53 protein-coding genes, 1 pseudogene and 4 riboswitches (2 of these 58 cut by a window edge) are annotated in these 57,671 nt (G+C 41.0%); of the genes and pseudogenes, 8 read left to right on the top strand and 46 right to left on the bottom strand.

The window, feature by feature from the left end:
• The 17 genes from B9Y67_RS13420 to B9Y67_RS13340 form a co-directional block, all read right to left on the bottom strand.
• Positions 1-252, bottom strand: partial view of a D-2-hydroxyacid dehydrogenase gene (locus B9Y67_RS13420; protein ID WP_085507228.1) — the start only. It extends 681 nt beyond the left edge of the window; only the first 252 of its 933 coding nucleotides appear in the window; it begins with the start codon at positions 250-252; the stop codon falls past the left edge of the window.
• 326 nt (positions 253-578) lie between these two features.
• Complete coding sequence (purT, locus tag B9Y67_RS13415) at positions 579-1,772, bottom strand: formate-dependent phosphoribosylglycinamide formyltransferase (RefSeq protein WP_085507226.1); 1,194 nt, start codon at positions 1,770-1,772, stop codon at positions 579-581.
• A gap of 131 nt (positions 1,773-1,903) precedes the next feature.
• The gene (locus tag B9Y67_RS13410; RefSeq protein WP_085507224.1) at positions 1,904-2,707 is read right to left on the bottom strand and encodes an energy-coupling factor transporter transmembrane component T family protein; all 804 of its coding nucleotides are present in this window, start codon (positions 2,705-2,707) and stop codon (positions 1,904-1,906) included.
• Between the two features lie 12 nt (positions 2,708-2,719).
• Positions 2,720-4,189, bottom strand: a complete 1,470-nt coding sequence (locus B9Y67_RS13405; RefSeq protein ID WP_085507221.1) for an ABC transporter ATP-binding protein — start codon at positions 4,187-4,189, stop codon at positions 2,720-2,722.
• 13 nt (positions 4,190-4,202) lie between these two features.
• Positions 4,203-4,781, bottom strand: a complete 579-nt coding sequence (locus B9Y67_RS13400; protein ID WP_085507219.1) for an ECF transporter S component — start codon at positions 4,779-4,781, stop codon at positions 4,203-4,205.
• A gap of 59 nt (positions 4,782-4,840) precedes the next feature.
• The gene (gene tenA / locus B9Y67_RS13395) at positions 4,841-5,527 is read right to left on the bottom strand and encodes a thiaminase II (protein WP_176224003.1); all 687 of its coding nucleotides are present in this window, start codon (positions 5,525-5,527) and stop codon (positions 4,841-4,843) included.
• Entirely contained in the window at positions 5,527-6,816 is a 1,290-nt protein-coding gene (locus B9Y67_RS13390) for an acetylornithine deacetylase (RefSeq protein WP_085507214.1), read from the bottom strand. Before B9Y67_RS13390 ends, tenA begins: the two co-directional genes overlap by 1 nt.
• Before the next feature lie 139 nt (positions 6,817-6,955).
• Positions 6,956-7,060, bottom strand: a riboswitch (TPP riboswitch).
• Positions 7,061-7,195: 135 nt separating this feature from the next.
• A riboswitch (TPP riboswitch) is annotated at positions 7,196-7,307 on the bottom strand.
• 396 nt (positions 7,308-7,703) lie between these two features.
• On the bottom strand, positions 7,704-10,004 hold the full coding sequence (gene metE, locus B9Y67_RS13385) for a 5-methyltetrahydropteroyltriglutamate--homocysteine S-methyltransferase (protein ID WP_085507212.1): 2,301 nt from the start codon (positions 10,002-10,004) through the stop codon (positions 7,704-7,706).
• Positions 10,005-10,149: 145 nt separating this feature from the next.
• Positions 10,150-10,350, bottom strand: a riboswitch (cobalamin riboswitch).
• Positions 10,351-10,410: 60 nt separating this feature from the next.
• A riboswitch (SAM riboswitch) is annotated at positions 10,411-10,522 on the bottom strand.
• Between the two features lie 159 nt (positions 10,523-10,681).
• Positions 10,682-11,134 (bottom strand): GNAT family N-acetyltransferase, encoded by a 453-nt coding sequence (locus B9Y67_RS13380; RefSeq protein WP_085507210.1) that lies wholly within the window; start codon positions 11,132-11,134, stop codon positions 10,682-10,684.
• 62 nt (positions 11,135-11,196) lie between these two features.
• The gene (locus tag B9Y67_RS13375; protein ID WP_085507207.1) at positions 11,197-11,820 is read right to left on the bottom strand and encodes a histidine phosphatase family protein; all 624 of its coding nucleotides are present in this window, start codon (positions 11,818-11,820) and stop codon (positions 11,197-11,199) included.
• A 64-nt stretch (positions 11,821-11,884) separates the two neighbouring features.
• Positions 11,885-12,280 carry a VOC family protein gene (locus B9Y67_RS13370; protein WP_085507205.1) on the bottom strand — a complete coding sequence of 132 codons (396 nt, stop codon included), beginning with the start codon at positions 12,278-12,280 and terminating at the stop codon, positions 11,885-11,887.
• Positions 12,281-12,954: 674 nt separating this feature from the next.
• The gene (locus B9Y67_RS13365) at positions 12,955-13,503 is read right to left on the bottom strand and encodes a DUF1572 domain-containing protein (RefSeq protein WP_085507203.1); all 549 of its coding nucleotides are present in this window, start codon (positions 13,501-13,503) and stop codon (positions 12,955-12,957) included.
• Between the two features lie 52 nt (positions 13,504-13,555).
• Positions 13,556-14,026 (bottom strand): peptide-methionine (S)-S-oxide reductase, encoded by a 471-nt coding sequence (locus B9Y67_RS13360; RefSeq protein ID WP_085507201.1) that lies wholly within the window; start codon positions 14,024-14,026, stop codon positions 13,556-13,558.
• Between the two features lie 247 nt (positions 14,027-14,273).
• A complete protein-coding gene (locus B9Y67_RS13355; protein WP_085507199.1) occupies positions 14,274-15,131 on the bottom strand; it encodes a DUF1214 domain-containing protein in 858 nt (285 codons plus the stop codon).
• A gap of 170 nt (positions 15,132-15,301) precedes the next feature.
• A complete protein-coding gene (locus B9Y67_RS13350) occupies positions 15,302-15,946 on the bottom strand; it encodes an HAD family hydrolase (protein ID WP_085507197.1) in 645 nt (214 codons plus the stop codon).
• 377 nt (positions 15,947-16,323) lie between these two features.
• Positions 16,324-17,577, bottom strand: a complete 1,254-nt coding sequence (locus tag B9Y67_RS13345; RefSeq protein WP_085507195.1) for an aminopeptidase — start codon at positions 17,575-17,577, stop codon at positions 16,324-16,326.
• 187 nt (positions 17,578-17,764) lie between these two features.
• Positions 17,765-18,217, bottom strand: a complete 453-nt coding sequence (locus tag B9Y67_RS13340) for an NUDIX hydrolase (RefSeq protein WP_085507192.1) — start codon at positions 18,215-18,217, stop codon at positions 17,765-17,767.
• A 334-nt stretch (positions 18,218-18,551) separates the two neighbouring features.
• Here B9Y67_RS13340 and B9Y67_RS21155 point away from each other — a divergent pair, with 334 nt between their 5' ends.
• Positions 18,552-18,644, top strand: coding sequence for a putative holin-like toxin (locus tag B9Y67_RS21155; protein ID WP_369668763.1), 93 nt, complete (start codon positions 18,552-18,554; stop codon positions 18,642-18,644).
• Between the two features lie 227 nt (positions 18,645-18,871).
• Here B9Y67_RS21155 and B9Y67_RS13335 read toward each other — a convergent pair.
• Positions 18,872-19,913, bottom strand: a pseudogene (locus B9Y67_RS13335) (zinc-binding dehydrogenase).
• Between the two features lie 255 nt (positions 19,914-20,168).
• On the opposite strand from B9Y67_RS13335, the gene B9Y67_RS13330 reads away from it, so the two are divergent.
• Complete coding sequence (locus B9Y67_RS13330) at positions 20,169-20,828, top strand: HAD family hydrolase (RefSeq protein ID WP_085507190.1); 660 nt, start codon at positions 20,169-20,171, stop codon at positions 20,826-20,828.
• A 108-nt stretch (positions 20,829-20,936) separates the two neighbouring features.
• On the opposite strand, the gene B9Y67_RS13325 is transcribed toward B9Y67_RS13330, so the two are convergent.
• The 12 genes from B9Y67_RS13325 to B9Y67_RS13270 all read right to left on the bottom strand — a co-directional run bounded on the left by B9Y67_RS13325 (position 20,937) and on the right by B9Y67_RS13270 (position 32,327).
• Entirely contained in the window at positions 20,937-21,224 is a 288-nt protein-coding gene (locus tag B9Y67_RS13325) for a hypothetical protein (RefSeq protein WP_139823805.1), read from the bottom strand.
• Between the two features lie 346 nt (positions 21,225-21,570).
• On the bottom strand, positions 21,571-22,107 hold the full coding sequence (locus B9Y67_RS13320; protein ID WP_176224002.1) for a hypothetical protein: 537 nt from the start codon (positions 22,105-22,107) through the stop codon (positions 21,571-21,573).
• 140 nt (positions 22,108-22,247) lie between these two features.
• Positions 22,248-23,675, bottom strand: coding sequence for an amidase (locus tag B9Y67_RS13315; protein ID WP_085507186.1), 1,428 nt, complete (start codon positions 23,673-23,675; stop codon positions 22,248-22,250).
• Entirely contained in the window at positions 23,668-23,853 is a 186-nt protein-coding gene (locus B9Y67_RS13310) for a hypothetical protein (RefSeq protein WP_085507184.1), read from the bottom strand. The genes B9Y67_RS13315 and B9Y67_RS13310 overlap by 8 nt, the downstream gene beginning before the upstream one ends.
• A gap of 253 nt (positions 23,854-24,106) precedes the next feature.
• Positions 24,107-24,865 (bottom strand): creatininase family protein, encoded by a 759-nt coding sequence (locus B9Y67_RS13305; RefSeq protein ID WP_176224001.1) that lies wholly within the window; start codon positions 24,863-24,865, stop codon positions 24,107-24,109.
• On the bottom strand, positions 24,849-26,066 hold the full coding sequence (locus B9Y67_RS13300) for a M20 peptidase aminoacylase family protein (protein ID WP_085507180.1): 1,218 nt from the start codon (positions 26,064-26,066) through the stop codon (positions 24,849-24,851). The genes B9Y67_RS13305 and B9Y67_RS13300 overlap by 17 nt, the downstream gene beginning before the upstream one ends.
• Positions 26,038-26,865 carry a GNAT family N-acetyltransferase gene (locus tag B9Y67_RS13295; protein WP_085507178.1) on the bottom strand — a complete coding sequence of 276 codons (828 nt, stop codon included), beginning with the start codon at positions 26,863-26,865 and terminating at the stop codon, positions 26,038-26,040. The genes B9Y67_RS13300 and B9Y67_RS13295 overlap by 29 nt, the downstream gene beginning before the upstream one ends.
• Positions 26,843-28,453, bottom strand: a complete 1,611-nt coding sequence (locus tag B9Y67_RS13290) for an N-acyl-D-amino-acid deacylase family protein (RefSeq protein ID WP_085507176.1) — start codon at positions 28,451-28,453, stop codon at positions 26,843-26,845. The genes B9Y67_RS13295 and B9Y67_RS13290 overlap by 23 nt, the downstream gene beginning before the upstream one ends.
• 13 nt (positions 28,454-28,466) lie before the next feature.
• Positions 28,467-29,597 carry an o-succinylbenzoate synthase gene (gene menC, locus B9Y67_RS13285; RefSeq protein WP_085507174.1) on the bottom strand — a complete coding sequence of 377 codons (1,131 nt, stop codon included), beginning with the start codon at positions 29,595-29,597 and terminating at the stop codon, positions 28,467-28,469.
• On the bottom strand, positions 29,584-30,513 hold the full coding sequence (locus B9Y67_RS13280; protein ID WP_254901802.1) for a MurR/RpiR family transcriptional regulator: 930 nt from the start codon (positions 30,511-30,513) through the stop codon (positions 29,584-29,586). The genes menC and B9Y67_RS13280 overlap by 14 nt, the downstream gene beginning before the upstream one ends.
• A gap of 15 nt (positions 30,514-30,528) precedes the next feature.
• On the bottom strand, positions 30,529-32,028 hold the full coding sequence (gene panF / locus B9Y67_RS13275) for a sodium/pantothenate symporter (protein ID WP_085507171.1): 1,500 nt from the start codon (positions 32,026-32,028) through the stop codon (positions 30,529-30,531).
• On the bottom strand, positions 32,028-32,327 hold the full coding sequence (locus B9Y67_RS13270) for a YhdT family protein (RefSeq protein ID WP_085507170.1): 300 nt from the start codon (positions 32,325-32,327) through the stop codon (positions 32,028-32,030). Before B9Y67_RS13270 ends, panF begins: the two co-directional genes overlap by 1 nt.
• A 500-nt stretch (positions 32,328-32,827) precedes the next feature.
• Here B9Y67_RS13270 and B9Y67_RS13265 point away from each other — a divergent pair, with 500 nt between their 5' ends.
• Complete coding sequence (locus B9Y67_RS13265) at positions 32,828-34,759, top strand: alkyl/aryl-sulfatase (RefSeq protein ID WP_085507169.1); 1,932 nt, start codon at positions 32,828-32,830, stop codon at positions 34,757-34,759.
• Positions 34,760-34,844: 85 nt separating this feature from the next.
• Here B9Y67_RS13265 and B9Y67_RS13260 read toward each other — a convergent pair whose 3' ends face one another.
• The 6 genes from B9Y67_RS13260 to B9Y67_RS13235 form a co-directional block, all read right to left on the bottom strand.
• Positions 34,845-35,261, bottom strand: coding sequence for a hypothetical protein (locus B9Y67_RS13260; RefSeq protein ID WP_085507168.1), 417 nt, complete (start codon positions 35,259-35,261; stop codon positions 34,845-34,847).
• Between the two features lie 170 nt (positions 35,262-35,431).
• Positions 35,432-36,085 (bottom strand): lysozyme family protein, encoded by a 654-nt coding sequence (locus B9Y67_RS13255; RefSeq protein ID WP_085507167.1) that lies wholly within the window; start codon positions 36,083-36,085, stop codon positions 35,432-35,434.
• 296 nt (positions 36,086-36,381) lie between these two features.
• Positions 36,382-37,392, bottom strand: a complete 1,011-nt coding sequence (locus B9Y67_RS13250) for a FecCD family ABC transporter permease (RefSeq protein ID WP_085507166.1) — start codon at positions 37,390-37,392, stop codon at positions 36,382-36,384.
• Complete coding sequence (locus tag B9Y67_RS13245; protein ID WP_085507165.1) at positions 37,389-38,399, bottom strand: FecCD family ABC transporter permease; 1,011 nt, start codon at positions 38,397-38,399, stop codon at positions 37,389-37,391. The genes B9Y67_RS13250 and B9Y67_RS13245 overlap by 4 nt, the downstream gene beginning before the upstream one ends.
• Before the next feature lie 199 nt (positions 38,400-38,598).
• Positions 38,599-39,528, bottom strand: coding sequence for an iron-hydroxamate ABC transporter substrate-binding protein (locus tag B9Y67_RS13240; RefSeq protein WP_085507164.1), 930 nt, complete (start codon positions 39,526-39,528; stop codon positions 38,599-38,601).
• Positions 39,479-40,324 (bottom strand): ABC transporter ATP-binding protein, encoded by an 846-nt coding sequence (locus B9Y67_RS13235; RefSeq protein WP_085507163.1) that lies wholly within the window; start codon positions 40,322-40,324, stop codon positions 39,479-39,481. Before B9Y67_RS13235 ends, B9Y67_RS13240 begins: the two co-directional genes overlap by 50 nt.
• Positions 40,325-40,478: 154 nt before the next feature.
• Here B9Y67_RS13235 and B9Y67_RS13230 point away from each other — a divergent pair, with 154 nt between their 5' ends.
• Together B9Y67_RS13230 and B9Y67_RS13225 are read left to right on the top strand one after the other, a co-directional pair.
• Positions 40,479-41,528, top strand: a complete 1,050-nt coding sequence (locus B9Y67_RS13230) for an NAD(P)/FAD-dependent oxidoreductase (protein ID WP_085507162.1) — start codon at positions 40,479-40,481, stop codon at positions 41,526-41,528.
• A gap of 350 nt (positions 41,529-41,878) precedes the next feature.
• Positions 41,879-42,382 carry a sigma-70 family RNA polymerase sigma factor gene (locus B9Y67_RS13225; RefSeq protein ID WP_085507161.1) on the top strand — a complete coding sequence of 168 codons (504 nt, stop codon included), beginning with the start codon at positions 41,879-41,881 and terminating at the stop codon, positions 42,380-42,382.
• A gap of 61 nt (positions 42,383-42,443) precedes the next feature.
• Here the strand turns inward: B9Y67_RS13225 and B9Y67_RS20730 are convergent, their stop codons facing one another.
• From B9Y67_RS20730 to B9Y67_RS13210, 3 genes are all read right to left on the bottom strand, one after another.
• On the bottom strand, positions 42,444-43,241 hold the full coding sequence (locus tag B9Y67_RS20730; protein ID WP_369668762.1) for a restriction endonuclease: 798 nt from the start codon (positions 43,239-43,241) through the stop codon (positions 42,444-42,446).
• 213 nt (positions 43,242-43,454) lie between these two features.
• On the bottom strand, positions 43,455-44,618 hold the full coding sequence (locus tag B9Y67_RS13215) for a PDDEXK family nuclease (RefSeq protein WP_085507160.1): 1,164 nt from the start codon (positions 44,616-44,618) through the stop codon (positions 43,455-43,457).
• A gap of 148 nt (positions 44,619-44,766) precedes the next feature.
• Positions 44,767-45,219, bottom strand: coding sequence for a very short patch repair endonuclease (locus B9Y67_RS13210; protein WP_085507159.1), 453 nt, complete (start codon positions 45,217-45,219; stop codon positions 44,767-44,769).
• Positions 45,220-45,501: 282 nt separating this feature from the next.
• Here B9Y67_RS13210 and dcm point away from each other — a divergent pair, with 282 nt between their 5' ends.
• Both dcm and B9Y67_RS13200 read left to right on the top strand, forming a co-directional pair.
• The gene (gene dcm / locus B9Y67_RS13205; protein WP_085507158.1) at positions 45,502-46,764 is read left to right on the top strand and encodes a DNA (cytosine-5-)-methyltransferase; all 1,263 of its coding nucleotides are present in this window, start codon (positions 45,502-45,504) and stop codon (positions 46,762-46,764) included.
• A gap of 75 nt (positions 46,765-46,839) precedes the next feature.
• Positions 46,840-48,240, top strand: coding sequence for a Sau3AI family type II restriction endonuclease (locus B9Y67_RS13200; protein ID WP_085507157.1), 1,401 nt, complete (start codon positions 46,840-46,842; stop codon positions 48,238-48,240).
• Positions 48,241-48,425: 185 nt separating this feature from the next.
• Here the strand turns inward: B9Y67_RS13200 and B9Y67_RS13195 are convergent, their stop codons facing one another.
• The 7 genes from B9Y67_RS13195 to B9Y67_RS13165 form a co-directional block, all read right to left on the bottom strand.
• The gene (locus B9Y67_RS13195; protein WP_085507156.1) at positions 48,426-51,704 is read right to left on the bottom strand and encodes a DEAD/DEAH box helicase; all 3,279 of its coding nucleotides are present in this window, start codon (positions 51,702-51,704) and stop codon (positions 48,426-48,428) included.
• Entirely contained in the window at positions 51,701-53,479 is a 1,779-nt protein-coding gene (locus tag B9Y67_RS13190) for a phospholipase D family protein (protein ID WP_254901801.1), read from the bottom strand. Before B9Y67_RS13190 ends, B9Y67_RS13195 begins: the two co-directional genes overlap by 4 nt.
• Complete coding sequence (locus B9Y67_RS13185) at positions 53,469-54,671, bottom strand: DUF6361 family protein (protein ID WP_085507155.1); 1,203 nt, start codon at positions 54,669-54,671, stop codon at positions 53,469-53,471. Before B9Y67_RS13185 ends, B9Y67_RS13190 begins: the two co-directional genes overlap by 11 nt.
• Before the next feature lie 719 nt (positions 54,672-55,390).
• On the bottom strand, positions 55,391-55,798 hold the full coding sequence (locus B9Y67_RS13180; RefSeq protein ID WP_085507154.1) for a hypothetical protein: 408 nt from the start codon (positions 55,796-55,798) through the stop codon (positions 55,391-55,393).
• 2 nt (positions 55,799-55,800) lie between these two features.
• On the bottom strand, positions 55,801-56,394 hold the full coding sequence (locus B9Y67_RS13175; RefSeq protein ID WP_085507153.1) for a TIR domain-containing protein: 594 nt from the start codon (positions 56,392-56,394) through the stop codon (positions 55,801-55,803).
• 104 nt (positions 56,395-56,498) lie between these two features.
• The gene (locus B9Y67_RS13170; protein ID WP_085507152.1) at positions 56,499-56,678 is read right to left on the bottom strand and encodes a hypothetical protein; all 180 of its coding nucleotides are present in this window, start codon (positions 56,676-56,678) and stop codon (positions 56,499-56,501) included.
• A gap of 29 nt (positions 56,679-56,707) precedes the next feature.
• Positions 56,708-57,106, bottom strand: a complete 399-nt coding sequence (locus tag B9Y67_RS13165) for a hypothetical protein (protein WP_085507151.1) — start codon at positions 57,104-57,106, stop codon at positions 56,708-56,710.
• Positions 57,107-57,322: 216 nt separating this feature from the next.
• Between B9Y67_RS13165 and istA the strand changes: the two genes are divergently transcribed.
• On the top strand, positions 57,323-57,671 hold the 5' portion of the coding sequence (gene istA, locus B9Y67_RS13160; RefSeq protein WP_085505788.1) for an IS21 family transposase. Its footprint extends 1,220 nt past the window's final position; 349 of the gene's 1,569 nt are visible here — the first part of the coding sequence; it begins with the start codon at positions 57,323-57,325; the stop codon falls past the right edge of the window.

The following is a 57,671-nucleotide window of genomic DNA, read 5'->3' as shown; positions in this document are numbered from 1 at the left end:
ATCACGTTCCTTCCATCCATCAATTTCCAAATAGTTATTTACACCCGCATTAAAAGAATGAACCCATTTAATTCCGGCAAAATGGAAGCCAGGGCATGGCTTGAAACCGACATAGGCATCTGCCCATGACAAATCCTCTTCGGTAATTTCATCCATCTGTTTAAAACGAAAGCTCTGAGGTGTTTCAGCAGGTAACAGTTCTTGAAATTCCTTTTCATAGTTTCCTGCAACCAGTATAGTCTGTATGTTCATTAGAGTTCCCCCATACTTTTATTAGAAAATGCCTCAAGTCCATATTCAATACTAAAACATTACTAAATATTTTCAAATACTGCATTATCTCGAATTCAATTCTTCTATTAATCTGCCCTAATATGGATTAAAACTACTCGAAAAATAAATTAAAAACGGAGCCCGATCCCCAGCATGCTAATGCATTACCTCATAGGGGTTCAGGCTCCGTTATTCGCATTTACAGGTGCAGGAATCATCAGATTCTAATTAAAAAGCGTTTATAAACTTACCGTAAAACTATTCATGTAACCACATCAAAATTTGGCCCTACTTATTATACTTTCTCAATACGTTTTCGAATGAACGTTCACTACATCAAGCTTGGAAGCTGCCTCCTCCGCTTGTTTGCACGCAGCCGTTACACTTTCTCCTTTATTCAGTATCACAGCCATGCGACGGCCGACTTTTGTAGAAGGCTTTCCAAATAAACGCACTTGCGTGTCAGGTACAGCTAACGCTTCTTCAATTCCGGAGATTTGGTAGTCGTTGCTTTCCTCTGTTGCTTTGATTGCATGACTGGCTCCCGGGGAAACAAGGGCAATCTCCTCTATTGGAAACCCTAATATCGCCCGGACATGAAGCGCAAATTCCGATAGCTCCTGGCTAATTAAGGTAACCATCCCGGTATCATGCGGTCGTGGGGAGACTTCACTGAAATACACGCCATTTTCTGTAATAAACAGCTCTACACCAAAGACGCCGAAGCCGCCTATTTCATCGGTGACTTGCTTTGCCAGGTTTTCGGCTTCCTTAATATGTTCCTCACTCATGGCATGGGGCTGCCAGGATTGGATATAATCCCCATCCTGCTGCAGGTGGCCGATTGGCGGACAGAAAAACGTTCCATTAGCAGAGCGAACCGTTAACAGCGTGATTTCCGAATCAAAATGAATGAATTCCTCTACAATCACACGGGTACTTTTCCCCCGCCCGCTATTCATGGCTTCCTGCCAGGACTTCTCGATATCTGATTCTGTCCGGCACAGGCTTTGTCCCTTTCCGGAAGAACTCATAATCGGTTTGATTACACACGGGGTACCAATAGTATCAACCGCTTCTTTTAATTCTTCTAAAGAGTTGGCAAATTCGTATTTCGCTGTCGGAAGTCCCAGTTTTTCACTTGCCAGCCTCCGAATACCTTCGCGGTCCATCGTCAATTGAGTGGCGTAGGCAGTTGGGATGACATTGTAGCCCTCCTGTTCCAACTCTAGCAGTGTTGCAGTAGCAATCGCTTCTATCTCCGGAACAATATAATCCGGCTGTTCCTGCTCGATCACACTACGCAGCGCATCACCGTCAAGCATATCCACTAAATGAAAACGATGAGCTACCTGCATGGCAGGCGCACCTTTATATCGATCGACTGCAATGGTCTCTATTCCTAATCGCTGGGCCTCGATCACTACTTCTTTCCCCAACTCTCCTGACCCTAATAGCATCATTTTTTTCGCATGATTTTGGTTCGGTGCTCCATACATGTTGCAATCCCCCTGAACATTTTAATTTACAGCTATTCTATCGTGCCTCACGGAGAAACATCAAGCTTTTTCAGGTTAAAAAACGAACATTTAAACTAAAAAAGTAAAAATCGTTCATATATTCATCCCGTCTAACTGCCAAATCGAACATCAGTGATGGAAAAATAGGGAAAGTGGGTAGCGGTCACATAGGATAATGGAATGATTACAAGTAGGTAGCACAGAAAGATGACATCAAATTTAGAAAAACTTAATCGATAGAAATACGTTCGATTTCCATGATTAGTAAAACGCTTGGCTTCCATCGCCACCGCAATCCGATAGGCTCTTCGGATACTTTGAGATAGCAGGGGAATCGAATAGGCTTTAATTTTTTTATAAAACTCCTTTATCCCTCTTTCTCCTTGGACACCACGTACTTGCAATGCATAATGCAACGTTTGCATCTCTTCGATCATCAGCGGAATCAACCGTATGGCAGCCATAAAGCTATAGGCATATTTCGGTTTCAGTTTGAATTGCTGCATTAAGGAATAAAACAGATAAACAGGACGAGTTGTCAGTGCAAACACAATTCCTAAGATGGCAAAGCTAATCCCCCGGAAGCCTAAATGTAATCCCCGGAAGAAACTCTCTTCGGTAATATGGACCAACCCCCACTTGGCCCACGTGATCTCCCCTTTCCCGAAGAATATCATCGAAGTGGAAGATGTAAGAAAAATTAATAGAAAAGGAATGGAAATTACCAATAACCGCTTCCACGGATGTCCGGTAAAAAACAAGTAAAGAACGAGCATTCCTACCATATAGTTGATGAGTATATTAGTATTATGAATCATCAACAGATGAATGAATAAGAAAACCATAATGAGTAATTTCAAGCTCGGATTAATTTTGTGGAGCCATGTTTCCTTATAAGAAAAGTCCATTGCCATCGCTTCCCCCCCCTATGAAATGACTGCTGGCTGTAACATTTCTAAATAGTTCGGAGCAGGAGATTCCATGACGAGTTCCCCGTCTTCCATCCTCCACACTTTCGTTGCAAAGTTTTTCACTATATTCAGGTCATGTGTCACCATAATAATGGTCGTCCCTTGAGCCCTTAACTGGTCCAGTTGCTCTAAAATGGCAAATGTATTTTTTGCATCCTGGCCGAAGGTAGGTTCATCCAACAGGATAATCGGCTGTTCTTTTACAATTGAAGCAGCGACACTCAACCTCCGCTTTTGACCCATGGATAACTGGTAAGGGTGTGTGTGTCGATGATCTTCCAAATGATACAACTCCAGCATCTCGTTGACGCGCCGGGCAATTTTCTCCTGGTCCCATTTCGCTAAATGAAGGCTGAATGCAATTTCCTCATAGACAGAATTCGTGACGAATTGAAATTCCGGGTTTTGGAAGACAAAGCTGACATACTCAGCCAAATGTTTGATCCGCTTGTAATCTTGTTCAAGAATGGTGTAAGTGCCCGTGGTCTTTAAAAGGTTCATCATGGCGAGCAGCAGGGTACTTTTTCCTGCCCCGTTTTCGCCAAGTATCGTCACCCATTCCCCGGGATGAGCATATGCCTCCTCGACTTGGAGGGCTTTGACTTTACCTCTAAAAGCAGAAAAATCGGATAGATGAACCGCTGGTTTTGTATCCTCTGTATTGCCTGGTGTTGTAATATGCCTGCTTTTGTCCTGCATGTAGTCCTCCCAAACGCCTGGGTACCAAATCCCCTGTTCGATGAGTACATGTTTATGGTGATCAAACACCTGCTGTTTAGGTCCGTCGGTAATGATCGTCCCATTTTCATCGAGAAGAATGACACGATCGACAAAATCGACCACCTGGTCAATTTTATGTTCGACTATCACTACGGTCTTATCTTCTCCCACATTTTTGATTGTGTCCCAAACAAGCTTAGTACCCTCCGGATCCAGCATGGCTGTCGGCTCATCTAAACATAATACCTCAGGTTCCAGGGCAAGCACCGAGGCAATGGCCAGCCGCTGTTTCATCCCCCCGGATAACGTCTGGATTTTCGTATGGGTATCATCGAAATTCAGTCCAACCTGCTGGAGATAATGATTAATATAGTAATCCATTCTTTCCCGGGGAATCTGAAGGTTTTCTAATACAAACGCAATTTCCTCATCTACATAGGGCATACAAAATTGAGCGTCCGGATCCTGGAATAAAAATCCCCAGGACTCTGGAATGGTTAGCGCATCTGCTTTCATTGGCACTTCCACCGCATGAGGTATCAGTCCTGTTAATACTTGTAAAAGGGTTGATTTACCAGACCCGGATGGCCCCAGTATCAACACCTTCTCTCCCCTGTCAATAGAAAGAGAGAAGTCTTCGAATAACAACGAGTCCACTCCGGGGAACTTCAACCGCATGTTTGTCATACTGGCAATCGTTGTCATACTATCCCTCCTGCTAGCCTAAAGCCTGATAATCTTCTTTCGTAGCTGGACGTACAAGGTTGGTAACACCTGTCTTTTCTAAGGCCTGGACAAGAAGATGAGCGAAAATACCGGAAATAAGAATCGCTCCCGCTATTCTGGTTCCAAACAAAATAAGTAAGTTCCAGAGTGCCAAATCTCCGATGTAACCGTAATAAAAGTCAATGCCGATGGAAGCAAACGCAGCTGCGACACCTGCTAATGAGGCAACCAGCATATCATAGCGCTTATAACGGAACGCCGCGAAAATCAATTCAGCAGCAAGTCCCTGGCCAATTCCGAATATAAGGGTGGCGACTCCCCATTCCCCGCCAAAAATAAACTCACCCTGGGCAGCAGCGACCTCTGCTAATAAAGCTACGCCAGGTTTTCGTATGATCAAATAAGCCACTACCGCCGCTATGAACCACATGCCATAAATCAGCTGCTCCAGATGTATCCCTAGTGTGGCAACTACTCCATATAGCGGGCCCCACAATTTATATATCACCCCAAATATCAGTGCGATGATGATGGTTACTAAAATATCTGTCAACTTTAATCCTTTTTCCATGTTTCCTCCATCTCCTTTGCTAGGTTAATTTTTAAATAGGTTCTTTTCTGTCAATCGTTTCAGCTGTTCAATAGATCCGAATTCTCCAGCCACATTTTCTTGTGGTAAGACATGTCCCAGAATAAATATTCCAGTTTACTCGTATGAAGGAAGATTTCTTCTAACTGAGCTTTTTCTCGTTCCGGCTTACCATCCGCAAGTTCATTCATCAGTTTTTTCATAGCTTCCGCAAGCTCTGTAAATTCGTCCGAAGCGTACATCTTTATCCAATCCCCATAGAATTCATGGTCACTGGCCCCTTCATTTTCATTCAATGCCAGCCCGATAACATTGTAGCTCCACGTACAGGCAAGCACGCATGCCACTACCTCAGCCTCCGATCCTTGATGAGCCTTATTCAGCATGTAGCTCGTATAGGCTAGAAGTGTAGAAGATGGTTTGGTATTTTCTAATGCTTCCTTACTGATTCCCAGTCTTTCTGCATAGTTTCGATGCAGATCCATTTCTTCGTTCAGTGTCGAATGCAGTAAATCAGCAAACATGGTCATAGTATCTAAGCGAGTTGCCTTCACGCTTCCCAACGCAAATACCCGGCAATAATCGATTAAATATAAGTAATCCTGCTCCATAAAAAACTTGAACTTTTCAATATCTAAACTTCCATCTCCGATGCCCTTAACAAATGGGTGTTCAAGGTAGGCATCCCAAATCGGTTTAGCATGATTATAAAGACGATCGGTAAACATCACATCTCATCCTTTCGCTCAGATTGTTGAAACCACTCATTTAAGAAAGCAACAATGGTTTTGGTGAATCGTTGAAGCTGGTTTCGATCAAGCGACTCATTAACGGCATGTGCCTGATCGAGTGTGCCTGGGCCATACAGAACAGTAGGGATGCCGGCCTCCGCTAACCATCCCCCATCTGTAACAGTAGGAGACATGGAATAATCAACCGGAGTTTGGAAAATACGTTGATGTGCGTTTGCCAACAACTCAACCCCTACATGGCTGGTGTCCACTGAGAATGCAGGGAAAATTTCTCCTTGCTCTTCTATCATCGACGTGCCGCCCCATGAAAATTGAGGTGGGTGATCTCTTAACCAGGGATCTGCTTTAGCTGCATGATTTATGTGCGCTTCTATCTCTCTGATCACATCTTCATAGTGTTCTTCCGGATAGTAATGTACAGTGATCCATAACGAGCATCGGTCAGCAATGAAAGCAGCATGTCGGCCGCCTTCAATGACAGCCGGGTTGATTGTATTGGACCCCGAAGGAAATCCAGGACTCGATTTCGTAACTGCCCAATGCCTCTCCAATTCTTGCAACGCAGTAATTATTTTCATCATTTTTTCTATCGCACTCGCCCCATGGATACCACCGCCAGCATGGATCATCGACCGCCTTTGGGCATCATGCAGTGTTTCACTGCTTTCGATTGTTATCCAGCCAGTGATCACACCACCCTGTCCCTGGATTTGACAGTCACTTGTATCGACTACTAGCGCTAAATCAGCATGATATCCCCTTTCACAGCAAGACTTAGTCCCTGCTTCTCCAACCTCCTCGCCAACAACGGATTGGACATAGAGGTTCCCTTTAGGTTCTACACCAGCTTCATGGAGCACCTGTAATGCAAAAAGAACCCCAGCCATGCCTCCTTTCATATCGGCTACCCCGCGCCCGAATACTTTGTCCTTCGTTACCGTACATTCGAATGGATTATAGGCCCATTGCTCATTTTCCTCGATGGCAGCTACATCGAGATGGCCGTTGATGATCAGACTTTTCGCCTGGCCTTCGTCTTGTCCCCGTTTAGTCCCCACCACCACGGGGTCCCCGGGATACAAATCCCACGACTCGATCGTAAAGTCCAATTCTTTCAGTCTATTAGCCACATACTCCTGAGCCTCCTTCGCATTCCGGGCAGGCGGGCTCAACGTTGGATAGGCTACTAAATCGGACAATAGTGCCAGCAGTTCATCTTCTCTTTCTTCCACTTCATTCCATAAACGGACTAACTGGTCATCCATGAACCATCCGCTCCTTTCCATTAGACAAACTTGGCTTATCGACAAAGTTCTTATGTCGAAAGCCTTTAAAAGTAAAATAAAATAGCCCGCCCCTTCATGCGAAGGAGCGAGCTATTATTTTTGAATATATTAAAGAAAGATTTCACCCGCTTCACTTCCCTCCGCTAGTATGATCTAGATCAGGTTATAAGGGTCAAAGCTTCAAGCTTCTCTCAGCCAATTCATGGCTCCCCTAGTGAAGTATTCTTATTCAATTGTTATCTGTTGAATGGAAGTTAGAATCTGCCACTCAAAGAGTCAGTCTTATAGCAGCACTCTCTTAACATAAAAAATGCCACTTTCCAGAAAAGAAAAGTGGCATGACCTATCATAGATGAAATATTTCATGAATACACTTTCCTCCGCTGGATTTTTAGCCAGTTCAGGTTCAAAGAGTTCCAAAGTTATACTTTGATCTCAGCCTTAAAAGAAAGGCTCCCCTAGTGAATGCACCTATTAAATTTTGGAATGATTTAATTTATACCATACATTATTTTTATTTATTCGTCTATACCGTTATCTGACTTTTTCAATTAATTATTGGACAGCAATTGGCTATTTTCCTCTCAGCCTGTCCTAATCAACCTTGTTTCTGGACAACTTTTCCCTTTACGAGCGCAAACCTGCCCTTATTAGTATCCTTTGAAGACACAGTGGTTCTTTTCTTACATCAACCTGTCCTTTAAGCATAAAAAGGTGCCTGATTCCCAAGCATGCTAGATGATTAGCGCAGTGGGGGCAGGCGCCGTTATTATGAAGGTGATCAGCCTTATTCCCCGCCGGATGAAAGCATTAGGGAAATGGATGGCCAGTACTTAATCAGATTCAGCACGGGGATTCCCGGTTATCTAAGATATAGTTGAATTTTGTGGCACTTTCTCTCGTATCCTTCGAGCCGCCTCCACCATATTGGTCAGAGCTGCAGTGGTTTCCTCTACCCTTCTTGTTTTCAACCCGCAGTCTGGGTTAACCCAGAATTGACGGGGTTCGAGAACCTTCAGTGCGCGAAGAATATTCCTTTCCATCTCTTCCACGGCTGGTACCCGTGGGCTGTGAATATCATAGACGCCAAGCCCTATCCCTTTTTCGTAGGAGTTTTTCTCAAAATCAGAAATAATTTCACCGTGGCTTCGGGCAGCTTCAATCGAAATGACATCCGCATCCAATTGATCGATCGTCTCCATGATCTCTCCAAATTCAGAGTAACACATATGGGTGTGGATCTGTGTTTCATCTTTCACGGAAGAAGTGGCGAGTTTGAAGGCGTAGACAGCGTCACGTAAATACTGTTCCTGCTTTTCCGGTTTAAGCGGCAAGCCTTCACGCAATGCAGGTTCATCTACCTGGACCATCTGAATCCCTTCATCCTCCAGGTACTTGATTTCCTTTTGCAACGCGAGGGCGATTTGCTTCGTAACATCAAAGTTGCTGATGCCTTCATGAACAAATGACCAGTTCAGAATCGTAATTGGCCCTGTTAGCATTCCTTTTACCGGCTTTTCCGTCAGTGATTGGGCATAGGCGATTTCCTTCACGGTCATCGGCTCTGTCAAAGCCACGTCACCGAAAATAATCGGTGGCTTTACACAGCGCGAGCCATAGGACTGCACCCAAGCGAATCGTGTAAACGCGAACCCTTCCAGCTTCTCACCGAAAAATTCAACCATGTCATTGCGCTCGAATTCCCCATGGATCAGGACATCCAGACCGATTTCCTCTTGTCTGCTAATCCACTCCGCTATATTTTCTTCAATAAATGCCTGGTATTCCGAATCCGACCATTTTCCTCTCCGCCTATTTTGACGTCCCTGTTTGATATCAGCTGTTTGCGGCAGGCTGCCGATTGTCGTCGTAGGTAATAACGGCAGCTTGAGAAATTGTTGCTGAACCTGCTGACGGGAGGCATATGCCATAGACCGTTCAGGTGTTACTCCCTCCCAACTTTCCACTTCTTTTCGGACATCATGGCGGTTTCTGGCAGCAGAATTCCATAATGCTTCGCGATTTTGCTTCTGTGCGATGATTTTATCCTTTATCGTAGATTCTCCCTGATTGATTCCTTTTGTCAAAATGGCAGCTTCCTCTAGTTTCTGGTCAGCAAAGGCCAGCGCATTTTTCAACAAAGGATCCAATTCATCTTCCGTATCCACCGTCACTGGCACGTGCAGCAAGCTGCAGGACTGCTGGATGATCAGACGGTCTTTGTCAACTACTTCTAACAGGCGCTCCAGCTGGGTCAATTTTTCACCTAAATCTTCCCGCCAAATATTCCGGCCGTCAATAACCCCGGCTGCCAGCGTTTTATCTTCAGGGAAACCGTACTGCTTCACCGCAGCCAAATTAACCCCATCATCATGTACGAAATCCAGTCCGACACCTGCAACCGGCAGGGAGACGACTGCCTCGTAATGGTCAACGGCTTCGAAATAGGTTTGCAGTAGAACTTTCACACCTGGAACTTCCTGTTGGAGTTTTCCATATACTCGGTTGAAACGTGCAAGGTCAATATCCTTAATTGCTCCAGTCAACATAGGCTCTTCGATCTGCACCCATTCCGCACCAGCACCTTCTAACTCCTGAAGTACTTGTATATAAAGCGGCACCAGTTTTTCTAAAAGCTGGTCAATATCTTTTTTCTCAAACCCCTTCGCCAAATGTAGAAAAGTGACCGGACCAAGCAGGACTGGTTTCCCGGTAATTCCGAGTTCGTCTTTCGCTTCATTGAAATAAAAGAGCGCCCGGTTTTCCGTCAATTCTGGTACTGCATCCGCTTCGATTTCAGGTACGATATAGTGATAATTGGTATTGAACCACTTTGTCATCTCTGACGCCACCGCTTCATCATTGCCTCGGGCGATATCGAAATACGTGCTCAAAAGGTCGTCTCCATCCCGGAATCGCTCAGGGATAAATCCGAACATAACCGCTGTATCGAGCACCTGGTCATAAAAACTGAAATCACCGACTGGAATCAAATCTACTCCCAGCTCTTTCTGTTTCTTCAGTGCATGGAGACGGTATTTTTTCATTTCGGACAAAAATTCCTCTTTATCCATCTTAACTTTCCAAAAACTTTCGAGAGCCCTCTTCCATTCTCTTTTTTCACCGATTCTTGGATAACCGATTGTCGAACTTATTACGTTTGTCATCTCCATTCCTCCCGATACTTTTTCATTCCATTAAAAAAATCCCTCTTATACAAGAGAGATAGTTAAGTAAGCATGTTCCATTTTCAGTCAACAAAGACAGACTGATCCCGTTATGCGCCTAACACCTCCCTATTCCTCGTAGGTTTAAGTGTACGATCGACAGGCAGGTCTCCTGACTCATGATCTTCACACCTCTGCGCCTTCCCACCTTTTTACAAAGATAGTGACATGATGCAGGGTGCTCCCATTTACAGTGGCGGGACCGTGCCGGATTTTCACCGGACTTCCCTTTTAAGCTGAATAAGCATTTATAAGTTTACACAGCACCTGAAGATACACAATATTCAATTAGCTTGATCCACTACATGAAAAAACCTCTCGATCAGAGAGGTTCAGACACGTACCTCTCTCATTTCCCAAAGCGGTTGCTTTGCTGGAAGTAGCACCGTACCCGCATCAATAGGCAGGATGGTTGCCGGGCTTCATCGGGCCAGTCCCTCCACCACTCTTAATAAGAGATTTTTCCTATGGATTACAAGCATACTAGCATGACCAGGAAGGGGTGTCAACGTTCGGCATGAAAACTTATTTAAAAAATGGTGCCTGAACCCAGCATGCGATAATTAAGAAAATAACTTAAACTCCCTATCTATAAAAAACTTTTACAGCTTTATAGCTCAAATCTTGTCTAAATTTAATTCATAGTGTAAGAATTGTGTATCTAGTTGGTATCCATGTTTTTCATATAATCTTTGAGCATTAAAGTTATCGGGTGCGGTGCTCAAACTAATACTATTAGCTCCAGTGTCCATTGCGTAGCCCTTTGCCTTATCCAAAAGCACAGCACCTATCCCTCGATTTCTAGCTGCTCTATCTACATACAGATCATTTAAGATCCAAGCTTTACTAACAGAAACAGATGAAAATGTAGGATATAATTGAACAAATCCTATTAACATGTCTTCACTCTTGGCTACAAAAATTACAGAGTCATTGTTTTGCAACCGTTCTTTTATGTATCTTTTTGCTACTTCTAAGTCTGACTCCTGTTGATAAAATTCACGATATGCTTGAAACAACCTTGCTACTCCTTCTAAATCTTCCATACTAGCACGATAAATCATTTCCATCCCCCCCATAAATTTAAACATTATTATTACAAACTTTCGAAAAATACTCAATTACTTTACCATTATGCTTCTAGTGTATTTTTCTTATGGGAGACATCGCCTTCTACAATCACGTGATACGCTTCCCCATCCATTTCTACGATACTCAAACTTGTATCCTGGATATACGGCGGTCCCCAAAGCTTTTCTACCGGAAGTCCTTTCACTACTGCCAATAAACTTTTAATAAACACCGAGTGTGTGACAACCAGGATATTTCCAGATGAATGGGTGCGCTTCAATTGCTCCAGAAACTCTTCTACTCTTTCCCGTAATTCAAAGAAGCTTTCGCCATTGAAAGATTCATAGAGATGGGGCTTGTTAAAAAAATAATGGTAGGCATCGCCGTAATTCTCTTCAATAAATTCTTTCGTCTGACCTTCCCAGTCCCCGACATGGATCTCTTTCAGCTTATCCTCATAGGTAACTGGAAGCTCGCGGCCTCCAAGAATCAGTTCTGTCGTCTTTCTTGTTCGCTTACTGGGGCTGGAATAGACGGCATCGAATGCGGTAGACTTGAGATTTTCCCCTAATATCCTTGCATTTTCCACTCCATTATCCGTCAGTTCAGAGTTCGCCCAGCCTTGCATTCGTTTTTGTACGTTCCATTCTGTTTCCCCGTGTCTTGTTATGTAGAGTCTAAGCAAAGTATCCCTCCTGTGTTAGTTATCACTCATAAAAAGAACCCTGTGGTATAAGGGTTCTTAGGTTCTATTTGGCGTTTTCATCAGGCTGGTGAACGCCGAAAATATTTCCTTCGGTATCGATATAATATCCCTGCCATGCCATTCCAGGCAGTGCAGATTTTGGCATGGCCACCTTGCCTCCCTGCTCGAGAATTTTAGCTTCAATAGAGTCGTAATCTTCCACGCCCATCGTACACGCATAACCATTGACAGCCTGGTTCACTTCCGGAGGAGCACTTTGCCGTTGCATCAAAGCCCCGTTAATTCCCGGCTCTTTTTCATCGCCAGTTACAGCCCCGAAATAAGGCATCCCGGCAAACTCACTCCAGTCTTCAAACCTCCATCCAAAGACCTCACCATAAAACCCCTTCGCCCGCTCCATGTCATCAACATGAATTTCGAAATGAATGATTCTCCCCATTTGTTTCCTCCTTCAAAAATTTCATTCTTGTATGTATCCCCTCGGAATTTATATTCGACCAGCTGCTTGCATACTCCTTCTTTTTTCCATCTTATCTCAAACAAAAATGGCACCATCATTATAAAACATTTATTGGACAGCAATTGGCTATTTTCCAACTCTACCTGTCCTAATTAACCTTGTTTCTGTACAACTTTTTCTTTTGACAGAGTAAACCTGTCCTTATTGGCATCCTTTTCGGACAACTTTTCCCTTCTCGAGCGTAAACCTGTCCTTATCGGCATCCTCTTCGGACAACTTTTCCCTATTCGACCGCAAACCTGTCCTAATTAGTATCCTCTTCGGACAACTTTTCCCTTCTCGAGCGCAAACCTGTCCTTATTGCCCACCTTTGAGGACACAGTTATCCTTTTCTTACAACAACCTGTCCTCTAAGCATAAAACGGTGCCTGATCCCCAGCATGCCAGACCATTAGCACAGGTGGAATCAAGCACCGCTATTTAAATCTCTATCCATTTCTGGACACTTTTCTCCGTACCAACCAGACCAATAAAAATATCCCTAAAACGATCGGTCCCTAAGTCAAAATCATCCCAAAGATCACCATAATAATACTTGAAAGTTCCACACCATCATCCTTTATTGCTATTTAGTTATGTAATTAAGCAAAGCTCTACTCTTCTGAGGCTCCCTTATGCTTCTCTTGCATTTCTCTCAGGTATTCCTCCGACTTCCCTTTTGGAATACTAAGGCTTTCCCACTCTTCGCCTTTTAGTTGCTTTCCTACGTACACAATTTGCCCGATATGATACGCATAATGAGCCATCTGCCGCTCGATCGCCTCCAGGACGAGGTGGCTTTCTCCCCTGATAGTTATATTGCGTAATAAATCCTGTTCATTCAAAGATTTCAAAGCCGTAAATAAAGTATCCCACCCGGCGTCCCAGAGCTTAAGCAGCTCACTTTTAGAAGTGATATCATTTTCAAATTCCTCATCGCGCTTTCGACTTGGTTTCTCCCCATCTGTCGTCAGAAAATCCGTCCACCTGGATACCATATTGCCGCTCATATGTTTAACAATAACAGCAATGCTGTTTGAATCGTCATTGTAGTTCCAATGGATATCTTCTTCCGATAGTTGATGGATAGTTTTTACCCCTAGATCCCTCAAGCTGTCAAACCGCTCTATTACGACACGTAGATACTCATTGCCTACCTCCATGGTACGCCCCCTCATCTCAGACCGCTTGGGCTCATCAACCGACACTTCTCGCTTACTTATATTTACTTAATATTTCTTCTGGAATATGACAATAATCATCCGGACACCTGGCTAACCGATCCTGATGTTCTTCTGCACTTCTTACATAGTTTGTCAGCGGTAATACTTCAACTACTATACGGTCATAATCATCTCTGTCACGAATAAACGCCTTCGCCTCTTTTAAATGGTCAGGATTTTCACTATATACACCTGTTCGGTATTTCTCGCCAACATCGTCCCCTTGTTTATTCACACTGTAGGGATCAATGATTTCGAAAAAATAGCCCATTAATTCCCTGATTGTTACAACCGACGGATCAAATCCTGTTTTAACACATTCGGCGTAGCCATCATATTCCCCTTCAAGGGTATGACTGGTCCCATTAGCTCTTCCGGCTTCCGTAAACTTGACGCCAGGTAACGTTTTTATAAAAGCCTGAACTCCCCACAAACATCCACCTGCAAAATAAACGATTTCCATATGGACTCTCCTCTTTATACATCAAAAATAAATATCTTTTTTTCCCTTTTTAGCTGTCAGTGGTTTTGATAAATAGTGTTAGTAGCATCAGTTTTACTCGTTAAACACTTTCATATCAATGGTAACATATTGAATTAGGCATTTAGGCCATGTTTGAAATGGGGGAATATTTTTTGCATATAAAAAGACCTTCCACATACAACCGATGCATAAATCATTGTATATGGAAGGCCCCTTATAAAATTGGTCATCGAACACGTTTTACCCCTGGTACTTCGTAAGTGCCATTTAATATTCTAGCAAATGGCTGATACATCCTTAATACTAAATTAAAATCTCCTTCTGGTGCAGGCAGCCAATTTGATACATTATTTATTGGCCGGTCTTTTTGAATATAGATATCAAGTGAGCCATCCTCATTGTACTCAAGCCCCTCGGTGCGGTCTCCAATAGCGTAACGGTTTATTTCATTAGGCACCAGGTAGAAATCCGAACCATACATGGTCACGGACCAGAAAGCTTCTACTGGGGGCAGCTGGTCTTTATTAAAATGAAGAATGTAGTTATTTTTCCCGTTTAGCTCATTCCCCTGATCATCAGTAAAAGCTCTGATCAAGGTAGACTCTTCATCCACGTTTACACCAAATCCGCTAAAAGCAACAAATGCCCTCCAAAGAAACCTGTCCCCATAAGTACCCAACCCGGTAACTACCAACCATCCATTAACATTCTTAGGGTTTGATTCTTCTAAACCATTTGTAATAATTTGAAATGCATCTTTGGCAGCACGATCCAGCCCCGCAATTGTTTCTGGATCTAATTTATTCGCATCAAAGCCATAGGTTAAATCAATACCGATAGGCTCAAATTGCTTTTCAAGAGCCTCATTATTCATCGTGGGGTTTAGAATCATTAAATCTGTCATCGTTTTAAAGAAATCGAGGGCAGGAAGATCTTCCACCTTATTCTCTAGAAGCAATGTGTTTGCAGGTTTTATCACGGCTGGAGCCTTTTTTCCATCCAGTGTCGTCAGTGCAAATTGCTTTTGTATAGCTTGAGCATGAGCTAAATCATCTTCACCTTCTACTAAAACACGAATATTCATCCATACCGTGTTCGAAGTTTAATATTGATATCTATAAAAAAACAGAACTTCCATAAAATTGGAAGTTCTGTATGATTTTTTTCGAACTAAAATTGCGGTGCCTGTCCCCCACATGCTAAAACGTTAGCGTAATGGAGGGAGAGGCACCTCAATCTCTAAGTTTTTCCCTTTCACTTATATACATTCTTTAGTACTTGTATAAATTCATTTATGTTGCTTAACCTCTGATCTGGTTCAACACCAAACTCTAATGTCTGATAATTTGGTAACCACTGTACGCCGATCGTATGTACGTTCGCTTGTTTTCCAGCCAAAATGTCAGCGTCACTATCTCCTAAAAAAATAGCATCGGTATTAGTTATATTAAGCTGTGCCATTGCTTTGTTCAATCCTTCGGGATGAGGCTTTGGTTTAGAAACATCATCACCAGTGATGATCACATCAAATAAGTCCTTCATATTAAGGCAATCTAAAGAGATAAGCAAACTTCTGCTAGCTTTTCCTGTTACAATCCCCAATTTATAACCTTCTTTTTTTAAAAACAGGAGTAAATCGTTAATCTCCTCATTCTCAAGAACTAGTTCTTGGTGTTTTTCCTTATACTTCTCATAATATAATTCAATTGCTTTGTCGTAATTTGAATCCAAAAGGTTTTCTCTGATGATTCCAGTCTCAGATGGACCGAACATAGCCTTTATCTCATCTGATGTAACCTCTTTGTTGTCAAAGTCCTTAAATACAGATTGAAATGCATAAAAACAAACTGGCAAAGTGTCAGCAAGTGTACCATCAAAATCAAAAATAATCGCTTTAATAACAACACACCCTTTATCAAAATAATATTTTCAGTAGTTTTTGCTGCAATCGAATGTTAAAACACGGTCCTGGTTTTGGTTATATGCCCGTTCCATAAACTTAAATACATAACTTCTGCCCAAAATATTCCGAGGGATTTCATTCCCTTTCTAAATTAACATCTGTAATTAATACCCTTTCTCTACTGAAGTATAATTTTCCTTCTTAAACTAAACTGCCCGCTTCTTAATAAAAAGGCGACTATTCTTATTGAATAATCGCACCCTTTTGTTTAAGTACATTCTTTAACATACATAACCATAATCATCATTTGTTACAGGAATGCTATATATAATCTACCAGAAATCGGTTTTCTCTGTTCTTAAGTTGGAGAAATTTAGAATTGGAAATCCCCATCCTTCATCAGCAGGACTTCGCTTCCACCTTCTTTAATCCCCACTACTTTCATATCTTCGCTACCAAAGGTCACATTGACTGACAAAAGCGAAGTATTCAGACCCGCTGCCTTCAACTCTTCCTCAGATTGGTCCATGCCATTTTGAATATTAGAAGGAGATGCATTTCCAATTCCAATATGACAGGATGTATTTTCATCAAACAATGTATTGTAAAAAAGCGTATCTGCCTGAGCAAGAGGAGATTTATTAGAGACCAAGGCAATTTCACCTAGATAATGTGAACCTTCGTCTGTTTCGATAAGATTTTGTAACACTTCCTGTCCCTTTACAGCATAATAGTCGGTAATCCGTCCATCTTTAAAAATCAGATAAAATTCATCGATGACACTTCCCCCATAGATAAGAGGTTTAGTACCTACCAATTTGCCATTCACCTTATTTTTATGGGGAGCAGTAAATATTTCTTCCGTAGGGATGTTCGGAAAGAAAGGTATTCCATTTTCATCTGTGACACCCCCACCGATATAGAGGTGATTTTCAGGTAGACCAACGAATAAATCAGTTCCACGGCTATTTGTAAAGTGCATGGATTCAAATTGGCTCTCGTTTAGGGTCTTTTTTCGAGACTCGAAGGCTCTATTGTGACTCTCCCAATCTTTTATAGGATTTTTTCCATCTGCCCGAGAACCTTTTAAAATTAATCTCCATAACGATTGTAAAGCTTCTTCTTCACTTAGGTTGGGAAATACTTTCGTTGCCCATTCAACGCTCGGGACAGCTAGAAGACACCAGCGCACCTCGTGGGATCTAATTTTCGCATGATATTCCCTCAATTTGGTACGAGAAGCTTTTTGGAAACGATTTATCCTTTCTGAAGAAACCTCCTTAAAGACCTCTAAGTTTTCAGAAATGATATGTATGTAAGCAGCACCTTTATCGTCCCACTCCTTAAAACGGGCAGCCTGCCAATCAGGAAAGTGATCGATGGCGCTATCTGCTGCATGTAAGTAAAATTCTTTGGTAGATTGTTCATCTGTCCAATCTATAAATACATTTGAAGCTCCTGCCTTGTAGGCTACCGTTTGGATTAGACGTGCAAACGTAGCATTTTGTATATCACTATGAATAATCAACAATTGATTTTTTTGCAGATTTACACCAGCTCGTACAGCTAGTTCTGCATACTTTCTTAACTGTTCTTCACTTATAAATTCATATATTCCTTTAATCATTCCATATCCCCCCCAGTGATGTTCTTGTATAGATTTACTAAGGAACCCTGATCTACTTAAACTAACCCGCTCCGTTAGTTTAAAAGCACGTTTATATTGAACAATCGCCCCCTATAGCGGAGAAATTTCGAAGTAGATCTTATACTAACTCCACCGCTTGTTGAATAATGATCATTGAACGGAGACGCTAAGTAGTTAATTGTTTTATGTACGGATTTATATAACTTCTATATTCTTCAGTTAGTCCTTTTGGTAATTCATTGAGCTTAAAATACTGAACAGCTAATGATTCTGTATTATCAATTTTGATATATCCTTCTACTTCCTTTGTAACATAAACAGCAGTTACTGAATAAAGTTCATCTCCATTTGATACTTTAAAATAATAATCTTGCCCTGAAAAAACACCTAACAGCGTCAATTCTCCTATATCAAGTCCAGTTTCTTCTTTCACTTCTCTTCGTGCAGTATCTTCTAAACTTTCACCTAGTTCCATAAGTCCACCAGGCAACCCCCAACCACCATCAGTCCTATGTTGTAATAATAGTTCATTATACTCGTTTAATATTAAAACCACAGAACCCGTTAGTATTAAGGGTCTATGACCGACTAATTTTCTTAAACTTTTAACATAATCCATTTTCTATCTTTCCTCCATTTTAGCAATTTCTTCTTTAATAAACCTGCCATTTAATAAAAAAGGCGAATTCCCTTGCGGATCATTTCATTCATTCGAAAGCTCATTTTACGGATACCACTGTGCTAATAAACCTACCGCCAAAGTCTATTAAGATAAATGCCATAACAAACAAAAAATGAAGCCTGTCCCCCATCATGCTAAAGTATTAGCGCGGTGGATCCAGGCATTATTTATACTTAATTCACACCTCTTCAGGAAAGTTTAACCATTATAATATCACTATGTAATAGAATAGGTGACTCAAGGATGGTCGGCATCATCCCTAAGAAAGGGGGTGAGGCCGATGACAGTATTCGAAGCGTTGATGTTTGCAGTAGCATTCGCAACACTTGTGATTGGTATACTGTCGTTTAACCAAAAAAAATAATCCACCCTTGAGCTGAGGACTCAGGTGGATTATTCCGTCTGTAGAGCCGATCCCCCTTGCAGGGAACCATTCTATTACCGACCGTAGATGTTGGCGCATCTGCGGTCTTTTTTAATATATATTACTTCTGTAGTTATTATACCATAAAATAAAGGATATAAAACCTGTCACTTTGTCTGAAAATATCCTTTACCAGCACATTTCGCCGGGTGCAATAATGAATGGAGTTATTCCTCAGGCAGTAATAAGATTTTCCCTAATTTACCCTTATTCTTAAAATATACTTGCGCTTCTCTGGCCTCTTCCAATGGAAAACTTTTGTCGATGACTGGCTTTATTTTTCCTTCAGCTATCGCCTGAAGCATATCCTTAAACTCAGCCCTAGTCCCCAGTACCGATCCATACATGGTAATATGTTTGAGGTACAAGGTTCTAAAATCAAGATTTGTCTTTTGGCCGCCAGCAGACCCGGAGATACAGAACTTGCCACCTTTTTTCAACACTTGAAGAGATGTAGGAAACAAAGCATCCCCTACCACGTCCAGCACGGAGTCGATCGGTCCTCCATTGGCCTCTAAAGTCTCTTCCGCAAGATTATCGGATCGATAGGATAATACATGTGTTGCCCCTAATTCCTTCATCGTCTCCTCAGCATGCAAGTCACCGACAATCGCAATAACTTTAGCACCAAACACTTGAGAGGCAATCTGTACATTTAAGGATCCGACGCCACCATTTGCCCCCGTTACCATAACCGTTTCTCCAGGTTGAACCTGCAGTTGTTGTACCATATGCCAAGCGGTTAACCCGCTTACAGAAAAAAACGGCACTCTCTGAATAGTCAGCAAGAGGCATATCAAAACAAAGGTCAGCGGGCCATACCACATATTCTGCATAACCCCCATCGTATTCCGATCCGATAAAGGACATATCCTCCGAGATATGTTCGCTACCTTCTTCGCCACTAGAAGTAAAAGGAAACAAAACTACACTTTTTCCTACCATGGCTTCGTCTACTTGAGCCCCAACTTTAACGATCTCACCAGTAATATCGGATCCAGGTATACGTGGGAATTGCACCCCTTCTGGCCGCCAGCCAGACTTAGAACCCGTACCATAGGCACCTTCTCGCATCCAGATTTCCGTATTATTAATGGCACATGCCTTTACTTTCACCAGGACTTCCTTTTCTTTTGGTTCAGGTATCGGAATGTCGACTATTTTTAACTTATCTACGTCCCCATATCCTGTTACTTGCACTGCTTTCATAAAAATATCACCTTTTCTAGAATCATATTTATTATCCATAGGATTTCACTCGATTAAAAAAGAGCGTAACACACCATTTATTATTATTCTTCTCTTCCGGATAATCAATTCTTCTGTTTCACAAAAAAACATTGCCTGCCCCCCAGCATGTTAAGCAGTAGTGGGGTCAGGCACGTCATTTTAGTTAATTTTTCTACATTTATTGTTAAACTGAGTAAGGGAATAAGTTAAGTATTTTAAAAGGGAGAGAAAAAAATGGCACAATCATTAATCTTTGATATGGATGGAACACTATTTCAAACAGATAAGATACTGGAATTATCACTGGATGACGCTTTCAGCCGTTTACAATCATTGAACAAATGGGATGAAGAAACGCCGATTGATAAATACCGTAAAATTATGGGAGTTCCTTTACCAAAAGTGTGGGAGGCTTTGTTACCAAACCATTCCTTAGAAGAAAGAGAACAAACAGATGCGTATTTTCTAGAAAGACTAATGGAAAATATACGAAGTGGGAAGGGTGCTTTATATCCTAACGTAAAAGAAGTCTTTAGTTATTTAAAAGAGAATGAATGTTCCATATACATAGCAAGCAATGGTTTAACGGAATATTTAAAAGCGATTGTCAGTTACTATCATTTGGATGAATGGGTTACGGAAACATTTAGTATTCAACAAATCAAATCATTAAATAAATCGGATTTAGTCCAAAATATTATAAAAAAATACAACATCACTAATGGAGCAGTAGTTGGAGACAGACTTTCAGATATAAATGCAGCCAAAGATAATGGTTTAGTTTCAATTGGATGCAACTTTGACTTTGCCCGAGAAGATGAACTTTCTCAAGCTGATATCGTAATTGACGATTTGACAGAGCTGCAAACCATATTACTTAAATTACACAAATAGCTGATGCCGACCCCCAGCACGCTAAAGTATTAGCGCACTGGGGAAGGCACCAGTATATACAATTATTTCAGCTATATTTGTAGTTGTAGCGCTATTTCGACATGAAACTTATGTAGCTAGATAAAAACCCAATCGTATTCCGAATGGAATAGAAGCCCAGGTGATAAGTATGGATATAAATAAATACATTCCAGGGGATTTGCTTTTGTAAACAAGTAATCCAAGTAAGAATCCTAAAGCCCATATAGGTAAAATCACGAAGAACTCTGGTGCCACCCAAGTCTCGTCCGTATAGTTTTCTGCGATCGTGCCTCCAGCAAAAAAGGTAGAAATAAGGAATGCTAGTATTCCACTCACAATCGTGTTAATTAGATAGGTTGCCTTTATTTTCTTCATAATCCTCGTCCTTTCTACTCCTTAAACTCGCCTAACTTTGTTGTATAAAGCACCCAATAACAAAATGGTACCTCTATAAATGATGGCACTACTATAATTGTACCTTTCGCCAAAAAAAGGAAATTTCCTCCATTAAATAATATAGACACACCATCAGAATGGGTGTGCCTGAACAATAATGGTTATATATATAGTTATGCTATTTCTCATAAAAAAAGCCCTAAAAACAGTGCCTGAACCCCGCCATGCTAAAGCATTAGCGTATTGGGCGTCAGGCCACTTTCAATTGACTCCAACACTTGCTACCGTCTGTTAAAGTCAAACCTATTTACAATATAAAAATTGTTCATTTATATAGTACTGAGGATATATACGGGACAATGAAGTCATGTTTCATTCCTTGCGTATGCCTTGCACAATCACTTAGTTGTGGAGCACCATCGACAACTTTATTTGTTTTCGTATCTAGATAAAAATGCCTGTCTGCTTTAATATTAAAAATTCTTGACTTATAAAAGTTCAGTTTCTTATTATCCCCACCCCAAACATACCATAGGAATGGAAAATCCTTCGCTTCCGTGCCACAAATTGATTGACTGGAATGATGTACTTCTATCTTTTTTATTGCTTGGTTCAGGTCTTTATCACAAATATAAAATAAATTTAGCATTTGCACGTATGAACTTTCTGGAATGGGCTTATTTATACGTTGGTGAGATTTAATTAATATTGATTTTATATTTCTTAAGAGTTGATCCCTATCCAATTTTATTTCCTGAATGGATGAGGAATTTTTATCGCAAGGTTTAGCAGAGCCAGGATTTTTGCCTACAACAGCCCCAATACATTTATCTTTATTCGAAGGTCTTGCTATGGAGTTCAAATATATTCTAGTGTCGAATCTATATAAGTTGCTATTTCTCAGTTCAAATTTTGCCCAATAATAACTGAATGCAATCCCCCTCCTTCCATTCAGAAAAAAGCCCGGCACGCAGGCTGGGCTTTTAAAAATCTTCCTCTTTTTTAAACCAGTTTGCTTTCGGACAACTTTGGTTTCATTCCGTTCATCGGATTCGTTTTTTCAAAAGCATACGCCGCTCTCAGTACATCTTCTTCCTTAAACGCTTTGCCCATGATCTGCATACCTACCGGCAGCCCGTTGCTCAATCCGCAAGGGATAGACAAGGATGGCAGGCCAGTCAGGTTACCTGGGAGTGTAAAGCGGATGATGTGATCGAGGAAGTTCACAATTTCCTCATTCAATGACAGCGTGTCTGCTCCGATATCAATTGGTGTAAAAGGAAGTGTAGGAGTAATCATGACATCCACTTGCTTCATTGCTTCAGCAAATTCCACATCGAGCTTTCTCCGAATTTGCTGGGCCTGCAAATAGTCTACCGCTGATGGAACTTCACCTGCTTCCAAAAGCAATCTTACATCCTCCCCAAAATCCTGGGCCCGTTCCTTTAAGTTTGCGTGATGGACGGTACTCGCTTCCGTCATGATAGTAATGAGCTCAGCAAACTCAGCATTTTTCAAAGATGGAATTTCTACATGAACGACACTCGCTCCCCTATCTTCTAACTTTCGAATGCCTGCCCTTACCAGTGATTCCACCTCTGGATCGACGTTCCGGAAGAAATAGTCTTCATTAATGCCGATTACCATACCACCAATGTCTTCATTCAAGTTCTTGGTATAGGCAGCTGTCGGTACATCGACGGTGGTCGGGTCATTACGATCGAAGCCGGCGATTGCTTCTAATAAAATCGCTGCATCCGTCACCGTTTTCGTCATCGGTCCAATATGATCGAGTGACCAGGCAAGCGGGAAACAACCATACTTGCTCACCCGTCCATGAGTCGGCTTCAATCCGATAATACCGCAACTGGAAGCCGGTATCCGGATCGATCCTCCCGTGTCCGTGCCTAGCGAAGCGATGGTCATATCCGCACTCACCGCAGCCCCCGAACCACCGCTTGATCCGCCTGGTATCTTTTCTAAATTCCAAGGGTTCCGGCATGGGCCATAATGAGGATTGGTCGTCGTCGCTCCCCAGGCATATTCATGCATGTTCAGTTTCCCGGTAAAAATGACACCCGCTTCCTTCAGCTTCGATACAACAGTTGCGTCATAGTCCGGGATGAAGTCCTGATGAATTTTTGAACCCATCGTAGCGACTTCCCCTTCGAAATAGAAAATATCTTTCAGCGCCATCGGTATCCCGTGCAGTTTACCGCGGTAATTCCCGTTCAGGATTTCCTTCTCATGTTCCATGGCCATAGCCAGTGACTGATCTTCGGTGATATTAATGTAGGCGTTGACCTGCTCATTCAGATTCTTCGACCGCTCCAGTGTCGCTTTTGTAACCTCAACCGGAGAGACCTCTTTTTCCCGGATTAACCCACTCAACTCATCAATTGTCCTCGAAAACAATTGCACCTTACTCATTGTCATGCCTCCTTAAAGGTCTGTGGTACATGCCAATATCCGAGTCATTCAAATAACGGACATCCAACCCTTTCCTGAGAACATCGAGCCCTTCCATCTGTTGAGCAATCTTGCTGCAGTCTTCTTCTGAAACATTCAGATCTCTCGCTGAAAAATAACTTTTCAACAAATCCTGCACAGCTATCACCCTTTTTTATAAAATTTTCCAATGACCATCTTTAGTACGACAACCAGCTACGGTAACCCTCCTTCCTATGTATTAATCACGCGACTTGTTTTATAAACACAGTTATCTGGTGTATTCTGCAAGATATGATTTATTTCCTTTGATGAATTACGGGAGGTTTTGTTGAAGGTTGTTGAAATGATGCGAACAGACTCAAGCAGAAAAAAAATAACCACTTAATAAGTGGCTATTAGGGTTAATATTATCAACTTTTATAGAATTCTAGCATTTGCTCAGCAGTTTTGTTTCTTATAATTTCCAAAAAATCATTGCCAAACTCCAACCGTGCTTCTTGAGGGTGATCAGAAAACCCGTCAATCTTCCTCCATACGTCATTGTTCTCTATTTTCGCTGCCCCGATGTCTACTTTCATTTCAAGGGGATCTCTACCCGAATCCGCCATTGACAACTGTTCCAATTGGACGAGTTCTGGTTTTAAAGCTAACATCAGAGATGTTTCAAACTGTCCAGCATGCCCGGGAGCCGGGAATAGTTGATGGTCTTTTATGTAGTTCCAGAGATTCTGTTCAGCTAGTGTCCAATAGGACGCCGCTCCTACAGTAACAGGGTGCTTTAATGCCATTTCCCTAGCTGTCAGACGGATAATTTCATCATTTCCACCGTGGCCATTTAGAATAAAAATTTTCTTGAATCCACTTCTAATAACGCTTTCCACCAATTCATTAAGAACCGTCAGAAGCGTATCGATTTTCAAAGAAAGTACACCGGGATATAAGAAATGATGGTGGGAAAAACCAAACGGCATCGAAGGCCCTAAAATGACCGGAATATCCTCTGCTGCCTTTTTTACACTTAATTCAGCAATAGCATTCACTAGGATATTATCCGTCTCCACCGGTAAGTGAGGACCATGCTGCTCGGTTGCTCCGATCGGGAGGACTACCATGGCACGCTCGGATAACTCCCCGATTTGTTCACGAGTCATATTATTCCATTTTAGCATTACTGTTCTCCTCCCTAACGATTTCTTCTTCAAATAGCTCGAGAACCGTTCTAGCCAGGATAGCTGCTCCATTTTCTAAAGCATGATGATTGAACTTCATATCAGGATGATGGAGACCTGGTACCAGGTCTGTTCCTAGACCAATCATCGTAGCATGAAGCCCTTCTTTTTCAAGCGGATAAAAATGAAAGTCTTCGCCTCCGGGTGTAACCGGTGGGTCGACAACCCCGTTTTCACCAAGGACATCTGTTATGGCAGCTCTCACATGGCGTTCCATTCGTTGATTCGGAATGGATGCTGCCATTTTGGCTACTGGATCAAGACTTACCTTACTTCCATTCGCCTCTCCTGCTCCCTTTACAGCACGGTTTACCTTATTCAACAACTCATCCATTACCTCATTTTTTTGCGCTCGTATATCGATGCTGAAATCGCCCTGATCGGGGATGAGATTGATGTTGGTTCCACCTGCGTTAATTTGCGTCACTTTGGCAGAGCTGGGGACAGTAGGATCAACTTTGATGCCGTTAACAGCAGAAATAATAGCCCCAATCGCATCTACGACATTGACCCCTTGGTTTGGCCGCGAACCATGGGCTTGGACACCAGTCACTTTCCCTTTCAGTAAGGTTGCTGCACCATGGTAAATCGCTGGAGATGCCTGGCCGAATCGTAGCTCTATCTTGGGCCGGACATGGATGCCCAATAAGTAATCAACATCCTCCAGAACACCGTCCTCTACCATCGCAAGGGCACCTTTCCCTGTTTCTTCTGCAGGCTGAAAAATGATTTTAAAATTACCGTACTCGGGTTTGAAACCCATTTCCTTTAGACATTTGATCGCACTAAGTACCATCGTCATATGGGCATCGTGTCCACAGGAATGATTAGCTTTCCATTCCCCGTTGACCGGCTGCCAAAGAGCGTCCATATCCGTGCGAATAGCTGCCGTCGGACCTTCTTTTTTTCCTTGCCAGCTGGCAACCACCCCACAGTGATTTTCAAATGTTTGATAGGACAATTCAAATTTATTCAATTTGGTAATGAGATAATCCCTTGTTTTCTCTTCTTTCCAACTTACTTCGGCAAGATCATGTAAGTCTTCAAAAGTTTGATAAATCCAATCCTTATTTGACTCCAGCCAATCTTTAAGTGTTATGGTTTGGATATTTCTACACCTCCCGCTTACTTTCCAAAACATAATAGCCGACGTCCTCACCTCGTAGGACACCAACTACCGTGTAACCTTTTCCTAACAGCTTGTTTGTTAGCTTCCTTACTGTCATTCTCCATTGGTAGACAAGTTCAGGATAACTAACTTTTAATTTTTGACAATCTTTCGGGACAGGTAGTAAGTAACCTTTTTCGTTTTCTTCTATCACTTTTAAATGGAGTGGAATTATTTTATCTTCAACTTTTCTAAAATCTAGTATACGCTTATAGTCATTCCAAAAGGAGGGAGGATTTTTATCCCCTAATGATGCTTGTTGTACCTTGGAAGATTTAAGGTCCCATTCTACGAGAAAACGATCGGATGGTAAACCTTCGTTTATTTTATCCCCCATCTCACCATAGTAAGAAGGAATATAGGTTTGAACATGTCCTCCAAGCTTAACTAGGTTAAGATAACCATTTCTTATTTCTAAGGGATCAAAAGTCCAGGTCATCTTTTCATAACCATATTCAATCGCCCACTGCCTCTGTTCCCATTTTAGACGTTCTCCTATCCCCTGGTTTCTGTTTTCAGCAGAAATCGCCATCATGTGCGAACATAAGTGAATTCCCTTCAATCCCTTAGCCACACCAGGAAATCCATAACAAAAACCAACGAGTTCATTGTCAATCCAAGCACCGATAACCACTCCCCCATTATGAATGGCAGCAACAAGCTGAGGGAGAGTAGTTACTACCTCCTCCCCCCACACATTCAGCTGTAAATCTACTATCTCTAATAAATCGTCCAGTTCAGTTACGGGTTTATAGGTATAGGTTGCTTGCATGGCTACTCGACTCCCGCCTTAAAACCTTTCCATTTGTTTCTCCAGTATACTCTCCATCTCTAACCGCAATAGCTCCGTTAACCAGTACATGTTGAATGCCTACAGGTTCTTCAAGAGGACTTTCATACGTAGCTTTATCATTGATAGTATCTGGATCGAAGATGACAATATCTGCTGCATAACCCTCGCGAATTAGCCCCCTGTCTTTCAAACGAAGCAACTGAGCTGGAGCTCCAGACATTTTACGAATTGCCTGTTCTAAGGTTAATGCCTGCTTTTCACGGACAAACCTGCCCAACACACGTGGATAGGTTCCATATAATCTTGGATGTGGCTTCCCACCAAAGATGCCATCTGAACCTACAATCTGTAATGGATGTTGCATCCCATAAATAACATCATCTTCATTCCCCCAGTGAACGACCATTGTCACGCCGGCACTCTCTTCTACTAGAAGATCAAATGCTGCGTAGGCTGGATCTTTCCCTTTCTTTTCTGCTATTTCGATCAAATTTTTCCCTTCTACCCAGCGGTTTTGTTCTGTTGATACTGAAGTAATAGTGATGTTTTCCCACCCACAGTTGTATACCCAGTTTTCATAATCTGTGTTATTTTCAATATCTTCTTTAATCCGTTCACGAGTATCAGGGTCTTTCAATTTTTCTAACATTTCTACCGTACCGCCGGAATGCATCCAGGGAGGCAATATTGCGTGGAATACGGTGGATCCAGCGGTATATGGGTATTGATCAAATGTAATTTCAATACCTTCCCTTCTTCCTTCATCCATCTTCTCTAAGGCTTTTTCGAATTTATCTCGATTGATTTTACCAGCTACCTTAAAATGTGAAACATGGAGACGTACACCTGATTGTCGTGCAACATCAATCACCTCATCCAAAGCTTCCAGAGAGTGATTACTTTCGTTTCTTATATGAACCACGAAACACCCATCATACTTTGCTGACCCTTTACAAATTTCAATCAATTCTTCTTTATTGGAGAAAACATTCGGCGGATAAACAAGTCCTGAAGATACACCATAAGCTCCTTCTCTCATTCCTTCTTCAACAAGGGCTCTCATTTCGTCCATTTCTTCTTTGGTCGCTTTACGACCATCAAACCCCATCACTAATGTACGAACCGCTCCATGTGGTACTAAATAAGTACCATTACCTGCGATATCAGAACGATCCAGGAATTCTAAGTACTCTTCAATTGAATTCCACGGCCATTCCCCAATGTCCCCATTCAGTCCTTTTAGTTGCTTTTGCCAGAGTGGCTTTGTTTCTTCAGAGACAGGTGCAACCGAAATACCATCCTGCCCAAATAATTCGGTCGTTACCCCTTGCATAACTTTTATTTTATGAATATCGGGCCTGGTACAAAGTAAGTCAGAATGAACATGGGTATCAATAAATCCTGGTGAAACGGCTAAATCAGATGCATCAATTATTTCGGTTGCTGATTCTCCCTTTAAATCTCCCATTTTAGCGATTTTTCCATCCTTTACCCCGATATCAAGTTTTGTCCAAGGATTTTCTGTGCCATCCAACACTTTTCCATACCGTATAATAATGTCATACATAATATTTCCTCCTTTAAAAATAAGCCTTTTCTTTTAAAAATTCCTCTTCCTCTACCAAATAGTTACGTAATACATGCTCATTAATGTTGTAACCGATTCCCGAATTGGAAGGGACCTCCAGCTTACCAGGTTTATTAAAAGTCACCTCAGGTTCTACGATGTCCCTCTCCCAATAACGACTAGAAGCTGAGGTATCACCTGGTATAGTAAAGTTAGCCAATGAAGATAAAGCGATATTGTGGGCTCTGCCAACTCCCGCTTCCAGCATACCCCCGCACCATACCGGAATACCGTTTTCGTTACAAAAGTCGTGAATTTTCTTTGCTTCTGTCAGACCGCCAACTCGGCCAATTTTTATATTGATAATTTTGCAGCTCCCAAGTTCTACCGCTTTCTTTGCATCTTCAAGTGAGTGAATGCTTTCGTCCAAACAGACAGGTGTCGAGATAAGTCGTTGCAGCTTAGCATGATCAATGATGTCATCATGAGATAGAGGCTGCTCGATCATCATTAAGTTGAACTGGTCTAATTCCTTTAATAAATTTATTTGATCTAGGGAATAAGCGGAATTAGCATCTGCCATCAATGGTACGTCCTCACCAAATTCCTTCCTGATTGCCATTATCGGTTCAATATCAAAACCTGGCTTTATTTTAACCTTGATTTTTTTATAACCTTCTTTCATAAAACGGTCTACCTTTTGTAAAACTTCTGCGACTGTCGGCTCAATCCCAATACTTACACCAACGTCGATCTCTGTTTTTGTACCGCCCAGCACTTCAGAAAGGGGAAGGCCTCTTTGTTTGCTGTATAAGTCCCAGACAGCGCCTTCTAACGTGGCTTTTGCCATGTAGTTACGACGAATAGGTTTAAAGAGCTCGCTTATTTCTTCTGGATGACCGACTTCCTTCTGTTCAAATAGTTTAGGAAGTAAAAATTTCTTTAACATATACCAGACTGTACCAGTGGTTTCTTCATTGTAGACCGGAAAAGGAAGAGAAGCACTTTCTCCATATCCTTCAGCTCCGTCACCATATGCTTTCAATATAATAAATTCTTTATCTGTTAATCTTCCAAAGCTAGTTTCAAATGGCCATTTCAAAGGCATCTTCAGTTTATATAATTTCACTTTATCTATCTTCATCGGCTGCCCCTTTCTTACCAGTTGTCATATCCTCTTTGTTTCTTACAAATGGATAGTATTGTTGGCTTGTCTTCTCATAGTTTTCCACCCTTTTTTGTACCTCTTCCCATTGGGTAGAAGCAACGCCCTGTACCAAGATATTTAACACAGAAAAAATTGGGGCCATCCCCTTCAATGCTGTAGGGGATGGTGTTTCTACTCTCCAGATTCGATCTGCCAATAACCCCACCGGCGACAATTCGTTATCCGTTATGGCAATAACTTTCGCTCCCTTATCCTTAGCTGCTTTTACAAACTTTGCTGTCTCTTCTGCATATCTTGGAAAAGATAATGCGATTACAGAACTTTTTTCATCCATTTCAGAAATGGTCTGAATCGCATCGTCGATTTCCCCGCGATAAAGACGTGTGTTTCCTCTGACGATATTCAGGCTGAAGGCTAACCAGTTAGCTGGTGCATAGGAACTGCGAAACCCTACCACAAATGTTTTTTCTGATGAAATCACCATGTCAATGACCGGCTGGTAATTCTGATTACTGATATTCCGAATGGTTTTCTCTATATAATGCATATCCTGAATCATGAGGTATTCAGGGAGATTGTCCTCTTCACTCAGCTTTGTAGTTGAAGTCCTAAACTTTACTAATGGATCTATTTCCTGCTTCTCATTCAACAAAGAAGCCTGTACTTCTTTTTGTAATTGGCTATAACCTGATAATTCAAGAGAGTAGCATAGCCTTATAACCGTGGTTTCACTTGTCCCCGACTTTTCCCCCACTTCTTTCGCTGTGTGAAATGCAACTTGTTTGGGATGTTCAAGTATATATTTTGCAACTATTTGTTGGCGATTGGTCATAGTATTGTATTTTTTCCGAATTAAATCGTTGATGTATCCCATCTTATAAACCCTTTCCATACCTTTTTGTTACTACTAAAGTGATCCCCCGCCTACCTTGCTATGCGGCTGACCGACTTTATCCGTTCCCCAGAACTTTTTAACCACCTGGAATGATGGTGCTGGCGTTAAATAGCTGACAGTAATCATGGCAATGATAGACAATGCTGTAGCCGTTACGATCGTCTGCATACCAAATGGATTTGGGAACCATTGACCCATGATAATATAACTGATTAAGCCAATGTACATGGAAGTAATTGCCCCCCAAGTATTAGCCCTTTTCCAATATAACCCGAACACGATTGGGGCAAAGAACGTTGCTTCTAGACCACCAATAGCGTAGACAACGACCAACTGCAAATAATCCGGTGGTGTCAATGCAAATAAAACGACCCCTACACCTAACAGTAATGTAGTAATATACGAAAGTTTAGCTATTTTTCTGTCACTGGCCTTCGGATTAATGTAATTTAAATAAATATCCTTTACAATCGAGGCACTAGTAACTAACAGCATGGAATCCACAGTGGACATGATTGCTGCTAACGGTGCAGCCAGAATTAATCCAGCTACCCATCCTGGCATCAAATCCAGAATCAGTGTTGGTAAGGCCAAGTCAGCGACTGCAATTTCCGGGTACATCACTTTTACAAACGGCCCAAGCGTTGCAAACCCAATTGAAAACAGCGCCATAATGATACCACTGTATATCAAAGATTTATGCATCGCATCGGTGTTTTTAAACGTCATCCCTCTGACAGATGCATGGGGGAGGCCGATAGCTGCAATTCCAAATAACATAAAGTAAGAAAACAACATGGCAGGTGTTGCTCCACCAGCACCTGGAATCTCCACCATTTCCGGATGGTTTGCCGATAATTCACCAATCATGCCTGTAAAGCCTTCAGTCTTAATCATGAATACAATCCAGAGTATAACTCCACCCAGTATCATCATGATCCCTTGGATAGCATCCGTCAGTGCAACGGCACGGAATCCTCCATAAACGGTATATAGCACTACAGCTAAACCAAAGATTATCAAGCCTGTTTTATACGGAAGACCAGTTATGGATTCCAGAATTCTGGCACCCCCAACAAACTGAGCAACCATATAGGCGCTAATGAAAATGATGACACCAAGCGAACTCCCGATTACTACTGCTTTACTTTGATACCGTTCCTTCAGAAAGTCTGTTAAAGTTACGGCATTAATCTTTCGGGCCATAATCGCAAACTTTTTACCGAGAATACCCAGAATGTAAACTCCCATCCCCACTTGTGTAAGAAGGATAAGCACCCAACTAAAACCCTGGTCGTAAGCGACACCTGGTGAACCAATGAATGTACCGGCACTTGCTGCCGATGCAAGAAGTGTAAAAGTCAACACAATCGGTCCAAGTGAACGACCTCCGATGAAGTACTCCTCTTGAAAGCTTGTCTTTCTATGTTTAATGTGCTTATGCAACATACCACCTATGGCAAATGTGACAAATAAGTATAAAAAAATCGGAATCAGAACATCCCAGGCCATTAGTAATCACCTCTCGAATCTTCTTCTGCTTCAATTGACATATCTTTGTAGAAAAACTTCACCATGAAATAAGGAAGTACACAAAACACCGAACTACCGATAATTCCCCCCCAGAAAAACCAGGCAGGAAAACCCAGTATATAATTCATTGATTCCGCCGATTTATTAAGGCCGATGCCTATAGCAACTCCACCTACAATTAAGATATTAATCACAAATAATCCAAGGGTCGCCCACATCTCTTTTGTACATTGCCGAAACCTAGGGTCTTCAACAAACTCCTCGTTTTCTCGTTGCATTACACATTCCTCCTTGATTTTTAATGTTAAAGCCTTAAAGCAATAACGGGTGGTTTGACCTTTATATACTCGTCCTCCTTCTTGTTAAATACTTGTGATGAGATGAATGCCTGGTTGATGGAAGTGAATAGTCGACTAACTTTGTAAATAGTTATTGGGTAGGTTTGGCAGGATGATAGATGAAGTTTTCTGAAGTGTGAAGTAGCCACTTCAAAAACTTATTTTTATGAAGTATCAACTTTTATTCATTATAAACAGGTTACGAAAAACAAGTCAACACAGTATTAAAAAATTTCAGATAATTTATTTTGAAGTCTTCCTTTATAGGTGGTTTACCCTCCTGAGTGTAACCATTGGAAAATAATTTCTCACAATAATATTTGCCCCTAGGTTAAAGACTACTATACCGCTTTTAGCCCCCTCCTATCATGCGAATTTAAAAGTCGCATATATTATTTTGATGAACACATTAAGCTCACATTACCCCGGGGGTGCCCTTTATGAAATTTAATGAGCACAATCATAATGCACATATACCGCATGATTTAAGAAAAGATGCTACCAGAAAGACAGCGCGAATCAATCATGAAACCTATCAAAAAATCAATTGGAATGAGGTAGAAGTTGAAAATAAACTGGCGAAAGCCGGGATGCTTGTGAATACAAACCTGCCTGTCATCCATAGCCAGGCTTCCGTGTATCCGGTATGGGATCTAAAGAGGTACCGTTTTCTTTTCAATAACTATATCCCTTTTACTGTCAATCCGAAGCTTTGGGTACAGGGGAATTTAAATTTAAATACAGGGTTATTTAAATTTACGGACAATATCTATCAGGTTCGAGGGTTTGATTTAGCGAATATCACGTTCGTCAAAGGAAGTACAGGCTGGATTGTCATTGATTGTTTGACTACCAAAGAGACAGCTGAGGCAGCTATGCGCTTGGTAAATAATTATTTTGGCGAGATTCCTGTAAGTGCGGTCATCATCACCCACTCGCACACCGACCATTATGGAGGGATCTTAGGGGTATTAGAATTTGCTAAAGAAGATGCGATGATTTATGCCCCACAGAATTTTATTCATTCTGTTTTACAAGAGAATGTAAATGCCGGGGTGGCCATGACCCGGCGTGGTGTCTATATGTACGGGTCCGTTTTACCCCGGGATGAGAAAGGGCAGGTCGATAATGGCATCGGAAAAGCTGTATCCATCGGAAACGTTACCTTCACAGACAACATTTTTGAAATTAATGAAGATTACGCAGAACATGAGGTTGATGGGATTGCGATGGAGTTTCAATTAGCTTTGCACACGGAAGCACCATCGGAAATGATCATCTATATCCCAGGTGAACGTTCGTTATGTATTGCCGAGCTTTGTAATGCGACGCTTCATAACTTTTATACATTAAGAGGAGCGGAAGTCAGAGACCCGGTAGCCTGGGCAACCAGCATTCAAAAGGCCATCAATTTATGGGGAGCGGACTTAACGTCCGTATTTGGTGTGCACAACTGGCCCCGTTTTGGAAACGAAGCAGCGATTGACTATTTGGAAAAACAAAGAGATCTATATCAATATATCAATGACCAGACATTAAGGCTGATTAACAAAGGATATACCATTGATGAAGTTGGAAGAATGGTGAAACTTCCAGAACCACTTGCAGGAGAATGGTATAACAGTCAGTTTTATGGAACCGTCAATCATAATGCCAAAGCCGTGTATCAGAAGTATATCGGCTGGTATAATGGGAACCCGGTTAATCTAAATAAATTATTACCGGAAGAATCAGCAAAAAAATATGTCCAATATATGGGTGGCGAGTCCCGTGTGATCGAAAAAGCGAAGCAGGACTTCAAAAAAGGAGAATATCAATGGGTTGCAGAAGTGACCAAACAGGTGATCTTTGCAAACCCAGGTAACAGAGAAGCCAAACTGCTTTGTGCTGATGCTTTAGAACAATTAGGCTATGTGGCGGAATCAGGTCCGTGGCGAAATGTATATTTAACAGGAGCTCAGGAACTGCGCTACGGCATTCTTCCAGCCCGAGGTTCGATTATTACAGAGGATGTATTAAATAGTTTATCTCTCGAAAATGTGCTTTATTTACTTAGTATTCGCATTAAAGGACGAGAAGCTGGGCGTTTTGATTATAAAATCAATTTTGTTATCCCAGACAGAGAAGACACAGTTTCAACCGAGTTGAAGCGCGGGATTTTCCGATATTTACATGATGAATTGGCCGAAGATGCAGCTGTTACGGTTACGATGCCAAAAGAAACGTTATATACGTTAGTTTCTACTAACGAAAAGCCAGATCCTTCCGAGATAAAAGTAGAGAGTGATGTTCGTGCGTGGAATACGTTCTTATCCCTAATCGATTCATTCAATCAAAACTTCCATATTATGACCCCTATCCAAAATAAGTAGAATAAATAAAACCTAATACCTGACACTTATTCATGTCTGATATTAGGTTTTTTAATGTGAATAGAGTATTTATAAAGGTGAAGGATTAAACTACGACCCTTCCTTCTTCCTTCTGGACTTCCATCGCTTCATTAATAAACGGCTGAATGCAGACAAGCGCATTCAAACAATCCAGCTTCTCAAAAGGAATATAAACTTCGTGACGTTTCAAAAGGTGATTACGGCAGCTTGCGATATCAAAATCCAGTACTTTCTGGACCTCCCGTTGCTTTTCTTTGCCAATTCGTGAGTCCGGGTTGCCTGGATCCATATGTAAAACAAGTGACTGATACGCCTTCCCACCATGCAGCGTAGCGAACTGGAATGTTTGCCTTTTTAAACGGTAACCGATGGTCGGCCCCTGGGCGCTATCATCATATTCCACGCCATCCATTTTAGTCAGCGCACGATGAAGGTGTTCAGCTATGATACTATTTTCGAATTCTTTGAGTTTACAAGTCACGCTTTTGCCTCCTTTGAAAAATGAACCTATGTTCATCTTTCCATACTTCGACAAAAAGAGCAAGACTCCATTTTTCCCTGCAAATCCCGATTTATTACTTCTATAGTCCCAATAGAATAGAGAAAAAGGCCGCTTCCTAAGTACCAGACTTAGGTGGCAGCCTCTTTCGCTTACATAATTTCCTCGTTCTCTTCATCATAATAGTTCAAGACCGCATCGACATAATAAATGTCACCGTAACAAGCTTCATACTGCAGTGCCTCTTCGCGAATGCAGCTATAAATACCGGTATGTTCTAACTCTTCGTACTTCTTCGCAGAGAATTCAATCGCCAACGCTTGCGTGTATTCCCCGCCATTATTCCTGACATAATCGATAAATCCAGCTCCGAAATTATACGATTGTAAAGCTAATTTAACGTTATAATCAGCTTTCTCCAGTGTGTGAGCAAAATAGGAAACTCCTTGTTCAATCGATTTTTCCGGATCATCAATACAACCGACAGAACCACAATATGATTCAGAGGCTTGCATGGGATCGTTCCCTCTCCCACTAGATTCTTGCATCATTAAGGCAAGAATAATAGGTACATAATCTTCTATTCCCTCTTCTTTTGCGTATTTCTCCATTTTATCTTCATACTGCAACACTTGCTTTGATAGATTTCCTCTATTTTCATTAGTAAGATTGCTTACATTTATATCAAGCGGGTTGTTTGCAAAAAACTGAATGGCGCCGATGACGATCAGCAGCGGGAGAACATTCTTGAAGAAAAGTTTTCTCAACGCTATTTTAAACTTCCTGTTAGTTTTGCTTCCAGCCATGTCTTCTTCTCCCTCTCGCAGAATATCTATCTATATTCTACCATCCTACGATCAGGTTGGCTCGTAATTAGTATAAACCACCAGCGACACCAAGGGTCTTGAACCTCGCCCCCTCACTTCCATTAGAAATACTTGGCTTATCGCCAAGTCCTTATGGCGAAAGCCAAAGTCTTTCTTATACTTTAATCCTTTAACAAGGTTAAACTTTCTTAAAGTACAAGAAAGACTACTACTGGTAAAAATAACAAAAAGTCATAGCGTTTTATACCGTGGGTGAGTCACCCGGAGCAAGCAAGCTAAACCTTCTTCAACAATAAATAGATAAAATAAGGAGCACCGATCAACGCTGCCATAATCCCTGCAGGAACCCCATCAGGCTCGAGAACATTCCGCCCGATCGTATCCGCAAATAACAGCAGCCACCCACCGAGCAATAAAGCCAAGGGCAGGAACGATTGGTTTCTCGGACCGATTAATGATTTAGCAAGGTGAGGTGCCATCAATCCGATAAAGGCGATCCCCCCGGTTACCGAAACGGCAGAAGCAGCAAGCGCTACGGCCGTAACCAGCAGGACAATCCGTTCTTTTTCAACCGCGAGACCAACGCCAATAGAAACCGGCTCACTTAGTCCTAATAGATTCAGTCGGTTCGACTTATATAAGGTAAAAGGAATCAGGAGTATCAGCCATGGCAGGATGGCAAAAATAAATGGCCAATCAGTACCCCAGATATTCCCCGCGAGCCATTTTGCAATAAAATCTACTTTCTCACGCTCAGCGGATGATATGAGCACGACCATGGCACCGGATAACGCCATCGAGAAGCCGACACCAACCAGGATCAGCCTCGTCGGCTGAATCCCCACTTTTCGCTGATAAGAGAAGACATAGATCAGGCAGGCGGTCAGAAAGGCTCCAACAAAGGCTGCAATCGGAAGAAAATACACGAACGAGCCTGCTTCAATTGGAAAAAACAAAAAGAACACAGCGACTGCAACCCCAGCCCCGGCGTTGATCCCGATAATGCCTGGGTCCGCTAAATCGTTTCGGGTGATCCCCTGCAAAATAGCCCCCGACAGTGCCAGCGCCATCCCTGCCAATAGCGTAATAATGATTCGGGGCAGCCGAATTGAATACAGGACAAATTCTTCTTTAAAGGTTCCGTTTCCAAGCAGCGTCGGGAGAATGCGATCAAAAGATACAGAAGAATAGCCCATCCCCATACTCACCAGGATGGTCACGATAATTAAGACGGTTAGTACCGCCATAAGCATGCGTTGTTTTTTTATAAGAGCCGGATGTATCATGAGAAACTCCTCCCTCCCTTTTGTACGATAAATAGGAAGAATGGCAATCCCATCAGAGAGATGATCGCTACCACCGGTGTTTCATACGGTGCGTTTATCGTCCGGCTGACCGTATCAGCCAACAGCATAAAAGAAGCACCGAATACAGCCGACATCGGGAGGATCGAGCGATAATCCTTCCCGACAATCGGGCGTACGATGTGAGGAATCATCAAGCCAAGAAACGCGATATTCCCGACCACCGCTACGGCAGCGCCGGTCAATAGGATAATCAGGATAAATAAGATCGCCTTGATCTGTGTCGTTTTCTGCCCGAGACCTACGGCTACTTCCTCATTGAGACTGAGGATCGTCAGCTGCCTGGCAAGCAAAAAGGCAATCACCAGTCCAATCAGGATGAATGGCAAGATTACCTGGATTTGTGTCCACGAAACCCCGACCAACCCGCCGGCTGTCCACATCGAGACATCCTTCGATACTTTAAAAGTTAGACTGATCCCTTCCGCCACAGCAAACAAAAACGCAGAAACAGCAGCCCCTGCCAGCACAATCCGAAACGGCGAGAATCCTCCCCTTTTCATCGAGCCGATGCCAAACACGAGCCCTGCCCCTACACCTGCTCCGATAAAACAGGCGATCGTCATCCCTAGATAATTCGTGGTTGGAAAAATGGCCAACGTGACGGCGAGCGCAGCATTAGCCCCTGCCGTCAACCCAAGCAGTCCAGGGTCAGCGAGCGGATTTCTCGTCATTCCCTGCATGATGGCACCGGCAACAGACAAACCCGCACCGACTAAAATAGCGGCGATTTCTCGAGGCAGCCGCAATTCACGGATGATGTTGACGCTTTCCGACTTCACATTAGAAGTAAGCGCCAGCCATACATCGCGTGCTGTCGTCTCTGCTGCACCCAAAAGCATCGCTACTGCGAATGAAAGGCTTAATACGACCAAGCCGATAATAATCTGATATGTAAATGAATGTGTAAGCTGTTTGTCCTTCGTCATAGAAACCCCATCTTCTCTGTAAAATGATTCAAAAAGAAAAGCGCAAGCGCCCGGAAAGACACGACACGCATAAGCAAAACGGCTGGAGGAAGGCGTCCTTCCCTTCCGCAAGACGGGTTGCTTATGTCGCGAGTGTCTGGGCGTCGAAGCTAGCCAAATAAGAAGAGGAATTCAACGGATGAATTCCTCTCATAGATTACTAGTTTAGAAATGCGTCTTGGAATGTCTCCAGCTGATACTCCAATGTCACCGGATCGTTGAAGTAAAACTCCTTGGCATTCACTTCGATGACCTGGTCATTTTCCACGGCCGGGATATTCTTGTACGTATCGGTATCCTGGAAAGAGGTTTCAGAATCGGCATTTTTACTGAACACGATATAATCGCCGGCATACTCCGGAAGTACTTCTGGAGAAATGGCATAGTAGCCGTCTTCGAGCGCCATCTCTTTCACTTTTTCAGGCATCTTCAGGTCCATTTCCTGATAAAGAATTTCTGTGCCTCTTCCCCAGTTATCACCAAATACATATAATTGCTTTTCGAAGTTTTCAATGACGGAAACGGTAGCATCTTCCCCGATTTCAGCACGGATGTCTTCGCCTGCCTGCTGGGCACGTGCTTTAAAATCTTCCACCCATTGTTTCGCTTCTTCTTCTTTGTTCAAAAGTTTTCCGATTTCAATATGCTGCTCTAAATAATCCAGGCTGCCATATGTATAGGTAACAGTTGGAGCGATTTCCTGCAATTTATCGACATTTTTAATGTTGGAAAGTCCAATAATCAAATCTGGGTCAAGCTCAATTATTTTTTCCAGGTTATCATCGGTGACTTCTTCGACACCCTGTAATTCCTCTTCAAATTTTGGGTTCATCTTCGACCAGGCATCAACTCCGACAAGGTTGACATCAAGCGCCATGACATTGCCGGCATAGGAGGATAGTACAACGACTCGTTCCGGGTTCGCCGGTACTTCTACCGGACCATTTTCGGACTCATAGGTAATCGTTTCTGACTTGTCATTTTCCTTGTCACTTTCTGTTTCACCGGAAGCCTCTTCACCTGAAGTACTTCCACATGCGCTAAGAATAAGCACGAATAAGAGCAGGATTGGCATAAGTATCTTTTTCATTGTCGTCTTCTCCTTTAAGTAAGTTATAAGTGATACACATTGGTTTATTGGTGCGGGGGTCTTTGCCGATTTCCGCATCAATCTTGAATACTTCCTGGAGGACTTCCCGCTGGATCACCGCTTCACTCGATCCGGCTTTCACAACTTTTCCGTCTTTCAACGCGATGATATGATCGGCAAACCGGGCGGCCTGGTTCAAATCATGCAGCACCATAACAATTGTCCGGCCCTGTTCCCTGTTCAATTTCTGCAAAAGTTCCAGAACCTCGAGCTGGTGGGCCATATCCAAATAGGTCGTCGGTTCATCAAGGAAAATCATCTCGGTTTCCTGGGCAAGGGACATAGCAATCCAGACCCGCTGACGCTGCCCGCCGGACAACGCATCGACAGGCTGGTATTTGAATGGCAGGATTCCAGTCTCTTCAAGCGCCCAGTCAATGACCTCGATATCCTTTTTGTTCAAACGGCCGAACCCTTTCTGGTAAGGAAATCGCCCATAAGAAACCAGCTCCCCAACCGTCAGCCCGGCAGCGCTTTCCGGGTTCTGTGGGAGAATCGCCATCTTTTTGGCGAGGGATTTTGTATCTTCCCTCGAGATACTGGCACCATCAAGAATCACCGATCCTGATTGATATGGAATGATCCGTGTCATCGCTTTTAACAAGGTGGATTTCCCACACCCATTGGAACCGATGATCGTGGTGATTTTCTGATCTGGTATTTCCAACGTCAAATCACTGACAATCGTTTTTTCCCCATAGCCGATATGTAGACGTTCAGTTGATAAACGGCGCATCGTGAAGCCTCCAAATAAAATATTTTGTTGAGAATGATTATCACTTTCGTTTATAATGATACTATAAGTCGGCTCACTCGCTTTGTCAACAACATTTTCCATATAAAGTTTATCGGTTTAAATGGTTTTTACATATTGGAGGGGGAGTTATTCAATGGGAAAGGAAATTTTTGATGTTACGATTATCGGCGGAGGTCCTGCGGGGCTTTATTCTGCCTTTTACAGTGGACTACGGGAAATGAAAACAAAAATCATCGAATTCCAGCCGCAATTAGGCGGGAAAGTTCAAATATATCCTGAAAAAATGGTCTGGGATGTCGGCGGCCTCCCTCCCGTTCCAGGAAAGCAGCTCATGGACCAAATGATCGAACAGGGATTAACGTTCAACCCGGAAGTCGTTCTCAATGAAAAAGTCGTTTCCATTTCACGGGATGAAACTGGCACCTTTCTACTCGAAGCGGCTTCAGGAAGAATTCATTATTCCAAAACTGTCATTGTTGCAGTAGGAAGCGGTATCTTAATGCCACAGAAGCTGAACATTGAAGGAGCGGAGAGATTCGAACTTGGCAACCTGCACTATACCGTGAAATCACTGAAAACATTTAAAGATAAAACCGTCATCATATCCGGCGGCGGGAATTCAGCGATCGATTGGGCGAATGAACTGGAACCAGTCGCCAAAAAAGTTTACTTAGCTTACCGGAAAGATTGCCTGAACGGGCATGAAGCGCAAATTACCCAATTAGAAAACAGTTCGGTAGAATGTTTCCCTTATACCACGATTTCAAAGTTGTTGGCTTCAGAAGATCATGAAACCATCTCACAGGTGGAACTGACCAGCAATCAGACTGGGGAGAGTTTTTACTTAGAGGTAGATGACGTCATTGTCAACCACGGCTTCGACCAGGACACCTCGTTACTGAAAAACACTAAATTTGATATCCAGCTAGTCGATCAGTACTTCGTAAAAGGAACGGCAACGAGCGAAACCTCGGTGGAAGGCGTCTATGCAGCAGGAGATATCCTGAACCATGAAGGAAAGCTGAACCTGATCGCCGGCGCCTTCCAGGACGCAGCCAATGCCGTCAACAAAGCCAAACAATTCATTGAGCCGGATGCAAATGCTGTGGCCATGGTGTCTTCTCATAACGAAGTTTTCAAAAAGAGAAACCGTGAATTAGTCAGAGAAATGACGAAGAGTTAGACCCCCCCAACACTAAAACAAGCACCCATTCATGCAGGTGCTTGTTTTTTAGTTATGCCTACCCACCAAGGGTGCCTGAACCTCACCCACACACTTCCACAACAAAAACTAATATTGGTAAATCTAAAACCTATCCATAGATCAAAATACCGTGGGTCAGTGACACGAATCAAAATCAAACACTCCAATATACCCACTAATCCGTCCTGACGTCTGTGCCATTAGTCACTTATCCATAAATAAATTGTTGTAATATGTCAATAATTTGTATTTTATGTAATTTTCATTCCCGCCGACTAAATACCCATATATAATCAAAAAGCTGGCAATTGAAAGAAAGCGCTTTCGGAATGGAAACTTACATGACAACAGACTTTACAAGCTACCTCCCCAAATGCGAGAAAATAATCTACAAATTCATTAACCAATTCCCTTTTCTTGATCGAGAAGAGTTGTACCAGGAAGGACTCATTGTATTATATGAAACCTTGCAAATACACGACCCTGACCGCTCCACCTTTTGTACGCACTTCTATCATAGAATCAACTATCGCTTCATTGATCTTCACCGTATCGAAAAGACCCATGCAAAAACTCTGGAAAGCTTAAGCACCACGCCGATACCGTACCACCCGTCCAAACATTTAGATCCGTTTCTCCTGGAAGAGATACTAGAGGTTCTCAACGAAAAACAACGCAAATGGTTCGAGCATCATCATTTGGCAGATTTAACATACGCTCAAATTGCTCAATTAGAAAATACCACCATCAACGCTGTGAAGAACTGGGGCAGGGAAGCGAGGAAAAAGCTCCAGCCATTCTTAGAGGCTTATCGGAATGACGATATACATTAAGCCATAATAGGAAAAGGTGAAACCCCGGTGCAGCATAAGGGGATTTCACCTTTTATTATGTTCAGACAGTTTGTTTTCTTGGGGAGCCAACAGTTTTCTGATGATCAAAGCAATAGATCTCTCCATTGAATTTCTTATTGGTTAAGCAATGATTTTTCACTTTATCAGATACGTATTTATCGCATACCACGCATTTCGCATCTATTACCACTGATGATCGCATCGCCTGTTTCTGTTGCTCTTTTTTAGCAGTTTCCGCCATGGCCACTTCCTGTGGCGCCATGGAAGTACTACTCTCGGAGTTGATCGCAATTATCAAATCTATCAATGCTTCTCTATTAACTAGTTTGACTTGGTTGGATTTAGCCAGATCCTTCGCTGGGTTCGTAAAATCGCTGTTCGTAACCACCCAGGCCTCGTCAGCCTTGTAATAATTCTTGGAAGCATGAATCTCTTGGACCGCTTTTATACCAACGTTCTTTTTGTACCGCTTAGCCTGTACAACGGTTTTCGTATTGTCCTTCTTCAGTATTAAATCAGCTCCATAGTCGCCGCTGCTTTTTGTTACCTCTGTTTTATATCCATGATTTTTAAATAACACAGCCAGGTACTCTTCAAATTGTAGCCCATCCATTTTATCTATCGTTTCAATCCCTGACCGTTTCAGCTTCTCTCTTTCCCTCATTTTACGGAATAGGAGGAAGACAATGATTCCTGCTACTGTCATCACTACACTGATCAGCATAATGAAAAATGACCCTGTCATTAAATACATCGATAATGCTAAAAGTACCATCGCACTTTGCATGATAGATTCCAATTCTCTTTGTTGCTTTTTGGTTCGCCGCTTTCCAGCCATTATGTATCCACCTATCTATAATATCTTCCAATTCTATCGGCTTTTTACATCCATTTATTAACAATTAAGAGAGACGGACTACATCTAATGCCCGTCTCTTTCTTGAGTTTATGTACTATCATTAACACTAATAATCATTGATGTTAGCATTTTATTTTACTTTCAAAATTTGTATTGCATAATTATCTTTGTATGATGATCCATCCTTACCATCTATTTCATTTTTAATTCCCCAAAAACAATATCCTTAATTTCACTATCATATCGGTAGGTCACAAGTCTAATATTATTCCATTCTTCTGAAAAACGGTCGTCACGTAGTTTTGTAGTATATATCCTCTTCCCTTTTTCTCTCACATAATCTATAACGTTTTCAGGAAAATTATGAGCAACAATAAACGCGTCAATCATGGAATAATCACCGAACGTATATTCGTTATTCACCCAATCTATATATTTCATCAATTGGTTCACATCAGAAATATTAGCTGAGTCTTTCTTCAATTCACAAACCAAGTACTTGGATAACGTAGGACGGTAATTTTTGATGTATTTATACCCAAATATATCTATCTTATCCATCCAACTTATAGGTTTAAATGGTGAAGCAATTACTTGTCGTGATATATAATCCCACTGGCCGAATATCCTAGCAACATTTTCTTCGGCAGTATTGAGTTTATGCATCAACGCTAATTCTAGAGTGACCTCTCTCCTGAACTTGATGGCATTCCCTTTTATTGAATTTTCCATTACTCGCTGAATGTCAAATTGATAATCACCCGAAGAAGTTTTTTCTTTGATAAAATGATGGTAAGAGTCAATGTTATCTTTATAAATTTTCTGTGTCGGACTACCATCTAGATGTTCTTCATTTTTCTTCAAAATTATATCTTTTAATGCTTGGTTTTCTTCATCGTCTACCTTAACAAAAGATAATTGTTGAAAAGCTCTGAGCATCTTGAACGCTGATGGATTCGATTGAAGTGCAGCATCCATGTCTATCCCATCTTTGAAAAAATATGGTGCTGGGGCAAATGTACAAACCCATCTTGACTCGCTTTCTCCTTTAGTCCAATTACCATCAGGCGTCAATTTTTCATTCTTTATCGAATGAAATCCAATTTGGTAAGGTTCATTAGCTTCCGGAAAATTAAGGTGGATGCAGCTCCCGTTAACATCGACTAATTCACCAATCCCATAGATCTTTCTTTTATGAAAGAAATAAATGTTATCTCCAGCCTGCATACCTGCAAAATCCGCCATTGTTTGTTCGTTAGTAGTCGACCATAGATTGTTATCAGGAGTTTTGATTTTTGTGGAATAAATACCATAGCATACTACTTCTCGAAGAGATTCCAGACTATTCAGCGTCATTATATATCCTGCGATAAATTTTACCTCCCTTCATGAACCAAAGTCTGTTCGTCATGGTAGTAATTTGTGTGATTTTTTATATTTTCCACATTCATTTTACCATAAATTCACATATTCCACACCGGACCTTTAACTGATTTGATGATAGTTAACAATCCGATTCATGATTCTTTTTCTCACTTTGGGCTTTAGCTTGGTCAATAAATTCTGCAATATGATTGATTGTATCGTCGAACTTCTTTTTCTTAAGATCATGCTCCCAAACCCTTAGAATTTTCCACCCTTGATTCCTATAATATAGTGTATCTTCCTCATCCCTTTTTTTGTTTCTCGCAAATTTGTCCTTCCAGAATTCCGTGTTACTCTTCGGAATATTTCCATGGGTAGGACATGCGTGCCAAAAACAAGAGTCTATAAAAATGACTACCTTGTACTTTTGAATAACAATATCAGGAGTACCCCGCAGTTTTCTAACATTCTTACGGAATCTATACCCTCTCGCCCACAATGCTCTAGTAACCCTATCTTCCAGCTTGGATCGTGCACGAATCTTACTCATTGTCTTTTTACGCTGTTCTTTGGTCATTATATCTGCAGTCATAATTCACCCCTCCTTTAATGGGCTTTCTTATATAAATAACCTTATAGAGGCTCTTTCTAACATTTGTTTATTCTTTTTTCATGCCCTTTATAAGTAACGAACTGATTACTGTCGAATTTTGCTGGATTGTATGGCGAATATCTATCATTATTGTTAAAATAAACTATTAAGTCATTAAATCCGAGTCTAGTTATTTATTGAACATGAGATAAACAAAGATCTTGATCTTTTTGTCTTATTACGTTATAATGATAGAAAGAAAGGCGAAAGGATGTTCGCATAATGAAAAAGGAAAACACAATACAAGTCATTGAATTATTTGCTGGTGTGGGTGGTTTTCGTGTAGGGCTTGAAAATGCCAATAAAGACCTTTTTAAAGTTACATGGGCCAACCAGTGGGAACCGTCAAAAAAAGCCCAAGAAGCATTTGAATGCTATACGAGAAATTTCACAGAAGGTCAACATGTCAATGAAGATATTGCCGATGTACCTGATGAAGTATTTGAACAAGTTGAGCCTGATCTCATAGTCGGGGGCTTCCCTTGCCAAGATTATTCTGTAGCTCGCTCTCTTAATGGAGAAAAAGGTATCCAAGGAAAGAAAGGCGTACTTTTTTGGCAAATTGAAAGAGTAATAGAAAAGACCCACCCTAAGTTCGTCCTATTAGAAAATGTGGATCGCTTACTCAAGTCTCCTTCTTCGCAACGAGGCAGGGATTTCGCTGTAATGTTAGCTACATTCAGAAATTTGAATTATACAGTAGAATGGCGCGTCATCAACGCAGCTGAGTATGGATTTGCCCAAAGAAGAAGAAGGGTGTTCATCTTCGCATACAAAAATGGTATTGCATTCGATCAGAGGCAGAAAAAATTGGATGCAAAGGATATTGTATTCAAGGAAGGTTTTTTTGCAAAACCATTTCCTGTTTCAGAAGAACCGTTCAAAAATAGAGAAGCTTCCGATTACATTCCTGTTGACCGTGTGGAAATTTCTGATAACTTCTCTTTCAACTTCCATAATGCCGGTGTCATGCGAGAAGGTAAAATCTATACCGCTCATGTGCAACCCGACTTAATTGACCCTACTCCATTAAAGGATATATTGTTAGACGACGAACTAGTAGATGATAAATTCTATCTGACAAAAGAAGCTGAAGAGAAGTTCGAATATTTGAGAGGCCCCAAAAAAATAGAACGCACATCTGCTGATGGCCATAAATACTTCTTTTCAGAAGGTGGCATGTCCCCTGTCGACGATTTGGACAAGCCGGGTAGAACGATGCTTACAAGTGAAGGTACTGTTAACCGGAGTACTCATATTGTTGAAGTGAATGGAAGAAAAAGATTCCTTACTCCAATCGAATGCGAGCGTCTTAATGGCTTTGAGGATGATTGGACTGCTGGCATGAGAGATCGGATGAGGTATTTCTGTATGGGGAATGCCCTTGTTGTAGGTTTGATAGAAATAATGGGCAAAAGAATAGAAGAAATCGACTCTGTTGAAAACGACAGTGAAGAAGTTGTACAAATCGGATTCTCTTTATAAGCTGGTACTTATCGTATCAGCTTTTTCTTTTGTGCTAAAATAAAAGTGACAACTTTTGGAAGGAGGTCGCTTAAGTTGTATCAAACAGAAAAAGAATTACTAGATAAAGCGAAGAAAGCTGAAGGTAAAACTTTCGGGGAAATTGACAGAGGTAAGAGAATTCAGAATGGAAAAGCGAAAGGGCAGCTGGGCCAAATAATTGAAGAAAGTTATTTTGGTTATGAAATCAATTCAAATAGTGAAGCTGATTTTTCTGATTTAGGAATTGAGTTGAAAGTGACACCTGTCAAAAAAAATAAGAATGGTACATTATCTGCAAAGGAACGACTCGTATTGAACATCATCAATTACCACAATGAAGCTCTTGTCAGTTTTGAATCATCCAGCTTTTGGCGTAAAAATGAAAAAACCTTGATACTTTTCTATCACTGGATTCCCAAACTTGCACGGGCGGATTATAAAGTAATAAAGGCATACTTACATACCTTTTCTGAAGAAGACCTTGAAATAATCAAGCAAGATTGGGAAGTTATAGTCGGAAAAATACGGAACGGACAAGCCCACGAGCTGTCAGAAGCAGATACGAACTACTTAGCTGCGAGTACAAAAGGTGCAAATAAAAAGTCTTTGAGGACACAACCATATAACGATATACCAGCAATGCAAAGGGCTTATTCTCTTAAACAGAGTTATATGACAGCTCTTGTCCGAAAAGAAATAACACAAGAAGACCTCGTACGCTTTTCTACCACAGATGAACTCAAAAATAAGTCACTGTTTCAGTTATTGGCAGATAGATTTTCTCCATATAAAGATTTGACACTCGAAGTAATATCTAAGAAAACAGGATTAAAAATCAATTACAAATCTAAAAGCTTCTTACAAGAATTCATAAGCGGATTATTAGGTATAAAGGGGACAAAGTTAAGCCAAATCGAGGAGTTCGAAAAAGCGAATATCGACGTTAAAACTATACGTCTTGAACCACATGGTGCACCGGAGGAACATATGTCTTTCAAAAATGTCGATTTTACGGGGTGGGCTAAAGAAGATTGGGATGACAGTTGGCTTAAAAACCATTTTGAAGAAACTAAGTTCTTGTTCGTCATATTCCACTATAAAGAAAGAAAGAAAGACAACCCTGAGAGAAAACTGTATTTCAGTGGAATCACGCTCTGGAATATGCCCAAGAATAGAATCGAATGTGAACTTAAAGATTTTTGGATGGATGTAAAAACCCTTATCAATAGAGGTATAGAGTTAGAAGCTGTGCAACAGAAAAATCGTGTGATTGTTAAAAACAACCTTCCCAAACCAGGGTATAATGGAATTTGTCATATTCGGCCAAAAGCTAGAGATGGTAAAGACAAAACCGCTTTACCTGACGGGCGACTTATCACTAAACAAGCTTTTTGGTTAGACCGTACATATATAGCTAACATAATCAATAAAACCATGTATGGAATAAAGAAATAACTTAGGAAGAGTAATACGAGAAAATTTATAAGAGAATTATTTAATAGAAGAACTATGGAAAGTGCCTGACGATACCCCATTAAGGTTCAGGCACTTCAATTAAGGCAAATTCTACTATTATAATCTACCAGCAAATCCAAATATTTAATCGATATATATTCAAATCTCCCATGGTAATCTTCTCCTTAACTTCCCATTAAATTGTTCTTCTCTTTATAATAAGGACTTAAATTCATGAATAAATCTTGCAACTGCTCAGCTTCTACCTCATGCTCAAACAAATACTCCAGCAATTCTTCCTGACGGGCTTGCCCCAAACTTAACCTATAAAGCTGCATAATTTTCATCAGCCGCTCATATTTTACTCCGTCTTTACTTAGTGGATAGATCGGTACAATACGCTCAATCTTTATGTCTTGATTTTCTGGGAGCGACCAAAACGGCACAAGCTCTGGAGTCTGTTCATCTCGTTCTTGCTGGTTAGCTGTGTGGAACATCTCTTGCCATATATCTGATTGGAAATCAATATTCCCATACTTGTTAGCGATATTTTGACGAATGGCAAAGCACTTATAACGGTTGATACGTCCCTCTCGCTGTTCAAGATCGACCGGGTTGGATGGCAGATTCCAATGCGTGATCTTCCTACAATAATAATGAAAATCCAATCCTTCTTGTCCGACAGAGGTGGTAGTCAGGACGAATGGTCGGAATGGTGAGTTGAATGCTAATCGGACATTCTTCTTTCTTTTATGGGCCGTTTCTTCGTTTCTTTTATCGGCAAAACCTACTGCATAGTTAGTGCGAATCTTCATAGCCTGATTGGTACCGCTATGCCCCTGTGCTCTTCGTTTGAAACTTTCATAGGTATCCACGTTATAGGTCGCAGTATGAGTATCCAAAGCTGCTATCATCAATTTGACTAGACCCTTATAACGCTTATGACGGTCTACATAGCTCAGACCGGCTTCCTCTATCAACATATGAGCGTACTCGTCCATCATCGCCTGGATATTTCCATCGATATTATACTTAAGGAGGTTTTGCCAGTGCACGGTTCGGCTTTTCTTCTTCCCGTACTCTAATTCAACAACTGCAATCGCTTCCTGTGTGTTCATTCTATCAATTAGCGTCTTAGCTAGACGAACGGCATAAGGAAGAGATTCCCCTTCTATATCATCAAGCATTCGTAATGCACAAACAGCAGGTGATCCTAGTACCATATTAACCAAAACTTCTACTAAATTTTCCGGCTGCTTCCCGAGTTCAGGCAACTCTTTACTTAGAAAAATAGAGCGTAGTATTTCCAAGTGTTTAACTAGTGCCGCTTTATCATCCGAGGGATTTTCTTTTTCCTCCATCACAGGCAGAAGATGATCCCCTTCAAACCAACTTGCCACCGCTTCCTCTTCTAAATCAAATAACAATGGAGCCATAAAGTACCAACGTTCATCTTCACGACTTTCATTGACGTTTTCCGAAACTGGCAGTTGATCAAGCAAACGCTGGATATTTTCAGCTATTTCTTGTTTAATACCACCTAGCGTTAACTTCCTGTTCAATACATCGACAGGATCAAACAGGTTAGCCAACGTCACAGAAGGATACAGAAGCGTCAAATGGTTCATGTTTGCCGGATTACCGTTTTTCATTGCGAAAGATAAACGCGGCTGAGGAAAACGACGTTCGCTAAAATATTTACGATTCTTTTGCTTCTTCTTTTTCTTCGTCTTATTAATCAGTTCACCTACGGTTCTACGTTCTGCTTCATAAGAAATTGTGGTAGAAACTGCGCGTGGCACCATTTCCCACGCGGAGAAAATAAGCATCTTCGAAAAGCGATGTTGCCCAGCATAACTACCGCCAAATTCGTAATATGGTAATGACGGCGGAATCCACAATAGACGCTCTGCATTTTTTGGCAAGGCCAACGCTTTCAGTTTTGCCATTCTGGCATTTGTATCAGGGAGCTGACGATAATTATTGATTGTCCCTTTTTTGATCCACAAATGGGCTCTATCGACCATCGGAATATTATCCGGATACTTTTTTACATACTGCGTAATCTTTTGTTTCAATTTATAATGTTCCATGAACGACATCAGATAAGGCGTCGACTTCACATAGTCGACAGGTACTTTATCACTCAACCCTGTATCCTCCAGCAACCGATCCAGGTGAACATAAGACAATACATCTTCTTTCGTTATTTCTAACGGGATAACATCAGCATCAATCAGTTCACTCGAACCTTCAACTGTCATACGTTCTGTCCTGGCAATTCCTTGGTATAGACTATCTTCGGCTGCTTGCTTCTTCGCCTGTATCACAGCTGCATCCGCGTTAGTGAATAAGCGTAAGGACGTCGAGAAATCTTCCCAAACCTTTTCAAAATAATATTGCTGTTCCCGATGATGTTCAAACAAAAACCCAGTTACCTGCAGGAACTCTTTATAATGCTCATCCTCACCTGCTTCTGCGATCTCTTCCATGGTGGAATAGAGTTTGTAAGGTGTTGCAGAAAGCAACAGGATTTTCACTCTTTCTTCATCGGTAGATCTCGGACTGTTGAAAAACTTTCGCGCGAGTAAAGCGGTTTCACTTTCACTCTCCGCATTTACAAGTTCCGGAAAACGCTGAAATTCATCCATGATGACAAGATCAGGGTCCATAATATCGACGCTGATCTCAGCCATCATCCTACGAAGCTTGTAAATCACAATATTTGCGCCTTCCAAACGTTCCCCAGGTACACCTTCCTGTTTAATTCGCTCACAGATTTCATGAATTTCATCGATAATTAACCAGTCTTTTTCTAGAAATTCTTCGATACGTTGATGCATGTTTCGAATGTACTCTCCACCGCTTGCTGCATTGCAATTCTCCACACGGCCTTCATACTCAATTTTGGCCCCCTGCCATCCCTTTGTCGCTGTATCCATTAGGAGAATATCGAGTTCTTCCAAATAATCCTCCAACAAACTATACCTCTTCAACACAGCAAAAATAAGCGCTCTCTCTGCTGCACTCCCGCAGCCAGCCGTCATAGTGAACGATGTCGAAGGAGTAAGCGGAGTCAGCTGGATATAACGGTCTTTTAAAGATTGGTCGTAATTATTCTCAAAGATTTTCAAGTGCTGCATCGACAATCTAGTATCCGAAGAATCTTCCAGCTTGACCCGTTCGTCAATCTGTAGTTTCTGAAGGTTTTGTCTGGCAATACTCTGGTTAGAACAAACATAAACAACTTTAAATAGCGGATCTTCTAAGACCTCCTGGTGGTATCTGGCTATCTTGGCCATCACTCCTCGAGCGATCATCGTTTTGCCAAGTCCCACTTCATCCGCTACAAGTACTCGAGTGAAATCATTCGTCAATAGATGATGGACTCTCTCGACGGTCGCTTTTTGGAAATCTTTCAATCCATCTAGTATTTCATCTTCTCTTTGTCTTAAATCAATCATTTTTTCACCATCTTTGTTGCTTCATTAAACGTCTCATATAAACGGTAAAACTCTTCCGGAATGATAGCATTATCATCTATCAGTTCGATGATATGATGGATGTCTTCCAGTTTTTCCGGTGACCTAGCTGCTGCTTTTAACATGTTCTCATATAAAACAGGATAATTGCCCGCTTGCATATCCCAATCGACAGCAACCAGACTCTTCTGTTCCATCTGTTCTAAGGCAGCTAGTAGAAAATCATCTGCTAACAAAAAAGCGACATATTGTAAGAAAGCATATGGATTATTGATAATAGATCGAAAGATTTCCTGCTGGCGCTCTTCCGGTAATCCTTTTGTCGGTATCTTGATAATCCGTTCCACTGTCTCGCCATCTTTCTCTGCCTTCACAATATAAAACTCTCCTAACTCAAGCATCTTTAGGTCCTCGATCTTGATTTCTTCTTGCATCGTCTCTCTCTTCTTACTTAACAATGGGCCTATGGAGAAATCATACCCCTCAGGAATCGATGCAAATGATAGGTGAACAGCATAGTAGTCCTCTTCCGTTTTTTGAACTCTTGCACTAGATTCCACACGGCATATCTGTTTAATTGCTTTTTGAAGCTTATCCGTTAAATCTTCTTCCGTTTCTTCTTCCTCCGGTATTTCTTCTATCTTTTCGAATGGGTTGTCCGCTTCGTCTTCCCCGAATAGGTCATCCAGTAAATGCATCAATCGGAATCCATACTTTTTATATTGCAGCTTTAGTAAAAATTCCACATTCCCTTCGAATGCGTTCGTTGAACTGTTAGCAGAGCCGATATAAATGTGGTGTTGATTATATTTAGACCTGGCGTACAATTTGGCATGAATGTCCTGAAGCTGTGCCAGTTCAACCTGCTCCTCCTCTTCGCTGACAGCTCCTTCTCCCTCTATAATGATGTCTTTCAATACATATACTTCAAAATTATTGATGATTTCTTCTGTCAGCTTATGAAGCTCGGTCCTTCTTGTAATCAACACTCTTCTAGCGTCTGACAAGGCATATTCATCTAACTCACTGATGATCGCTTCACTTAAAAAAGGGGACATAATAATTAATTGATGATAAGTTTCAAATAAACCAGTATCTTCCCAGTCATGTCCTTCTACCCCCATTGGATAAAAATCAAAATCCGAGTAATGTTTTTCACCTGTATCAAAATGAATGAACGGAAGGTCTACCATCATTTTTTCGATACATTGTTTCTTTTCTTCACTGGTCGCTTGTGGCGCTAGAAATTTAAGGAAATCAATCAATGGTTGGTTCTTATCGATTGTTTCGTCATACATTTCCCCTTCGAGAGCTAATGCCAGATCCCAGCTCCTGTCGAATGTCAGATTGCGCGTCAACACAAGCAATCGGTACAAAATATACCCTTCGCTATTTTCATACTTGATCAACCAAATTTTAGGGTGAAATGATTTATCGTTTTCAAGTGCCACTTCAAAAACACTATCTTCCATTAAAGCAAATAAGGAATTTCCATGTTGCGGCACTTTTATTTGTCCAGCTTCGCAAAAAATAGCCATCTGATCAGAGCTTTTCCGCAGTCCCTCTAACATATAAATAGGGTCATCCTGGAATGTCTGATCCATTTCTTCAGAAAGACTGAGTGCTAATGGCACTCCTACCAATGCCTCCAAGTCCAAAGAGTAAGTCGTTCCCACTGCAAAAGAAACCTCATATCCAGCCGGTGGTTTCAACAAGTCACTGTAGTTCAAACGGTCCTTATCTGGTTTAAGCATCATGACTTCCCTCCAGTGCAGCGAATATATCTTCGATGAGTATCTTGGCATTTGGAAAGCGATATTGAAGCTTTTCCGATCCTAGCCAAATCCCCTCTTCGTATGCATAATATTTCGTATTATAAAGCTTGGCGCGTTCCTTCGATTTCAGTTCAATTTCTCGTTTAATGAGCAAATTATCAATTTCTTGTTCAACACCCTTTAATACTGCTTTTTGCCATTCACTAATAAATCTCCGAAGCAATGGGTTATTGATTTTCAGTCGATACAGCACCTCCTGAAATTGAAAATGACCAAATTCATTTTTTACAAAATCACTCTCTTTCCAGGCATCCCACTTCCTTATCGCTTCTTCGTTCTCATATTTAGAAAGAATAACGTTGTAGCGTATGTTGGCCCCTGAAATGAACATGCTGAACTTTTTAGCTAATATGTAATCTTCACGCAACCCGTCAGGGAGTAAAAATTGTTCACCGATAGCATCAAAGCTTTCAACCTTCAATACATCCTCTGGATCCTGTTGAAGCAAAAATGCTAACAAACTATCTTTTGATTTCGGTGATTTAATCATTCTTTCTTTAAAAAATGATGCCTCAGGTTCAGACAAATTCATAGTAAGGTTTTCCTTCCAGTTTGTCATAGGAAGAATACATTGCCAGAACGTGCTCGTATACTCAGAGCCCGCCGCTTCAAGATCATCGCTATATTCATTCCCCAAAGACAACGCCGACTCTTTCCGTCGCTGCATTGCTACAAACGCTTTCGCATAATTTTCTAGAGACAGATGTTCCTGCTTGAATATCTCAAAGGTCTTCAGTCCATTCCAATAGATGCTCGAAGGCTTCCGTTTTAACTTCTTCCTAGCCCGTGCGCCGATAACACCTCTTTTATCCTGTTCTGCCAAAATATCAATCAAGTCAATCTCCCTTGAACTAAGCTTTTCAAGAAACTCACTAGGTGAGGAATGTTTTTCTTTTTCTAATTCCATCATCAAATAGGGAACAATGAAAAAATACTTCGCCCGAGTTTGGATGGTTGACGTACCTGGAAAGAAAAGATCCCCAAACCCATCTCGGATTAATCCAGTTCCAAGCTCATCAACAGCTCCCTTGTCAGAAAGCAAATCAAGTACAGCCATCACTTTGTTTTTATGTTCATTGGAATAATCAATCCAGCCTAATTTTAAGGGGTTCACATTAAGTGCTCCTTTTCTTAGAAAATCTCTTGTTATGTTCAATTGTAATTTATTAGCTGAACAGTTAAAAGAAAGAAGGTGTTAACCTAAGGTGAATGGTTTCCTTCTTTTCTTTGTATAATGTTATATGTGAATTAGATAGACTATCAATTTAGATTACAAAACCCCGTAGATTTTTTACTAATCTACGGGGTTTTGTAATCTCAGTTAATCTAGAACGTAATGACCAAATCAATTATATAGATATTTCGAACAAAAGTCGGGCTCTTCAAGAAAAGTGTGTAGGTTCTCTCGTCGTACGAATGATACGGCATAAAGCACTCCATTATAGTTTTATATGATTAATTAAATAAATAAACAAAAACAAATAACATATATGATGTAATTTTTATTAATGATAACTGATACTTTTTTAACATAATGATAACTATGTTGACTACCATAGTTTTTTCATGTATGACTTACGAAGCAAATAAAAAGGGATCATATAAACGCTACTGGTCGAACAGATACTCCAGAAGGAACACGATTTTGAGTCGTGCTTTCAATTTTATAAGTTTAATTATCGTTAAGAAACCGTGGTTTGACCGTATATTCAAACGTCAATGTGGTTTTCTTTTCGTCACTATTCATACGATTAACTAGCAAGATTCATAATAATAGTATTCTCTAATCATTGCAAGATATTTAGACGTTTTAAAATCACTTCTCAAAATAGTTTATAATATTGGCAATATCCAAGCTGATAAAATAATTACCAATATTATCGGTAGATAAAAAAGCCATAACGTTCTAGATATACATACTCTAAACCATTTATCTACATTTTTAATATATGGTTTTGTACTCATTGAGAAATCAATCTTATCTTTGTTATTAATTCTTACATCATCATATAACTCTCTAAACAATCTTTCTTGTCGTAAGTAAAAGGCATCTAACAACCAAAATGTTATCGTTGGAATTAGTGCAATAACAATAAAGTTAGAATCCATATCCTTTACATTCGCAAAAGCTAAAACACCAACTATTAAAGTTACCGTCCACCCTTTTAACAAAAATGAATTCGTAGCCATTCTTGTAATTGCTTGTTGAATGAATTCTAAGTGTTTAAGCTTTTCCTCCAAAATTATGCACTCCTCTCATAAGGTTCTTCACCCTTAATCCATTGAGATAAATCTATATATTTATTAGGATTATCTTGTATCCATATTCTTGTCTCTTGTGACTCTTTAGCTTTACCATGAACACCATAAAGATATAAACCTAAATACTCTTGCCCCTCAAATACTTCTGAATAACTTGTGCTTTGAGTAATAGGTATAACTGCAATTCTACCATTTTTTGAATCAAAATATCCTACTTCCCATGGAACCCACTTTGAATCTGGGGAAGACTCAGAGTGTGCAACTAACATAGTTTTGCAGTTATTCATCCTGCTTCTTAATCTATTTGCCGTATGCTTACTTACTTTTGTTCGGTCTAATTCGGGGTCATCTATCCAATCAACATATACGCTTAAAGAATATATATTTTCAATGAAAAGTTTTAATCCATGAATAACTTCTGCGTCACGAAAACTATGTGAAATAAAAATATCATATGTCTTGTTAATGTCAAATGTTGCAGAAGCAGATTTAAGTATTTGACTACTATTTTCAAAAAGTCCTTGATTATTTTTTGCTAAGGCTTTTAACTCACTTTCATTAAATTTCATTGCCATATTTGTTTACCTCCTAAATGTATAGATTAAACTGAATATAGAAAACCACCTATATAAAAACTAATAATACACATTTTTTATTCTTCATATTCATTAACCTCAAATTATTGAACATTTGCCTTAATAAGTACTAAGTTATCGGTAACTTCAAGAACTGGGCTATCTCCGATATCTTCAAAATAATTTTTAATTGAATTTCTAGCACGCATTAGTGAAGTTTCTTCTATTATATGTCTTATTTCTCCGTTAACTAAATTGAACGTTACTTCATATTGTTTTTTCATGCTTTTTCCCCTAAAGTTTACAAAAGGGTTTACTTTTCACCTTCTATATTGAGACTACGCTTAATTTCTTCCCACTCTTGTGTTACTTGCGGGTTAATTTTAAGGAACACTTTAGAATCTTGCTTTACACCCGAATATGCCTTTGCAGATTCATACTTAACAAAGCAATCCAGTAACTTTGCAGATAACTTTTCGTCATTTTCACTTGTGCTTTGGCTATGGAACAAAAAAATGTCATATAAGCAATTATAGATAGATTTATTTTTTGAATGTAAAACCTCAAGCCTTAAATATGCTGATATTAAAGTACTAGCGAAAAGTGTTTGGGCAAGTATCGAGATTAGTTCCAATTCAGTATTCCGAAAGAGAATTGCCAATAAAAATAATAATAGAAATGTCCCTAATATTACCCTTTCCCTTTTAGCCATTTCATGAGTAACTCTTTCGGCAAACAATGAATTTTCAAAGATGTTAGCCCCTAGCTTCAATAATGAAGGGTCTAGTTGTGACTGCTAAACTAAAGTAGACAGTTTCCGCTAGATTAGAAGAAACACTTATTTACCCAAATATACCAGTAAAATATACAGCTCTCCCATTGTATGATATTTAAGATTATACAGACATCAATGGAGGGCTCAGAAAAGGTGGATAAGTGGGAAATGTATATGGAGATTCAACAGTTAATTAAGCAAGGATTTAGTAAATCGAAGGTGGCGGAAAAGTTAGGGGTTTCAAGATCAACGGTATATCGCAACCTGCAGAAGTCTCCTTCGGAGATGGCTGAATGGGTAGAAAGAATAAAAACGAGAGAGAAAAAGTTAGATCCTTACAAAGCGTTAATTTTATCCTGGCTGAGAGAACATCCTGATATGTCGGCAGCACAAGTGCAAGATTGGTTACAGGAAAGGTATGAATCACTGGAGATTGGCGAGAGCACGGTTCGTGCCTACGTTAGAGAATTACGTACTGAATATAGAATAGAGAAAGAGACTC

The organism is Thalassobacillus devorans (genome assembly GCF_900176565.1).
Lineage (GTDB): Bacteria > Bacillota > Bacilli > Bacillales > Halobacillaceae > Thalassobacillus > Thalassobacillus devorans_A.
The sequence above is the reverse complement of the archived record's forward strand: the minus strand, read 5'-3'. Positions and strand labels throughout refer to the sequence as shown.

Excerpts from the sequence above, each read along its gene's own strand:
- purT (WP_085507226.1), bottom strand. The coding sequence starts at position 1,772 with ATGTATGGAGCACCGAACCAAAATCATGCGAAAAAAATGATGCTATTA.
- B9Y67_RS13410 (WP_085507224.1), bottom strand. The coding sequence starts at position 2,707 with ATGGCAATGGACTTTTCTTATAAGGAAACATGGCTCCACAAAATTAAT.
- B9Y67_RS13405 (WP_085507221.1), bottom strand. The coding sequence starts at position 4,189 with ATGACAACGATTGCCAGTATGACAAACATGCGGTTGAAGTTCCCCGGA.
- B9Y67_RS13400 (WP_085507219.1), bottom strand. The coding sequence starts at position 4,781 with ATGGAAAAAGGATTAAAGTTGACAGATATTTTAGTAACCATCATCATC.
- tenA (WP_176224003.1), bottom strand. The coding sequence starts at position 5,527 with ATGTTTACCGATCGTCTTTATAATCATGCTAAACCGATTTGGGATGCC.
- B9Y67_RS13390 (WP_085507214.1), bottom strand. The coding sequence starts at position 6,816 with ATGGATGACCAGTTAGTCCGTTTATGGAATGAAGTGGAAGAAAGAGAA.
- metE (WP_085507212.1), bottom strand. The coding sequence starts at position 10,004 with ATGACAAACGTAATAAGTTCGACAATCGGTTATCCAAGAATCGGTGAA.
- B9Y67_RS13380 (WP_085507210.1), bottom strand. The coding sequence starts at position 11,134 with ATGGAAATGATTTATCGTGCTAGTATGGAAGATTTAGAAGGAGTAGCA.
- B9Y67_RS13370 (WP_085507205.1), bottom strand. The coding sequence starts at position 12,280 with ATGGGGAGAATCATTCATTTCGAAATTCATGTTGATGACATGGAGCGG.
- B9Y67_RS13365 (WP_085507203.1), bottom strand. The coding sequence starts at position 13,503 with ATGGAGGTAGGCAATGAGTATCTACGTGTCGTAATAGAGCGGTTTGAC.
- B9Y67_RS13360 (WP_085507201.1), bottom strand. The coding sequence starts at position 14,026 with ATGGAAATCGTTTATTTTGCAGGTGGATGTTTGTGGGGAGTTCAGGCT.
- B9Y67_RS13355 (WP_085507199.1), bottom strand. The coding sequence starts at position 15,131 with ATGAATATTCGTGTTTTAGTAGAAGGTGAAGATGATTTAGCTCATGCT.
- B9Y67_RS13345 (WP_085507195.1), bottom strand. The coding sequence starts at position 17,577 with ATGATTAAAGGAATATATGAATTTATAAGTGAAGAACAGTTAAGAAAG.
- B9Y67_RS13340 (WP_085507192.1), bottom strand. The coding sequence starts at position 18,217 with ATGGATTATGTTAAAAGTTTAAGAAAATTAGTCGGTCATAGACCCTTA.
- B9Y67_RS13330 (WP_085507190.1), top strand. The coding sequence starts at position 20,169 with ATGGCACAATCATTAATCTTTGATATGGATGGAACACTATTTCAAACA.
- B9Y67_RS13325 (WP_139823805.1), bottom strand. The coding sequence starts at position 21,224 with ATGAAGAAAATAAAGGCAACCTATCTAATTAACACGATTGTGAGTGGA.
- B9Y67_RS13315 (WP_085507186.1), bottom strand. The coding sequence starts at position 23,675 with ATGAGTAAGGTGCAATTGTTTTCGAGGACAATTGATGAGTTGAGTGGG.
- B9Y67_RS13305 (WP_176224001.1), bottom strand. The coding sequence starts at position 24,865 with ATGCTAAAATGGAATAATATGACTCGTGAACAAATCGGGGAGTTATCC.
- B9Y67_RS13300 (WP_085507180.1), bottom strand. The coding sequence starts at position 26,066 with ATGTTTTGGAAAGTAAGCGGGAGGTGTAGAAATATCCAAACCATAACA.
- B9Y67_RS13295 (WP_085507178.1), bottom strand. The coding sequence starts at position 26,865 with ATGCAAGCAACCTATACCTATAAACCCGTAACTGAACTGGACGATTTA.
- B9Y67_RS13290 (WP_085507176.1), bottom strand. The coding sequence starts at position 28,453 with ATGTATGACATTATTATACGGTATGGAAAAGTGTTGGATGGCACAGAA.
- menC (WP_085507174.1), bottom strand. The coding sequence starts at position 29,597 with ATGAAGATAGATAAAGTGAAATTATATAAACTGAAGATGCCTTTGAAA.
- B9Y67_RS13280 (WP_254901802.1), bottom strand. The coding sequence starts at position 30,513 with ATGGAAAGGGTTTATAAGATGGGATACATCAACGATTTAATTCGGAAA.
- panF (WP_085507171.1), bottom strand. The coding sequence starts at position 32,028 with ATGGCCTGGGATGTTCTGATTCCGATTTTTTTATACTTATTTGTCACA.
- B9Y67_RS13270 (WP_085507170.1), bottom strand. The coding sequence starts at position 32,327 with ATGCAACGAGAAAACGAGGAGTTTGTTGAAGACCCTAGGTTTCGGCAA.
- B9Y67_RS13265 (WP_085507169.1), top strand. The coding sequence starts at position 32,828 with ATGAAATTTAATGAGCACAATCATAATGCACATATACCGCATGATTTA.
- B9Y67_RS13255 (WP_085507167.1), bottom strand. The coding sequence starts at position 36,085 with ATGGCTGGAAGCAAAACTAACAGGAAGTTTAAAATAGCGTTGAGAAAA.
- B9Y67_RS13250 (WP_085507166.1), bottom strand. The coding sequence starts at position 37,392 with ATGATACATCCGGCTCTTATAAAAAAACAACGCATGCTTATGGCGGTA.
- B9Y67_RS13245 (WP_085507165.1), bottom strand. The coding sequence starts at position 38,399 with ATGACGAAGGACAAACAGCTTACACATTCATTTACATATCAGATTATT.
- B9Y67_RS13240 (WP_085507164.1), bottom strand. The coding sequence starts at position 39,528 with ATGAAAAAGATACTTATGCCAATCCTGCTCTTATTCGTGCTTATTCTT.
- B9Y67_RS13235 (WP_085507163.1), bottom strand. The coding sequence starts at position 40,324 with ATGCGCCGTTTATCAACTGAACGTCTACATATCGGCTATGGGGAAAAA.
- B9Y67_RS13230 (WP_085507162.1), top strand. The coding sequence starts at position 40,479 with ATGGGAAAGGAAATTTTTGATGTTACGATTATCGGCGGAGGTCCTGCG.
- B9Y67_RS13225 (WP_085507161.1), top strand. The coding sequence starts at position 41,879 with ATGGAAACTTACATGACAACAGACTTTACAAGCTACCTCCCCAAATGC.
- B9Y67_RS20730 (WP_369668762.1), bottom strand. The coding sequence starts at position 43,241 with ATGGCTGGAAAGCGGCGAACCAAAAAGCAACAAAGAGAATTGGAATCT.
- B9Y67_RS13215 (WP_085507160.1), bottom strand. The coding sequence starts at position 44,618 with ATGACGCTGAATAGTCTGGAATCTCTTCGAGAAGTAGTATGCTATGGT.
- B9Y67_RS13210 (WP_085507159.1), bottom strand. The coding sequence starts at position 45,219 with ATGACTGCAGATATAATGACCAAAGAACAGCGTAAAAAGACAATGAGT.
- dcm (WP_085507158.1), top strand. The coding sequence starts at position 45,502 with ATGAAAAAGGAAAACACAATACAAGTCATTGAATTATTTGCTGGTGTG.
- B9Y67_RS13195 (WP_085507156.1), bottom strand. The coding sequence starts at position 51,704 with ATGATTGATTTAAGACAAAGAGAAGATGAAATACTAGATGGATTGAAA.
- B9Y67_RS13190 (WP_254901801.1), bottom strand. The coding sequence starts at position 53,479 with ATGATGCTTAAACCAGATAAGGACCGTTTGAACTACAGTGACTTGTTG.
- B9Y67_RS13175 (WP_085507153.1), bottom strand. The coding sequence starts at position 56,394 with ATGGCAATGAAATTTAATGAAAGTGAGTTAAAAGCCTTAGCAAAAAAT.
- B9Y67_RS13170 (WP_085507152.1), bottom strand. The coding sequence starts at position 56,678 with ATGAAAAAACAATATGAAGTAACGTTCAATTTAGTTAACGGAGAAATA.
- B9Y67_RS13165 (WP_085507151.1), bottom strand. The coding sequence starts at position 57,106 with ATGGCTAAAAGGGAAAGGGTAATATTAGGGACATTTCTATTATTATTT.